The sequence below is a fragment of the Chromobacterium sp. LK11 genome (assembly GCF_001043705.1).
Taxonomy (GTDB): Bacteria; Pseudomonadota; Gammaproteobacteria; order Burkholderiales; family Chromobacteriaceae; genus Chromobacterium; species Chromobacterium alkanivorans.
Window position 1 is genome coordinate 1 of record NZ_LDUR01000019.1, and the last position, 56395, is coordinate 56395.

The 56395-nt window shown below is 64.7% G+C and carries 49 protein-coding genes (1 of these 49 cut by a window edge); 29 read left to right on the forward strand and 20 right to left on the reverse strand.

Features of this window, described 5'->3' with window-relative positions; all coding sequences use genetic code 11:
* Positions 1–125: 125 nt before the first annotated feature.
* The 7 genes from VK98_RS13105 to VK98_RS13135 all read right to left on the reverse strand — a co-directional run bounded on the left by VK98_RS13105 (position 126) and on the right by VK98_RS13135 (position 7440).
* Positions 126–1127 (reverse strand): substrate-binding domain-containing protein, encoded by a 1002-nt coding sequence (locus tag VK98_RS13105; protein WP_048414464.1) that lies wholly within the window; start codon positions 1125–1127, stop codon positions 126–128.
* Between the two features lie 227 nt (positions 1128–1354).
* On the reverse strand, positions 1355–2821 hold the full coding sequence (locus tag VK98_RS13110) for a GDL motif peptide-associated radical SAM/SPASM maturase (protein ID WP_048414465.1): 1467 nt from the start codon (positions 2819–2821) through the stop codon (positions 1355–1357).
* Positions 2822–2888: 67 nt separating this feature from the next.
* Positions 2889–3491 (reverse strand): DUF1842 domain-containing protein, encoded by a 603-nt coding sequence (locus VK98_RS13115; protein ID WP_048414466.1) that lies wholly within the window; start codon positions 3489–3491, stop codon positions 2889–2891.
* Between the two features lie 45 nt (positions 3492–3536).
* Positions 3537–4160 (reverse strand): DUF1842 domain-containing protein, encoded by a 624-nt coding sequence (locus tag VK98_RS13120; protein ID WP_048414467.1) that lies wholly within the window; start codon positions 4158–4160, stop codon positions 3537–3539.
* A gap of 229 nt (positions 4161–4389) precedes the next feature.
* Entirely contained in the window at positions 4390–4578 is a 189-nt protein-coding gene (locus tag VK98_RS13125; RefSeq protein ID WP_043590571.1) for a DUF1843 domain-containing protein, read from the reverse strand.
* Between the two features lie 343 nt (positions 4579–4921).
* Positions 4922–5872 carry a succinylglutamate desuccinylase/aspartoacylase family protein gene (locus VK98_RS13130; RefSeq protein WP_048414468.1) on the reverse strand — a complete coding sequence of 317 codons (951 nt, stop codon included), beginning with the start codon at positions 5870–5872 and terminating at the stop codon, positions 4922–4924.
* A complete protein-coding gene (locus VK98_RS13135) occupies positions 5860–7440 on the reverse strand; it encodes an ABC transporter substrate-binding protein (protein ID WP_048414469.1) in 1581 nt (526 codons plus the stop codon). The genes VK98_RS13130 and VK98_RS13135 overlap by 13 nt, the downstream gene beginning before the upstream one ends.
* Before the next feature lie 135 nt (positions 7441–7575).
* On the opposite strand from VK98_RS13135, the gene VK98_RS13140 reads away from it, so the two are divergent.
* From VK98_RS13140 to VK98_RS13180, 9 genes are all read left to right on the forward strand, one after another.
* Entirely contained in the window at positions 7576–8799 is a 1224-nt protein-coding gene (locus tag VK98_RS13140) for a D-amino acid dehydrogenase (RefSeq protein WP_048414470.1), read from the forward strand.
* 20 nt (positions 8800–8819) lie between these two features.
* On the forward strand, positions 8820–9431 hold the full coding sequence (locus VK98_RS13145) for a M15 family metallopeptidase (RefSeq protein ID WP_048414471.1): 612 nt from the start codon (positions 8820–8822) through the stop codon (positions 9429–9431).
* Between the two features lie 199 nt (positions 9432–9630).
* Positions 9631–10818 carry an O-succinylhomoserine sulfhydrylase gene (locus tag VK98_RS13150; protein ID WP_048414472.1) on the forward strand — a complete coding sequence of 396 codons (1188 nt, stop codon included), beginning with the start codon at positions 9631–9633 and terminating at the stop codon, positions 10816–10818.
* Positions 10819–11020: 202 nt separating this feature from the next.
* Positions 11021–11668, forward strand: a complete 648-nt coding sequence (locus VK98_RS13155) for a TetR/AcrR family transcriptional regulator (protein ID WP_048414473.1) — start codon at positions 11021–11023, stop codon at positions 11666–11668.
* Positions 11669–11759: 91 nt separating this feature from the next.
* Complete coding sequence (locus VK98_RS13160; RefSeq protein ID WP_048414474.1) at positions 11760–14213, forward strand: acyl-CoA dehydrogenase; 2454 nt, start codon at positions 11760–11762, stop codon at positions 14211–14213.
* 128 nt (positions 14214–14341) lie between these two features.
* Complete coding sequence (locus VK98_RS13165) at positions 14342–14719, forward strand: acyl-CoA thioesterase (RefSeq protein ID WP_019102937.1); 378 nt, start codon at positions 14342–14344, stop codon at positions 14717–14719.
* 190 nt (positions 14720–14909) lie between these two features.
* A complete protein-coding gene (locus tag VK98_RS13170; protein WP_048414475.1) occupies positions 14910–16409 on the forward strand; it encodes an OmpP1/FadL family transporter in 1500 nt (499 codons plus the stop codon).
* Positions 16410–16884: 475 nt separating this feature from the next.
* The gene (locus tag VK98_RS13175) at positions 16885–19260 is read left to right on the forward strand and encodes a 3-hydroxyacyl-CoA dehydrogenase/enoyl-CoA hydratase family protein (protein WP_048414476.1); all 2376 of its coding nucleotides are present in this window, start codon (positions 16885–16887) and stop codon (positions 19258–19260) included.
* Positions 19261–19454: 194 nt separating this feature from the next.
* Positions 19455–20657 carry an acetyl-CoA C-acyltransferase gene (locus tag VK98_RS13180; protein ID WP_048414477.1) on the forward strand — a complete coding sequence of 401 codons (1203 nt, stop codon included), beginning with the start codon at positions 19455–19457 and terminating at the stop codon, positions 20655–20657.
* Between the two features lie 79 nt (positions 20658–20736).
* Here the strand turns inward: VK98_RS13180 and VK98_RS13185 are convergent, their stop codons facing one another.
* A complete protein-coding gene (locus tag VK98_RS13185) occupies positions 20737–22194 on the reverse strand; it encodes a PilZ domain-containing protein (RefSeq protein ID WP_231589278.1) in 1458 nt (485 codons plus the stop codon).
* A 206-nt stretch (positions 22195–22400) separates the two neighbouring features.
* On the opposite strand from VK98_RS13185, the gene VK98_RS13190 reads away from it, so the two are divergent.
* The gene (locus VK98_RS13190) at positions 22401–24617 is read left to right on the forward strand and encodes a patatin-like phospholipase family protein (protein ID WP_048414479.1); all 2217 of its coding nucleotides are present in this window, start codon (positions 22401–22403) and stop codon (positions 24615–24617) included.
* Between the two features lie 11 nt (positions 24618–24628).
* On the opposite strand, the gene VK98_RS23745 is transcribed toward VK98_RS13190, so the two are convergent.
* The gene (locus VK98_RS23745) at positions 24629–24916 is read right to left on the reverse strand and encodes a hypothetical protein (protein WP_156187862.1); all 288 of its coding nucleotides are present in this window, start codon (positions 24914–24916) and stop codon (positions 24629–24631) included.
* On the opposite strand from VK98_RS23745, the gene VK98_RS13195 reads away from it, so the two are divergent.
* Complete coding sequence (locus VK98_RS13195; RefSeq protein WP_048414480.1) at positions 24899–25828, forward strand: triacylglycerol lipase; 930 nt, start codon at positions 24899–24901, stop codon at positions 25826–25828. The two genes, VK98_RS23745 and VK98_RS13195, sit on opposite strands and share 18 nt — an antisense overlap.
* Entirely contained in the window at positions 25828–26739 is a 912-nt protein-coding gene (locus VK98_RS13200; RefSeq protein WP_053077379.1) for a lipase secretion chaperone, read from the forward strand. The genes VK98_RS13195 and VK98_RS13200 overlap by 1 nt, the downstream gene beginning before the upstream one ends.
* A gap of 8 nt (positions 26740–26747) precedes the next feature.
* On the opposite strand, the gene trpC is transcribed toward VK98_RS13200, so the two are convergent.
* The 3 genes from trpC to bluB all read right to left on the reverse strand — a co-directional run bounded on the left by trpC (position 26748) and on the right by bluB (position 28843).
* Positions 26748–27554, reverse strand: coding sequence for an indole-3-glycerol phosphate synthase TrpC (gene trpC, locus VK98_RS13205; protein WP_048414481.1), 807 nt, complete (start codon positions 27552–27554; stop codon positions 26748–26750).
* 79 nt (positions 27555–27633) lie between these two features.
* Positions 27634–28146: a prolyl-tRNA synthetase associated domain-containing protein gene (locus VK98_RS13210; RefSeq protein WP_048414482.1), complete on the reverse strand. Its 513-nt coding sequence runs from the start codon at positions 28144–28146 to the stop codon at positions 27634–27636.
* Positions 28147–28204: 58 nt separating this feature from the next.
* The gene (gene bluB / locus VK98_RS13215; protein WP_048414483.1) at positions 28205–28843 is read right to left on the reverse strand and encodes a 5,6-dimethylbenzimidazole synthase; all 639 of its coding nucleotides are present in this window, start codon (positions 28841–28843) and stop codon (positions 28205–28207) included.
* A 283-nt stretch (positions 28844–29126) separates the two neighbouring features.
* On the opposite strand from bluB, the gene VK98_RS13220 reads away from it, so the two are divergent.
* The 6 genes from VK98_RS13220 to aroF all read left to right on the forward strand — a co-directional run bounded on the left by VK98_RS13220 (position 29127) and on the right by aroF (position 35584).
* Positions 29127–30581: an aminoacyl-histidine dipeptidase gene (locus VK98_RS13220; protein ID WP_048414484.1), complete on the forward strand. Its 1455-nt coding sequence runs from the start codon at positions 29127–29129 to the stop codon at positions 30579–30581.
* Positions 30582–30710: 129 nt separating this feature from the next.
* Positions 30711–31919, forward strand: a complete 1209-nt coding sequence (locus tag VK98_RS13225) for an MFS transporter (RefSeq protein ID WP_048414485.1) — start codon at positions 30711–30713, stop codon at positions 31917–31919.
* 266 nt (positions 31920–32185) lie between these two features.
* Positions 32186–33259, forward strand: a complete 1074-nt coding sequence (gene pheA, locus VK98_RS13230) for a prephenate dehydratase (RefSeq protein ID WP_048414486.1) — start codon at positions 32186–32188, stop codon at positions 33257–33259.
* Between the two features lie 80 nt (positions 33260–33339).
* Positions 33340–33921, forward strand: a complete 582-nt coding sequence (locus tag VK98_RS13235; RefSeq protein ID WP_048414487.1) for a TIGR00730 family Rossman fold protein — start codon at positions 33340–33342, stop codon at positions 33919–33921.
* 54 nt (positions 33922–33975) lie between these two features.
* Positions 33976–34545 (forward strand): hypothetical protein, encoded by a 570-nt coding sequence (locus VK98_RS13240; protein WP_048414488.1) that lies wholly within the window; start codon positions 33976–33978, stop codon positions 34543–34545.
* A 22-nt stretch (positions 34546–34567) separates the two neighbouring features.
* Entirely contained in the window at positions 34568–35584 is a 1017-nt protein-coding gene (gene aroF / locus VK98_RS13245) for a 3-deoxy-7-phosphoheptulonate synthase (RefSeq protein WP_048414489.1), read from the forward strand.
* A 225-nt stretch (positions 35585–35809) separates the two neighbouring features.
* Here aroF and VK98_RS13250 read toward each other — a convergent pair whose 3' ends face one another.
* The 3 genes from VK98_RS13250 to VK98_RS13260 form a co-directional block, all read right to left on the reverse strand.
* A complete protein-coding gene (locus VK98_RS13250) occupies positions 35810–36454 on the reverse strand; it encodes a TetR/AcrR family transcriptional regulator (protein ID WP_019102235.1) in 645 nt (214 codons plus the stop codon).
* Positions 36455–36551: 97 nt separating this feature from the next.
* Positions 36552–37418: a mechanosensitive ion channel domain-containing protein gene (locus tag VK98_RS13255; protein ID WP_053077380.1), complete on the reverse strand. Its 867-nt coding sequence runs from the start codon at positions 37416–37418 to the stop codon at positions 36552–36554.
* A 20-nt stretch (positions 37419–37438) separates the two neighbouring features.
* Positions 37439–39049, reverse strand: a complete 1611-nt coding sequence (locus VK98_RS13260; RefSeq protein WP_048414490.1) for a peptide chain release factor 3 — start codon at positions 39047–39049, stop codon at positions 37439–37441.
* Between the two features lie 112 nt (positions 39050–39161).
* Between VK98_RS13260 and VK98_RS13265 the strand changes: the two genes are divergently transcribed.
* From VK98_RS13265 to VK98_RS13305, 9 genes are all read left to right on the forward strand, one after another.
* Positions 39162–41426, forward strand: coding sequence for a TonB-dependent hemoglobin/transferrin/lactoferrin family receptor (locus VK98_RS13265; RefSeq protein ID WP_053077381.1), 2265 nt, complete (start codon positions 39162–39164; stop codon positions 41424–41426).
* 97 nt (positions 41427–41523) lie between these two features.
* The gene (locus VK98_RS13270) at positions 41524–42141 is read left to right on the forward strand and encodes a riboflavin synthase (RefSeq protein WP_048414491.1); all 618 of its coding nucleotides are present in this window, start codon (positions 41524–41526) and stop codon (positions 42139–42141) included.
* Positions 42138–42800, forward strand: a complete 663-nt coding sequence (locus VK98_RS13275) for a diphthine--ammonia ligase (RefSeq protein WP_231589279.1) — start codon at positions 42138–42140, stop codon at positions 42798–42800. The genes VK98_RS13270 and VK98_RS13275 overlap by 4 nt, the downstream gene beginning before the upstream one ends.
* A gap of 178 nt (positions 42801–42978) precedes the next feature.
* A complete protein-coding gene (gene ribBA / locus VK98_RS13280) occupies positions 42979–44085 on the forward strand; it encodes a bifunctional 3,4-dihydroxy-2-butanone-4-phosphate synthase/GTP cyclohydrolase II (protein ID WP_048414492.1) in 1107 nt (368 codons plus the stop codon).
* A 79-nt stretch (positions 44086–44164) separates the two neighbouring features.
* Positions 44165–44635, forward strand: coding sequence for a 6,7-dimethyl-8-ribityllumazine synthase (gene ribH, locus VK98_RS13285; RefSeq protein ID WP_048414493.1), 471 nt, complete (start codon positions 44165–44167; stop codon positions 44633–44635).
* A gap of 66 nt (positions 44636–44701) precedes the next feature.
* Complete coding sequence (gene nusB / locus VK98_RS13290; RefSeq protein ID WP_048414494.1) at positions 44702–45148, forward strand: transcription antitermination factor NusB; 447 nt, start codon at positions 44702–44704, stop codon at positions 45146–45148.
* Positions 45149–45229: 81 nt separating this feature from the next.
* Positions 45230–46180 carry a thiamine-phosphate kinase gene (gene thiL / locus VK98_RS13295; RefSeq protein ID WP_048414495.1) on the forward strand — a complete coding sequence of 317 codons (951 nt, stop codon included), beginning with the start codon at positions 45230–45232 and terminating at the stop codon, positions 46178–46180.
* Complete coding sequence (locus VK98_RS13300) at positions 46164–46676, forward strand: phosphatidylglycerophosphatase A (protein ID WP_048414496.1); 513 nt, start codon at positions 46164–46166, stop codon at positions 46674–46676. Before thiL ends, VK98_RS13300 begins: the two co-directional genes overlap by 17 nt.
* Positions 46677–46860: 184 nt before the next feature.
* Positions 46861–47715, forward strand: coding sequence for a neutral zinc metallopeptidase (locus VK98_RS13305; RefSeq protein WP_048414497.1), 855 nt, complete (start codon positions 46861–46863; stop codon positions 47713–47715).
* Between the two features lie 64 nt (positions 47716–47779).
* On the opposite strand, the gene VK98_RS13310 is transcribed toward VK98_RS13305, so the two are convergent.
* From VK98_RS13310 to VK98_RS13330, 5 genes are all read right to left on the reverse strand, one after another.
* A complete protein-coding gene (locus VK98_RS13310; protein WP_048414498.1) occupies positions 47780–48637 on the reverse strand; it encodes an efflux RND transporter periplasmic adaptor subunit in 858 nt (285 codons plus the stop codon).
* A gap of 124 nt (positions 48638–48761) precedes the next feature.
* Entirely contained in the window at positions 48762–48959 is a 198-nt protein-coding gene (locus VK98_RS13315; protein WP_019100681.1) for a DUF1656 domain-containing protein, read from the reverse strand.
* Positions 48949–51099 carry an FUSC family protein gene (locus VK98_RS13320; RefSeq protein ID WP_082158995.1) on the reverse strand — a complete coding sequence of 717 codons (2151 nt, stop codon included), beginning with the start codon at positions 51097–51099 and terminating at the stop codon, positions 48949–48951. The genes VK98_RS13315 and VK98_RS13320 overlap by 11 nt, the downstream gene beginning before the upstream one ends.
* A complete protein-coding gene (locus tag VK98_RS13325; RefSeq protein ID WP_048414499.1) occupies positions 51086–51601 on the reverse strand; it encodes a MarR family winged helix-turn-helix transcriptional regulator in 516 nt (171 codons plus the stop codon). The genes VK98_RS13320 and VK98_RS13325 overlap by 14 nt, the downstream gene beginning before the upstream one ends.
* On the reverse strand, positions 51598–53019 hold the full coding sequence (locus VK98_RS13330) for an efflux transporter outer membrane subunit (RefSeq protein ID WP_048414500.1): 1422 nt from the start codon (positions 53017–53019) through the stop codon (positions 51598–51600). Before VK98_RS13330 ends, VK98_RS13325 begins: the two co-directional genes overlap by 4 nt.
* 273 nt (positions 53020–53292) lie before the next feature.
* Here VK98_RS13330 and VK98_RS13335 point away from each other — a divergent pair, with 273 nt between their 5' ends.
* Both VK98_RS13335 and VK98_RS13340 read left to right on the forward strand, forming a co-directional pair.
* Positions 53293–54927, forward strand: a complete 1635-nt coding sequence (locus VK98_RS13335; RefSeq protein ID WP_048414501.1) for a methyl-accepting chemotaxis protein — start codon at positions 53293–53295, stop codon at positions 54925–54927.
* A 132-nt stretch (positions 54928–55059) separates the two neighbouring features.
* Positions 55060–56395, forward strand: the 5' portion of a protein-coding gene (locus VK98_RS13340) for an NAD(P)/FAD-dependent oxidoreductase (RefSeq protein ID WP_048414502.1). The gene runs 284 nt beyond the window's last position; 1336 of the gene's 1620 nt are visible here — the first part of the coding sequence; the start codon lies at positions 55060–55062; its stop codon lies beyond the right edge, outside the window.

Here is a 56395-nt window from a genome sequence, read left to right on the forward strand (position 1 = left end):
CTCGCGAGCAAGAGCGAGACAAGGCGAAAACCGCTGAGGAAGCGGAATGTACGAGTGGTACATGAGCATTTCGAAGCGGTTTTTAACGCCGTATCGCCGCAGCGCAGCAGATCGTAAACAGGTTCTTAGACGCTGCCGCCCAGGCTCAGGGTATAGCCCAGGTCTACGACCGGATCGGCGTAACGCTGGCCGTGGATGCGGCCGAGCAAGCGTTGCGCCGCCAGCCGGCCGATCTCTTCGCGCGGAGTGGCCACGCTGGCCAGTCGCGGATGCAGCGCGGCGCCGATGTCCAGCGCGTTGAAGCCGGCGACGGCGATGCGTTGCGGCACCGCCATGCCCATGGCCTGGGCCTCCAGCAAGGCGCCGGCGGCGATGTCGTCGTTGGTGCAGAACACGCCGTCCAGGTCCGGCGCGGCGGCCAGGGCCTGGCGCAGCATTTCGCCGCCCAGCTGAAAGCTGGAATGCTGCTCGGTCTGTATTTCCATCGGCAGCAGCCCGGCTTGCTCCATCGCCGAGCGGTAGCCGGCGGCGCGCAGCCGGGTGCGGCGGTCGAGGCGGGCTGCCAGGTAGGCGATGCGCCGCTTGCCGCGCGCGATCATCGCCCGGGTCATGTCCTCGGCGGCGGCCTGATGGTCCAGGCCCACGGCCAGGTCTATGGGCTGGGACGGCAGCTCCATCACCTCCACCACCGGAATCGCCGCCACCTGCAACATGCGCAAGGTGCGTTCGGAGTGGACGGTTTCGCACAGGATCAGTCCGTCCACCTGGAAGGACAGCAGCTGCTCCACTTGCCGGGTTTCCTGTTCGACGTCGTAGCAGTAATGGCCGTACAGCGTATGGTAGCCGGCCTCGCGGGTCATGGATTCGACGCCGTGAACCAGGCTGGAGAACACCTGGTTGGACATCGACGGCAACAGCACGCCGATGGCGCGGCTCTTGGCGCGGGCCAGCAGGTCCGGCACCCGGTTCGGGATATAGCCCAATTGCTCCATCGCGCCGGCGATGCGCTGGCCGGTGGCGTCCGACACCAGGCTGGCGTTGCGCAGATAGCGGCTGACCGTCATCTTGGAGGTGCCTACCCGGTCGGCGATGTCCTGCAGCGACGGGCGGCGCGGCTTATCGCTCATGGCGCGGGCCCGGCAAGGCGGGAACGGGAGCGGCGGCTTCCGTGGACGGGGCGAACGGCGCGAAACAGGTCATGCGGGCATCGGGCTCCCAAGGCGGCGTGATCAGGCAGGGCAAGCCGCGATTGTAGACCGATTTCCGTCAAATGAGCTATGGCCAGTGGATGGCCGTGGCGGCCGCGCCAAGTTTTTTGGCATAAAACCGCGCTTGGGCGCCGGCGCGGCGCGCGCTAGTCCGCCGGCAAGCCCAGCAAGCGGCGCAGATTGTCGATCACCTGCTGGCGTCTGGCCTGTTCCAGCTGGTAGTCGCGGTCGGCGGCGGCGATGTCGGCCGCGCAGTGCGGGCAACAGGTTTCGTCGGGGTGGATGTATTGCTGGCACTGCCGGCACAGCGCCAGCTTGGTCGGCGGCCGGCCTTCGCGCGGCGCGGCCTTGCCCTTGTTCTTCCAGCTCAGGGCTATCACCTGGCCGCTGCGGCTGACGCGGCTGATCTCCTGGCCGCTGGCGATGTCCTCGGTGATCAGGTCGAAGCGTCCGACGGCGAAGGAGGCCGGCGCGGCGTCCTGCAGTTTGACGATGCGTTCGCGCAGGCCCTGTTTTTCCAGCTCCAGCGCGCGGTAATGGCAGTAGGGGTTGTTGCCGGGCTTGCCCAGCAGCGAGTGAGAGGTCCAGGTGCAGCCGCCGCGGCAGACGTCGTTGTAGTAGCAGCTTCGGCAATAGCCCCACAGATCGTCCACCGAGCGCAGGCGGCCGAAATGGATGCCCTCGCTATGGTGCCAGATGTCGTCCAGGCTCATGTCGCGCACATTGCCGCCGGAAAAGCCGACGGTGGCCAGCGAGGGACAGCCCTTGACGGTGCCGTCCGCCTCCAGCGCCAGCACGGTCTGGCCGGCGGCGCAGCCGCTCCAGTGTACCCGCTCGTCGCCGAAGCCGCGCCACAGCCGCTCGTAGGGACCGTAATAACCGATATTGTTGCCCACGTTCATCAGCAGGCCGCGCTCCACGCCCTCGCGGTAAAGCCGGGCCAGCAAGGGCATCAGCTCCAGCAGCTGGTAGGGCTGCAGCAGCAGCTCGTCGTGGTCCACCGCGTTGCCCATCGCCACCGTCAGCTGGATCTGCCAGTGGGTGGCGCCCAGTTCGATGATCTGGTCCATCAGCGCCGGCAAGTCAGGCATGGTGGCCGCGCCTATCTGGGTGTTGACGCTGACGGCGAGGCCGGCCGCCTTGGCGCGGCGCAAGGCGTCCACCGCCTTGTCGAAAGCGCCCGGCACATTGCGCACCTTGTCGTGCAGGGGGGGCAGACCGTCCAGCGACACGCCGACGCCGTTGAGGCCCGCGTCTATCGCCTGTTGCAGCCGGGCAGGGTTCAGATTGCGGCCGCCGGTCTGGATCGCGCAATACATGCCGTGGCCGCGGATGGCGCGGATCAACTGGGTCCAGTCCTTGCGCAGATAGGCTTCGCCGCCGATCAGGGTGATCTCGCGGGTGCCCAGCGCCGCCAGCGCGTCTATCACCTCCAGGCATTCGGCGGTGGACAGTTCGTTGGGGCGGCGATGGCCGGCGCGGGAGCCGCAGTGCAGGCATTTCAGGTCGCAGGCCAGCGTGATTTCCCAAACCACGTGCACCGGGACGTAGCGCTTGAAGTCTTCGTCGTCCAGATAGCGGGCCGGGCGGACGGCGGGGCGGTCATCGAGCATGGGCGGGTCCTTGAAAAGGGACGAGGAGCGCCCGAAGGGCGCTCCCGGACTGACTACGCGGCGTCGGTCAATGCCTGCCTTCAAGGCGGGCGATTTCAGCATGCAGCTGTTTCAGCGCGGCTTCGATATTGTCGTGCTGCTTCAGCTGCTCTTCCGCCTGGCCGGCCAGCGACTTCATCTGCGCCAGATTGTCGCTGGCGCGCGACTGCTGCAGCGCGGCGGCGTATAGCGGGATGGGGTGCGGGTAGGGCTTGCTGCCGGAGCGCTGCTCCGGGTGCAGGGCCGGCGCCTCGGTGACGATGGCGTGAGCGACGGTGTGCCAGGCGTCCTGGTAGAAGAAGCGATAGCTGGCGTGGCCGTCCTGCCAGTCCTGATCGAGGATGCCTTGCAGGTGGAAGGTTTCGGCGATCTGGCTATTGGGCGAACTGGGGCTGCCGTCCAGCGACAGCACGATGTGGTGCTCGGCCGACGGATCCAGCTTGGCCTGGCTGTAGTGTCCCCAGACATTGGCCTGGAACCGCAGCGGCGGATTGACGCTCTGGGTGATGCTGGCGTGGCCGCTGATCTTTTTCTGCGGCGTGTCGACCAGCAAATCCAGGGTCAGGACCGGCGCGCCCAGCACCGGTTGGGAGATGAGGTAACGGACATGGAACAATCCTGTTGCTGACATGGAGCACTCCTTGACGAATGGGAAGGAATCGGCGCGCGCGCCTGTTTATTTGCGGTCCAGCTTGGTGATTTCCGCCTTCAGCGCATCCAGTTCCTTGCGCAGTTGCGGCTGGGCGTCCAGCTGCTGTTTGGCGTAAGCGGCCAGGGTTTTCATATGGGCCAGGTCGCCGCTGGCGATGGCGCTTTGGATCGGCACGCCGTACAAGGCCATGATGGGCGGATTGGGCAGGATCACCGGGCCGGGTTCCAGCGGCAGCGGGAAATAGCGGGATTTCAGTTCCGGGTTCAGCTTGGCCGGCACATTGTCCACTTCCACCCATTTGGAGCCGTCGAGATAGCTGTAATTGGCGATGCCCTTTTTCCAGTCGTGGCTGAGCACCAGGTGCAATTTGAAGTTGGTGGTGTTGCCGTTGTGGCCTTGGGCGGAGATCAGAATGCGGCCCTCGTTGGTCGGCACCACGCCCAGGTAGGCGTATTGGCCGTGAACATGGGAGTGCAGGTTCAGCGGCGGGTGGAGGCTTTGGTTGACGATGTGGGCGCTGCCGGTCACCGAGTGGGTGGGGGGCGCCACCAGCAGGTTCAAGAGCAGCGTCGGAGCGCCTGCCAGATCGTTGCCGATGAGGTAGCTGACGGGAAACAAGCCGATGTCGGTTTGCGCGGTGTCTGACATAAATCCTCCGGATGATTAAGTGATGTCCAGGCGGCGAGCCGTTTCGGCCCGAGATGCCGCTGGAGCGGGGCGGGTGTTCAGGGGCCTGGAGGCTGTTCAAAGTCTCGCGAGTAGGAAGGAGGCAAGGCGAAAACAGCTGAGAAAGCGGATGTGCAAGCGCTACATCAGCATTTCTGAGGTGTGCTCACCGTGCTGCTGTCACGACGCGCGGCAGACGTTGAATCGCTTCTTAGCGCCGTTCCAGGCGGGAAATTTCCTGCTTCAGCTGATCGACGGCGGCGTGCAGGTCGCCGTATTGGCGCAAATGCTGTTCGCCTTGTTCCAGCAGGGTTTTCATCTGCGCCAGATTGCCTTCGGCAATCGCTTGGTGAATGGCTACGCCATAGGGCAGCGTTTGATGCGTGGGAAGATGGCTCATGAGTCGACCTGTTCCTTGGAACCTGTTTACGATCTGCTGTGCGTCGGCGATACCGCGTTAAAAACAAACTCAAAATGCTCATGTACCGTATGTACACTCCGCTTTTTCGCTTGTTTTCGCCTTGGCTCGCGAGATCGTAAACACGTTCTTCGCGCGGATTGACGGAATGGCGGACGGCAACGGGCCGACCGCAAAGGGCTGCCGGCCGAAGCCAGGCAGTATTTATCGGTGTAGCAGTTGGGGGCGGGGGCGGACTGTTCTTAAGGACTGTTTTTATGAAAAACAAATACTTAAGTGAAATTACCGAGCCGCTGGAACGCGGCCCGGAGCAAGGAGGGCGGGTTTAAAACCGGGTGGAGGGGCGGGCCAGATAGAACCATTCCTGGCCGCTTGGCGACTGGGGGTTGGGAAAGACGACGCGGCCGTCGTCCAGCGCCGTCACCGGGCTGCCGTCGGCGCGCCAGCCTATCGTTTCGCCGCGGCTCACCGGGTCGAAGCTGGCCCAGTCGCGGGCGAAGCGGTCGCCGTCGTCCAGCTTGTCCACCACCTCGTACAGGCTGAGCGCCTCCAGCGGGCCGGGGGCGGGCGGCGGCGCGTCTATCATGCCCAGGTGGGCCAGCGTGTTGACGACGGCCTGGTAGGCGACGCGCGGCGCGGCCGGGTCGCCGTGTTGGCCGCATTCCAGCGTCAGCGCCCAGCCGCCTTGCCGGCGCATGTACTCGGTGGTGCCGACGCCGTAGCGGGCGTCGCCGCCGGCGGTCTTGTCGCGGCGGCTGACGCCCAGCGCGTAAGTGGACAGCCAGCCGTCCACGACGCGGGACACGCCCAGCCGCTGCGCCAGCGCCTCTTCCCGCGCGGCCAGGGCGAAGGGTTCGAGTTCGCCGGCGTTGTCGCGCGGGCCGAGAAACACGAAGGGCTGGCCCTGGGACTGGAAGGAGTGCAGGTCCAGCAAGACCTCGTGCTCCGCCAGCAAGGGGCACAGCCAGTTGGCGACATGGTCTTCGAAATCGCCCGGCGCGTCGCGGGGCGCGAGATTGCGGTTCAGATTGCGCTCGCCGCCGCGCTGGCCCAGCTGGAAAGCCAGCGGGTTGACCACCGGAACCAGGGTCAGCCGACCGGCGCAGAGCGCCAGCGCGCCTTGTTCCAGCTCGGCCATCAGGCGGCGGATGGCCAGCGTGCCGCAGCCCTCGTTGCCGTGCACGGCGCCGGTGACGATCAGGCGCGGGCCGGCCCGCAAGCCCTGATAACGGTGGCTGGCGAAATGGGTCGGCCAGGCCGGGTTTATTTGAGCCATACGTCCTCGAAGTCGAAAGAGCCGTTGGGGTTCATCACGAAGCCCTGCACATTGTTGCGCAGCGGAATGTAAATGCGCGAATGGGCGATGGTGATCCAGGGGCGCTCGTATTTGAAAATCTCCTGGGCTTTCAAATAGTACTGGGCGCGCTGCTTCTGCTCGGTGGCTTGCCGGCCGAGCAGCAGCAGCTGGTCGAACTCCTGATTGCAGAAGCGTTGGCCGCCCTTGCTGACGCTGCAGGACAGGGCGTTCCACAGGAAGTCGTCCGGATCGCCGGAGTTGCTGGTCAGGCCGGACATGTAGACGTCGTGTTCGCCGGCGGCGGCGCGCTTCAGGTATTCGCCCCATTCGTAGGAGCGGATATTGGCCTTGACGCCGATCTTGGCCCAGTCCTGCTGGATCATTTGCGCCATCAGCTTGCCGTTGGGATTGGTGGGGCGCTGCACCGGCAGCGCCCACAGATCGACGGTGAAGCCGTTGGGATAGCCCGCCTGAGCCAGCAGCGCCTTGGCTTTGACCGGATTGTATTCGTTTCGGGTTTTGGGGTTCCAGCTCCAGGTGGACGGCGGATAGGGATTGACCGCCTGGGTGGCGCCGCCCTTGGGGAACATCGCCTTGAACAGGGCGTCGCGGTTGATGGCGATGTCCAGCGCCACGCGCGCTTCGCGCTTGGCGAATTGCGGCCGCTTCAGATTGTAGGCCAGATAGGAAATGTTGCTGGCGCCGGTGGCGGCGATCTTGATGTTCTTATCTGTGCTCAGGGCGTCCAGATCGGATTCGCGCACCGCGGCGGCCACCTGGCATTCATTCGCTTTCAGTTTCTGGATGCGCACTTGCGGGTCGGTGACGATGGCGAAGATCAGGCTGCGGGTTTTCTGCTGCGGGCCCCAGTATTCGGGATTGGCCTCGTAACGCACGGTCGAGTCCTTGGCGTAGCTCTTGAAGCGGTAGGGACCGGTGCCTATGGGCAGCAGATTGATCTGGGCGGGCTTGCCGGCCTGCAGCAACTGTTGGGCGTACTCCGCCGACTGCATGCCGGCGAAGCCCATCGCGAAGAAGGTCAGGAAGGTGGCGTTGCGCTCCTTCAGCCGGATCTTGACGGTGTGCGGGTCCAGCTTCTGCACCGAGGCTATCAGCTTGACCAGGCCGTAACCGTCCGGGCCGGTCAGCGGGGTCTTGAAGGCCTGGTTGAACGGCAGGTCGGGCTGGATCCAGCGATTGACGGTGAAGACCACGTCGTCGGCGGAGAAGTCGCGGCTGGGCTTGAAGTAATCGGTTTGATGGAATTTGACGCCGCGGCGCAGCTTGAAGGTGTACTCCAGTCCGTTCGCCGACACGCTCCAGCTTTCCGCCAGCCCCGGGCGCAGCGCCACGCCGCCGCGCTTGAATTCGGTCAGCCCCTGGAAGACGGGCTTGACGATGTTGTAGGTGGAGGCGGTGTCCCACATCGCGGGGTCGAAGCCTTCCGGTGCGGCTTCCGCGCAAAAGACCAGCGGCTTGGCCGCCAGCGCGGCGGCGGGCAAGGCGCCGGCCAGCAGCAGGGAAAGGGAGAGGATCGATTTTGTCATTTACGCTATCCTGAGTTCTTGTTCGCGGCGAGCGAATTGTCCGTCATACACCGCTGTCGGTCCAAGGTCTTGGCAAATGGTTCCCGAAAGCGGACGCCGACCTCGCGGTTTGGCGGACTTTGCGAGGGGGCGGAGATGAAGGGATCGAGGGTGATCGTCGTCGGCGCCGGCGTGATCGGTCTGTGCAGCGCGTGGCGGCTGGCGCGGGCGGGCTGGTCGGTCACGGTGCTGGAGCGGCGCGCAGAAGCGGCGGCCGGCGCCAGCCACGCCAACGGCGGCCAGCTAAGCTACAGCTATGTCGCGCCGCTGGCCGACGCCGGGGTGCCGGCCAAGGCGCTGGCCTGGCTGCTGAGCGCTGACGCGCCTATGCGCTTGAGCCTGCGTTGGGACGCCGACCAATGGCGCTGGCTGTGGCGTTTTTACCGCGCCTGCAACGGCGAAGCCCATCGCGCCGGCGCCGCCCAGCTGTGGCGTTTGGCGCAAGACAGCCGGCTCTTGCTGGAAGGCTTGCGCGCGGAGGGACTGGACGGCTTTGACTGGCGGCGCAACGGCAAGCTGGTGCTGTACCGCGGCGCGGCGGCGCTGGAGCATGCGCGCCGGGGCGCGGCGGTCTTGAGCGAACTGGGCGCGCGCCAGCGCTTGCTGGACGCGGACGGCTGCCGCGAACTGGAGCCGGCCTTGAGCGGGCTGAGCGGGCCGCTGGCCGGCGGGGTGCACACGCCGGACGAGGAGGTGGCGGACTGCCGGCTGTTCTGCCTTGCCCTGCAGCGGAGGATGCTCGACGAGGGCCTGGACGTGGAGTTCCGCTTCGGCGAGGACGTTGGCGGTTTCGAGCTGGCCCAGGGGCGGGTGCGGCAAGTCTTGCTGCCCGGAGAGGCTTTGTCTTGCCGGCATCTGGTGCTGGCCGCCGGCGTCGGCGGCGCGGCGCTGGCGCGCAAGCTGGGCCTGCGGCTGTCGCTCTACCCCTTGAAGGGATACAGCCTGGACATGCCGGCGGGAGACTGCGCGCCGATCCTCAGCGTCACCGATTTCGAGCGCAAGACCTTGTACGCGCCGATAGGCGGACGGCTGCGGGTCGCCGCGGCGGCGGACCTGGTCGGCTACGATGAAAGCCCGGATCCGCGGCGCGTGGCCGGCTTGCGCAGGCAAGTGGAGCGGGACTGGCCGCGGGCGGGCCGCTTGGAACAGGCGGCGGAATGGGCCGGCTTAAGGCCGGCCACGCCGGACGGCGTGCCCGTGATAGGACGCGCGCGCGGAGGGCCGGCCAATCTCTGGCTGAACCTTGGACACGGCGCCTTGGGCTTTACCTTGGCCTTGGGCAGCGCCGAGCGGCTGGCGCGGGAGATGGCCGAAGTATGAAGGAAGGGAGCGGGGCGAGCATGAAAGCGGTCATAGGCGTGGAGGAGTTGGTGGCGCATCCGGAGTATTTGTCGATAGCGGATCTAGACGGGGTGAAACTGGACCTGCGCTATGCCTGCGCCAATAATTTCGTGGGACGCAATCTGTACGGCGACGCTGCGCCGGCGTTGTTGCACCGCCGCGCCGCCGAGCGCCTGGCCATGGCCGCGCGCGAGCTGCGCCGGCAGCGGCCCGGTTTCAGTCTGCTGGTGTTCGACGCGCTGCGGCCGGGAAGGGTGCAGCGGGTGTTGTGGGACATCGTCAAGGACACCCCGCAGCGCATCTACGTCGCCGATCCGGCGCGCGGCTCGATTCACAGCTTCGGCATGGCGGTGGACCTGAGCGTGGAGGACGACGGCGGGCGCGAGCTGGACATGGGCACCGGCTTCGACGACTTCACCGAGCTGGCGCAGCCGCAGCGAGAGACGGAACTGCGGCAGGCCGGGAGGCTGGGCGAGGCGCAGCTGGCCAATCGCCTGCTGCTGCGCCATTGCATGAGCCAGGCCGGCTTCAGCGGCATCGCCACCGAATGGTGGCACTTCGAGGCGGCGGATCGCGACTGGGTGCGCGCCCACATGCTGCTGATCGAATAAGAGGGCGCCCATGTGCCCGTTGAGCATCCCGCTTTCTCCGTGGTTTTCGCCTTGTCTCGTTTTTGCTCGCGGGGCTTTGAGCGGGCGCTAATGCCGCCGCGCCGGCGGCTTTATGCCCGGCAGGCATTTAGCAAACGGCGGGTTTTCAGGCAATATGGCCGCTGGTCTTATCCTTAGAAGCACCCGCAGAGACTCTCCAATGGCATCCGACAATACCGAACAAGCCTGTTGGCACCCGGAAACCCAGGCAATCCGCGGCGGCCGCGAAATCAGCGAATATCGCGAACACAGCCAAAGCCTGCATCTGACTTCCAGCTTCACCTACGATTCGGCGGAACAGGCCGCGGCCATGTTCCTGGGCGAACTGGACGGCTACACCTATTCCCGCTTCACCAATCCCACCGTCGCCGCCTTTCAGCAGCGGCTGGCGCTGATGGAGGGCGGCGAGCGCGCCATTGCCACCGCCACCGGCATGGCGGCGATCCAGGTCATCATGATGAGCCTGCTCAAGGCGGGCGACCACATCCTGTCCTCGCAGAGCCTGTTCGGTTCCACCACCAATCTGTTCGCCGGCCTGCTGGCGAAGTTCGGCGTGGAAACCACCTTCGTCGACGCCACCGATCTGCAAGCCTGGCGCGACGGGATGCGGCCCAATACCCGCTTGTTGTTTCTGGAGACGCCGTCCAATCCCCTGACGGAAATCGCCGACATCGCCGCCATCGCCCAGATCGCGCATCAGCGCGACGCCTTGCTGGTGGTGGACAACAGCTTCTGTTCGCCCGCCTTGCAGCAGCCCTTGAAGCTGGGAGCCGATCTGGTGATGCATTCCGCCACCAAATACCTGGACGGGCACGGCCGGGTGATGGGCGGCGCGGTGGTGGGCGGCGACGCGTTGATCGAGCAGATCTACCTGCACGTGCGCACCGCCGGGCCCACGCTGGCGCCGTTCAACGCCTGGGCGCTGCTCTCCGGCATGGAAACCCTGCACTTGCGGATGGAAAAACACAGCGCCAACGCGCTGGAACTGGCGCGCTGGCTGGAGGCGCAGCCGGCGGTGGAGCGGGTGTTCTACCCGGGACTGGCCAGCCATCCGCAATACGAGTTGGCTTTGCGCCAGCAAAACGGCGGCGGCGCGGTGGTGTCCTTCGTAGTCAAGGGCGGCAGGGCGGAAGCCTGGCGGGTGGTGGACCGGGTCCAGCTGATTTCCCGCACCGCCAATCTGGGTGACGTCAAATCCACCATCACCCATCCGGCGTCCACCACCCACGCCCGCATCACGCCGGAAGCCAGGGCCAAGGCCGGCATCGTGGAAGGCCTGTTGCGGGTGGCGGTGGGCTTGGAGCATGTCGAGGACCTGAAGCGGGATTTGGCGCGCGGCCTTGACTAAACGCTTTCAACATGTGTTTCATTCAAACGGCAGTCTAAAATCAAGACTGCCGCTTTTGTTGCCGCCCTGAGAGTTTGGCCCGAGCGCTGTCGAGACATGTCTTGACATTCATCAAATTAAAACGTAAGTTTGAAACGCTTGTTCGAAAGCTGAAATGAGCAAGACCATAAAACCAGCAAATACAAAAAAGGCACTGGAGAACATGGAAGCAAGCCGCCCCGATACCGCCACCCGCATTCTGGACGTTGCAGAACGCTTGTTTGTGGAGCACGGTTTCGAAGCGACCTCGCTGCGCATGATCACCCAGCAAGCCGAGGTAAACCTGGCCGCGGTGAATTACCACTTTGGCTCCAAGGACGCGTTGTTCGAGTCCGTGTTCATGCGCAGGCTGGCCCCGTTGATAGCGGACTGCCTAGCGGAACTGGACAAGCTGGAGGCGGAGGCCTCGGAGGAGAAACTCGCAGTGGAAGGCCTGGTGCTGTCGTTCATACGGCCCTGCCTGTCGCTGTCCAAGGACCCGTCGCGCGGCGGGGCGATGTTCGTGCGCCTGTTGTCGCGCACCTTGGTGGAAAACCATCGTCTGTTGCGCGAAACCATCTCCCAGCAGTACAGCGTGTTCGTCCAGCGTTACAGTCGCGCGTTTCAGCGCGCCTTGCCCTTGCTGGACACGGAGCAGTTGGCCTGGAGAATGCATCTTGCGTTCAGCGTCATGTTCAATGCCTTCGCGGGCAACGACGTGCTGAAGATCTTCACGCGCAGTCAGATCGTCAGCGCCCGGGATCCGGACATGATCGTCAAATACCTCGTGCCCTTTGTCATGGCTGGCCTGGTCGCGCCCATGGAAGGCTGATTCCGGAGCGCAGGGCAGGACGCGCCGATCCCAGGTCGCGTCCCTTGCTGTTGCCGCCGGAATGGAAGGGTCAACACGAGGGTAAAACAAAATGATATCTGCCGTTGTTCTGGTCGTGCTGCTGGGCGCGCTGGCGTATTTCCGCGCGCCTGTTCTGGCCTGGACCGTGGGGCTTGCCGCCTGGCTCGCCGCGCTCCAGTTCGTCTTCCATTGCCCGCTGCCGCCGGCGGCCTGGGCTGTTTTCGCGGTGGTCGCCGCGGTTCTCAATCTTCCGCCGCTGCGCCGCGCCGTGTTCACCGGTCCGGTATTCGGCGTGTTCAAGAAAATCACGCCGGCGATGTCCCAGACCGAGCAGGAAGCCATCAACGCCGGCACGGTGTGGTGGGATCGCGACCTGTTTTCCGGCAAGCCGGACTGGAACCGTCTGCTGTCCTTCCCCGATCCCAAGCTGACGCCGGAAGAGCAGGCCTTCATCGACGGCCCCACCGAGCAGCTGTGCGCGATGATCGACGACTGGAAGATCACCCACGAGCTGAAGGACCTGCCGCCGGAAGTGTGGCAGTTCATCAAGGACAACGGCTTCCTGGGCATGATCGTCAAGAAGCGCTACGGCGGCCTGGAATTCTCCAATTACGCCCACGCCAAGGTGGTTACCAAGATCGCCACCCGCGGCGGCACCGCCGCGGTGTCGGTGATGGTGCCCAACTCCTTGGGGCCGGGCGAATTGCTGCAGCACTACGGCACCGAGGAGCAGAAGGACTACTATCTGCCGCGCCTGGCCAAGGGCCTGGAAATTCCGTGCTTTGCGCTGACCAGCCCTTACGCGGGCTCGGACGCCGGCAGCATTCCCGACTACGGCATCGTCTGCCGCGGCTCTTACACCCATCCGCGCACCGGCGAGCGTTTCGAAAACGTGCTCGGCCTGCGCGTCAGCTGGGAAAAGCGCTGGATCACCCTGGCGCCGGTAGCCACCATCCTGGGCCTGGCGTTCAAGATGTACGATCCCGAGCACCTGCTGGGCGATAAAGAGGACTTGGGCATCACCTGCGCGTTGGTGCCCACCGAACACGAGGGCGTGGCTATCGGCCGCCGTCATTTCCCCGGCGGCGCCGCCTTCATGAACGGCCCGACCTGGGGCAAGGACGTGTTCATTCCGCTGGACTGGATCATCGGCGGCCGCGAGTTCGCCGGCCAGGGCTGGCGCATGCTGGTTGAGTGCCTGTCGGTGGGGCGTTGCATCTCCCTGCCTGCGATGTCGGTGGCTTCCGGCAAGATGAGCACCTTCGTCACCGGCGCTTACGCGCGCATCCGCGACCAGTTCGGTCTGCCCATCGGCAAGTTCGAGGGCGTGGACGAGGCGATGGCGCGCATCGGCGGCTACACCTATCAGATGGAGGCCTCGCAGGATCTGGCGCTGACCGGCCTCGATACCGGCGAGAAGCCGTCGGTGCTGTCGGCCATCCTCAAGTACCACAACACCGAGCGCATGCGCAAAGCCATCAACGACGCGATGGACATCCATGGCGGCAAGGCCGTGGTGCTGGGGCCGCGCAACTATCTGGCGCGCGCCTACCAGGCGATCCCGATCGGCATCACCGTGGAAGGCGCCAACATCCTGACTCGTTCGATGATCATTTACGGCCAGGGCGCGATCCGCTGCCATCCCTTCGTGCTGCGCGAGATGAAAGCGGCGATGGCCAATGACGGCAAAGAGTTCGACGTCGCCATCACCGGTCATATCAACTTCGTGATCAGCAATGTGGTCCGCTCGCTGTGGCTGGGTCTCAGCGGCGCCCGTTTCGCCGGCGCGCCGCGCGGCGGCGAGGTGGGCGCTTACTACCGACGGCTGACTCGTTTCTCCAGCGCTTTCGCCTTGCTGTCCGACATGGCGATGTTCAGCCTGGGCGGCAGCCTGAAGTTCCGCGAGAAACTGTCCGCGCGTTTGGGCGACATGCTGTCCGGCCTCTACATCGCCTCCGCCTGCCTGAAGCGCTTCGAGCGCGACGGCGCGCCCAAGGAAGACCTGGCGGTGCTGCAGTGGTCGGTGGAAAACGCCTTGTACGACGTGCAGCAGGCGATGGACGGCTTCCTGGCCAACCTGCCCAGTCGCATGCTGGCGGCGGTGCTGCGCAAGCTGATCTTCCCGTGGGGCCTGACCTTGAAGCCGGCGTCCGATCGCGTCGGCACCCAGGTGGCGCGCGCGATGATGGAGCCGGGCGCAACGCGCGAACGGCTGACGCGCGGCATGTATCTGCCGAAAGAAGAGGGCGACGCCGTGGGCGTGCTGGCCCACGCGCTGGAAGCGGTGCTGGCCACCGAGCCGCTGGAGCAGAAGCTGCGCAAGCTGGCGCGCGACGGCAAGTTCGTCTCAGTGACCGCGCGCGAGCGCCTGGCGGAAGCCTTGGCGGCCGGCTTGCTCACCCAGGCCGAGTTCGACGCCGTCAGCCGCGCGCGCAAGCTCAAGCGCGACGTGATCATGGTCGACGATTTCGACAAGATGCTGGAGCAACATGACGACAAGCTGCTGCAACGCTTGATCTTCTGAGCATAAGGGGTAAGATTTGCCGGGATTCGTCCCGTGCATTTCACGCCAGCGGCTGCTGTGGCGGCCGCTGGCGTGAAATGATGAAAAGTCGCCAAGGCCGAGCGACGAACAAGAACAAAGGAGTGAGCATGGACCGCCCTGAAGTCCGGATTCCCACGTTGCGCGTGCGCGCGCTGCCGACCAGCACCAACGCTTACGGCCGAGTCCAGGCCGGTTGGCTGATGAATCAGATCGACATGGCCGGTAGTCTTGACGCCGAGCGTTTGTCGCGCGGCCCGGTGACCACGGTGGCGGTCAATACCTTCCAATTCGCCGCGCCCATCCTGTTGGGCGACGTGGTGGACCTTTATGTGGAACGGCTGCGAATCGGCCAGAAATCCATCACCCTGAAAATCACCGTGGAAGCGGAGCGCATCGACGGCTCGCATGAGGCGATCACCGAGGTGGTCGCCACCTATGTGGCGGTGGATTGCGATGGAAAATCGCGTCTTTTGGGCGATATTTAGCCTAATTCAATGCTTTTTTGCGTGCTTGTTGCAGAAATGTCTCATTAAACGTTTGTTTGGAACAAACACTCCAAAACCTTGTGGAATTGCTCTAATTCTCTGGTAGCATCAAATATGACCAGTGCTTGTTATTGGTCGTCTAATACCTAAGAACACTTATATATAGCAAAGCCAAAGAGAGAGGGAGAACATGAAACTCAAGCACCTCAGCCTGTCCGTGATGGTCATGGGCGCAACATTCGGTCTAATGTCCACCCAGGCCGTGGCCTCGGGTTATCAGTTTGGTTCGCAGAGCGTGTCCGGCCAGGGCACCGCGCACGCCAACGGCGCCGAAGCCAACGATCCTTCCACTATTTTCGCCAACCCGGCCGGTCTGTCCCGGCTGGAGGGCACCCAGTTTTCCGGCGGCGCGACCCTGGTGGTGCCGCACTCCGAATACACCGACAACGGTTCGACGAGGGCTGTGTTGATTCCTGGCTCCACCGCCCAGCCGACTGGCGGCAGCAATGGCGGCTCTTTCGCGCCCAAGGCCGTGGCGGCACCCAACTTCTACCTGTCGCATAAACTGAACGACAAGATCAATCTGGGGCTGGGTATGTTTGTGCCCTATGGCGCCAAGTTGGACTATGGCTTCGACTGGGCAGGCCGTTATGCCTTGAAGAGCGTGAATCTGCAGTCGATCAATATCAACCCGTCGATGTCGTTCAAACTGGATGATCGTCATTCCTTTGGTTTTGGCCTTTCCGCACAATATATGACTGCGTCGTTGGATCAGATGGCGGATGCAACGACGGGTGTGAACGCTCGTATTTTCCAGACTGCGTATCAGCAGGCATTGACAGGCGGGGCCTCCCAGGCGGTGGCGCTGGCGCAGGCGCGAGCTGCAGTTGGCGCTGCGAGGGTTAATGGGGATGGCTTGGCTCATGTGGAGGGCAGCGACTGGGGTTTTGGCTGGAACATCGGTTATATGTTCCAATTGAATGAAAACACTCGTTTTGGCTTAGCGTATCGTTCCAGCATCAAACAGTCTTTGAGCGGCTCGTCCACCTGGACATTTAACAATGTCACCAATAGCGCTATCCCTGGTCTGCCGCAGAATGGAGCTGGCGCAGTGGCCAAGAGCAAGCACCCGGACGCTTCGGCAAAAGTGGATGTGACAACGCCGGAAACCGCATCCGCTAACTTTTTCCATCAGCTGAATCCGAGGTGGGCGGTGATGGGCGATGTGACCTGGGTCGCCAACTCGCAGATGAAGGACATCGTGATCCAGCAGTCCACGGTGGGTGGCGTCGCTCAGGGTGATATGGTGATTCATCAGAACTGGCGTGATACTTGGCGCGTGTCTCTGGGCGCCAACTACCAGTACAGCGATACTTGGCTGTTCCGTGGCGGCGTAGCCTGGGAGCAGTCGCCGTTGCAGTCCGACAATGATCGCCACCCGGCTTTGCCGGACAGCGATCGTCTGTGGCTGTCGTTGGGCGCCAACTACAAGATCAACAAGCAAAGCTCGATCGACGTTGCCTACAGCTTCATCAATTTCGCTAACGCCAACGTTAATTACACGGATACTTGTAACCCCAGCGGCCAGATGTCTAATGGCCAGCTGTGCACCGGCAACGGCGGCACGGTGAAAGGCAGCTACAAGACCTATCTGCAACTGATCGGTCTGCAGTACAACTATCGGTTTTAATTGAATCGGCGCCGTCGGGCGCGCGGATTTCGGGTCGGGCGGGCGCCGTGGCGCTCGCCCGGTTTTTGCGTTTGCGGCGCTCCGGTTTTTCCGCTTGTTTTCTCCCTCAATTTTTCCACGTACCCCCTGTTTTTTTGCCCAAATTGGGTTAGACTTATTTGGGAGAAAAGCGAGTGTTTGATATTTTTCAATACAGGCTTTTTCCAGCTGCGCTTGAGCCGCCGCCAGAGTGGCTGCCGGCGCGGTTTTTCAGTAGATTGACGGATGTCCGCGGCGATGGGGCGACTTCTCCAGCGCCAGGCTTCCGGACGGGCCGGGCTTCACCATAATCACTTCCCGGCCGGTCAAGTTGTGCCGGCTGCAGCGGCGGCGCGCCGCCGACTCAGCGCAAGGACGAACAACGCCCGTCCTTGAAGCAGGCTGAGCAGGCGAGAGGGGCCTGTCTCATGTTGTGTTTCAACAAAACGAGGAAACCATGTCTCAAACCAAGTTCAACGTACGCAAGGTAGCCGTGCTAGGCGCTGGCGTGATGGGGGCTCAAATCGCCGCCCATCTGGTGAATGCCAAAGTTCCGACCATCCTGTTCGACTTGCCCGCCAAGGAAGGCGACAAGAACGGCATCGTGCTCAAGGCGCTGGAAGGCTTGAAAAAGCAGAAGCCGGCCCCCTTGGCCAACAAGGATGCCGTCAACCACATTCAGCCGGCCAACTACGACGACCACCTGCACCTCTTGAAGGATTGCGACTTGGTGATCGAAGCCATCGCCGAACGCATGGACTGGAAGGCGGACCTGTACCACAAAGTGGCGCCGCATCTGGGCGAGCACACCATTTTCGCCACCAATACTTCCGGCTTGTCGATCAATACGCTGGCGCAAAGCTGCCCGGACAATGTGCGTCCGCGTTTCTGCGGCGTGCACTTCTTCAATCCGCCGCGCTATATGCATCTGGTGGAAATCATCCCCTGCCTGACCTCGGACGCGCACATTCTGGATAATCTGGAGCGCTTCCTGGTGTCCAGCCTGGGCAAGGGCGTGGTGCGCGCCAAGGATACCCCCAACTTCGTCGCCAACCGCATCGGCGTATTCTCGATGCTGGCCACCATCGCCAACGCCGACAAGTTCGGCATTCGCTTCGACGTGGTGGACGATCTGACCGGTCCGCGTCTGGGCCGTCCCAAGTCGGCCACTTTCCGCACCGCCGACGTGGTGGGCCTGGACACCTTCGCCCACGTGGTCAAAACCATGCAGGACACCCTGCCGCAAGATCCGTGGCACGGCCTGTTCCAGACTCCGGAATGGATGCAGAAGCTGATCGCCGCCGGCGCGCTGGGCGCCAAGACCAAGGCCGGCATCTATAAGAAAGACGGCAAGCGCATGCTGGTGCTGGACCCGGCCAAGGGCGAGTACGTCGGCTCCGGCGAGAAGGGCGACGACGCGGTCAAGGAAATTTTGAAGATCGCCAATCCGGCGGAAAAATTCCAGAAACTGCGCGAGAGCAGCCATCCGCAGGCGCAATTCCTGTGGGCGTGTTTCCGCGACGTGTTCCATTACATCTCCCACCATCTGGCCGATATCGCCAACTGCGCGCGCGACGTCGACTTCGCCATCCGCTGGGGCTTCGGCTGGAGCGTGGGTCCGTTTGAGACCTGGCAGGCCGCCGGCTGGCAGCAAGTGGCCAAGTGGCTGGACGAGGACGTGAAGGCCGGCAAGGCGCTGAGCGCCGCCGCGCTGCCGGCCTGGGTGCTGCAGGGCGATCGCGCCGGCGTGCATTTCGCCGAAGGCTCTTACGATCCGGCCGGCAACAAGCTGGTGGGCCGTTCCGCGCTGGACGTGTACCAGCGTCAGCTGGCGCCGGCCAAGGTGCTGGGCGAGGCGTCCGCGCCCTTGGGCGAGACCGTGTTCGAGAACGAGGGCGTGCGCGCCTTCACCACCGGCGACGAAGTGCTGGTGGTGTCGTTCAAGTCCAAAGCGCACGCGATCGGTCCTGCCGTGATCGAAGGCCTGAACAAAGCCGTCGACATCGCCGAAGACCGCTTCAAGGGCCTGGTGATCTGGCAGACCGAGGAGCCGTTCTCCGTCGGCGCCGACCTGCAGTCTATGATGCCGGCCTTCATGATGGGCGATTGGGACGCGATCGACGCGACGGTGCGCCGCTTCCAGGAAACCTCGATGCGCCTGCGCTACTGCCAGGTGCCGACGGTGGCCGCGACCCAGGGCTATGTGTTCGGCGGCGGTTGCGAGTTCGCGATGCATTGCGACAAGACCGTGGCGGCGCTGGAGTCCTACGTCGGCCTGGTGGAAGTGGGCGTCGGCCTGCTGCCGGGCGGCGGCGGCTGCAAGGAGTTCGCGCTGCGCGCCGCTCAGGAAGCGCGCGGCGACGTACTGGCCGCGCTGAAGGATTACTTCATGGCCATCGCCACCGCCAAAGTGGCCACCAGCGGTTTCGAGGCGCAGGAAATCGGCTTCTTCCGCAACGGCGACCCGGTGGTGTTCAACGCCTACGAGTTGTTGCACGTGGCCAAGCAGCAGGCGATCGCGCTGGCCGAAGCCGGCTATCGCCCGCCGCTCAAGGTCAAGGGCTTCCCGGTGGCCGGCCGCAGCGGCGCCGCGTCGATCAAGGGCCAGTTGGTGAACATGCTGGAAGGCAACTTCATTTCCAAGCATGACTTCTTCATCGCCGGCCTGATCGCCGACGTGATGACCGGCGGCGACGTTGAGGCCGGCACTCTGGTCAACGAGCAATGGATTCTGGACCTGGAGCGCAAGGCCTTCATGACCTTGCTGAAAAACTCCAAGACTCAGGACCGTATCGCCAATATGTTGACCACCGGCAAGCCGCTGCGCAACTAAGTGCTTGGGGATGATTCTGCTGCGCGAGCCGACCTCGAATGCTGTGATGCTCGCCGTACCCCATGTACGGCTACGCTTCTCGCTTCGATCTCGGCCCGCTCGCGACGAATCCTCCCGCAAGCGCGGCCAATAGCCAGATGAAAGGCCGCTTGATCGCCGCAAAGCCGATCAGGCGGCCGACAGGAGAATCGAAAATGAGCAAACAAGTACAAGAAGCTTACATCGTCGCCGCCACCCGCACGCCGGTGGGCAAGGCGCCGCGCGGCATGATGCGTCATGTGCGCCCGGACGATATGCTGGCGCACGTGATTACCGGCGCGCTGGCCCAGGTGCCGAACCTGGACCCGAAGCTGATTTCCGACTGCGTGGTGGGCTGCGCCTTCCCGGAAGCGGAGCAGGGCCTGAACATGGCGCGCATCGGCGTGCTGCTGGCCGGCCTGCCCAATACCGTGGGCGGCATCACCATCAACCGCTACTGCTCGTCCGGCATCAACGCGGTGCAGATGGCCGCCGATCGCATCCGCCTGGGCGAAGCCGACGTGGTGATCGCCGCGGGCGCCGAATCGATGTCGCTGGTGCCGATGATGGGCAATAAAGTGTCCTTGAATCCGGAAATCTTCGCCAAGGACGAAAACTACGGCATCGCTTACGGCATGGGCCTGACCGCCGAGAAAGTGGCGCAGCAGTGGGGCGTGTCGCGCGAAGACCAGGACGCGTTCGCGGTGGAGTCGCACCGTCGCGCGCTGGCCGCGATTGACGGCGGCAAGTTCAAGAGCGAGATCACGCCGCTGGAGGCGACCTATCGCACGCCGAATCTGGAAACCGGCGAAGTGGCGGTCAAAACCCGCGTGCTGGACACCGACGAAGGTCCGCGCCGCGAGACCACGCTGGAAGGCCTGGCCAAGCTGAAAACGGTGTTCGACGCCAAGGGCTCGGTAACCGCCGGCAACTCTTCGCAGATGTCCGACGGCGCCGGCGCGGTGATTCTGGTGTCTGAGCGCGTGCTCAAGGAGTTCAATCTGACGCCGCTGGGCCGCTACGTCACCTTCGCGGTCAAGGGCGTGCCGCCGGAAATCATGGGCATCGGCCCGAAAGAGGCGATTCCCGCCGCTTTGAGCCAGGCCGGCCTGAAACAGGACGACTTGAAATGGATCGAGCTGAACGAGGCGTTTGCGGCTCAGGCTTTGGCGGTGATCCGCGACCTGGCGCTGGACACCTCCAAGGTCAATCCGCACGGCGGCGCGATCGCGCTGGGCCATCCGCTGGGCGCCACCGGCGCCATCCGCACCGCCACTCTGGTGCACGGCATGCGCGACGCCGGTCAGAAGGGCTACGGCATGGTGACCATGTGCATCGGCACCGGCATGGGCGCCGCGGGCATCATCGAAGTGTTGTAAGCGGGATTCTTCTCGCATGAAAAAACCGGCTCGTCGCGGCGAGCCGGTTTTTTATTGTCCGCCGCGCGGCGGACGGGATTCAGTCCACCTTGGACAGAGTGTCGAAGTCGCTGTGGCTGCAGTCTTCGTATTCGTGCTGCGGGGTTTTGAGGCGGATCTGGTAGGACTTGCCTTGCGCCGCCAGCACCAGTTGCTTGTCCGGCTGCGTCAGCGCCTTGGGCATCAGAAAGTAGCGTTGGCCTTTGCGGGAGTTGGGCTGGGTGATGTAGATGGCGGTGGAGGGCGGAGAGTCCGAGTGCTCCGGATCCAGCAGCGACACGCCGACGGGATTCTGCCCCAGGATTTCTATGCCCACCTTGGTGCCGTTGCTTTGGCGCAGTATCCGGCGAATCACACCCAGCAACTGCGGATGGTTGTCCGCCTTGACCAGGATGACGCGGCCGATGGCCAGTTGCTCAACCGCCTTGCCGATGAAGGTGAGACCCATGCCGGTGGAGCTGATGTCGTTGATGCGCCAGTCGCTGGCGCGCTCCGGGTCTTGCGTCGGCACGTCCTGAACCTTGACCTGATAGGCGACGCGCTCGAAGCCTATGCTGACGTGGGCGTTGGACGCGTGCAGCGAGCGCTCGGACTTGCGCAGCGACTTGCCGCCGTCGGTAGACCAGCGGATGGCCAGTTTTTCGCATAGAATGGCCCATTCCTCTCGTTCCAGGCCGCCGTCCATCGCCTCCAGCGCGGGAGGGATGCGTCTGTCCAGATCGAACATCAGATCCGCCAAGCGGCTGGTGATCTCGTAGGCGGACCAGTAGCGATGCCATTTGCCGGCCATGCCGCGCAGCATGGCCTGAGGCGGCTCCGGCATCGACAGGTTGTAGACGAAGATGGGTTCTTCCACCGGAGGTTGCTTGTCCAGCGGTATGCCCTGGCTCAGCATCATCAGCAGTTGGTCGACCGCGATGATTTCCTTGTGCAGCATATTGTCGGTCTGCGCCAGGAACAGCATGCCGGCCTGGATCAGCAGCTGTTCGCAGCTGAACTCGTCCGGGCTGTTAAGGTAAAGCTTGATCGGGTACCGGGAAAAGCCGCTTTCCTCTGCCTGGCTGAAAAAGCGGAAGCCGTTTTGCCAGGCCGCGCCTTCCGGTTTCAGGTAGCGCAGCGAATTCCAGGCGATCAGCCGCATCTGGTGATGCAGGCCGCGGATGGTGACGATGCGGATTTCGTCTTCCGGCACCGCGTTGGGATGGCTTTTGTACAGCCGCAGGCAGATCTGGTAGGCGGAGGACAGCTCGTGCCAATAGGCCAGAATGGTGGGCAGGTAGCCTTTGCTGCCGCCTTTGGACTGCAGATAGTCCTGGCACAGCTGACGGTGAATGTTGTTGGCCTTGTCGTCGACGTAGACCAGGGTCTTGACGCGCTCTTTCAGCGAGATGTCGGTGTCGGTGTTGATTTTGGCGACGGCTTTGATGATTTCCACCAAGGCGCCGAAATACTCGGTTTCAGGCAGGTCGCGCACTAATAGGGTTGCGGACTGCGCCACTTCGGAGGCAGTCGTGTTTTTGTTCAGTAGGGAACTGACAAGTGATTTGAAGTCAAACATTTAGCCCGGCTTTATAGGAAATTATGTTTTCATTGGCATATCGCTATATCTTACGCCACGCGCAGGCGTGGGTGAAACGGTAATTCTCATTATTTACCCATATGCTTACAAATAACAATCGCTGGAATCGGCGACAGCGGCTGGTTGTGCTGCTGTTGCTCGGAATTTTGTCGCAAACGGCCTGGGCGGGCGACGCGGAAGAGCTTGGCGCTTATCCGCCGCAAGGCGTGGGTTTGGTGCTGGGCGGCGGCGGCGCGCGGGGTTTCGCCCACCTGGGCGTGCTGAAGGAACTGGAGCGCCTGCGGATTCCCGTCGCCTGTATCGCGGGCACCAGCGCCGGGGCTCTGATTGGTGGTATTTATGCAAATGGCTTGCCCTTGGCGCAGATGGAGCGCGAGTTCAACGCCGCCGATTGGGACGCCTTGCTGTCCGGCAAGCCGACGCGGGCGGACGTGCCCTACGACCGCAAGCGCGATGATTACAAGAACTATCTGGACATTACCTTCGGCCTGAAGAAAGACGGGTTGAAAGTGCCGCGCAGCGCGATCAATTCGCAGGAAATCGAGCTGTACATCCATAAGCTGACGCGCGACCGCGTGGTGGGCAGCTTCGACCAGCTGCCCATCCCGTTCCGGGCGGTGGCCACCGATCTGGCGACCGGCGAGCCGGTGGTGTTCTCGGAGGGATCGCTGGCGCGCGCGCTGCGCGCCAGCATGGCGGTGCCGGGCTTGTTCGATCTGATCGAGGACGACGAGGGGCGTTTGCTGGTGGACGGCGGCCTGGCGCGCAACCTGCCCATCCAGGACGTCAAAGGCCGCTGCGCGGACAGGGTAATCGTCGTCGATGTGTCCACGCCGCTGATGACGGCGAAAGAGATCAACAGCCTGTTCGATGTGGTGGCGCAGACCTCCAATCTGATGGTCAGCCGCAACGCCAAGGAGCAGCTGCGCAAGCTGGACAAGCGCGATCTGGTGATCAAGCCGAATTTGAGCGGCTATACCTCGGCTTCCTTCAGCGAGCATCGGGCCATCACCATGCGCGGAGAAGAGGCGGCCAAGGCGCTGGCCAAGCAGCTGTCGGCCTATTCGGTGTCCGAAGAGGAGTACGCGGCGTGGAAGCGCCGGCTGGAGCGGCCGCATTTCCCCTTGATCGACAAGATCCAGGTGGAAGGCAAGCCCGGCCAGTTCACCAAACCGGAGCAACTGGCCAAATCGCTGGCCTTTTCCTCGGTGGTGGAGCCTATCAGCAGCGCCCAGGCCCGTCTGCGCGGCGTGTTCGCCGGCGGCGATTACGACAGGCTGACCTACCGCGTGGACAATGTGTCCGGGCGCAATGTGATGACGGTGTCGCCGCTGGAGCGCAGCATAGGGCCTAACTTCCTGCGCTTCGGCCTGAACCTGAGCAGCGCGACGCCGGGCGAGAGCAACTTCAACTTCTTGGCCTCGCATGAATGGCGCAACGCCAACAGCGCCGGCGGCGCCTGGCGCAACGATGTGTCCATCGGGCAGGACAAGCTGATCAAAACGGAATGGTATCAGCCGCTGTACGAGGGCAGTCCGGTGTTCGGCGCCGCGTCCTTGGGCTATCGACAGGACTTTCTGCCGATTTACAACGAGGACCATTCATTGAATACGGAGTGGACTAATAATGTGGGCAGCCTGCGTCTGGATGGCGGCGTGGCTTTGGGCCGTTACGGGGAGTGGCGGATTGGCGCGTACCGGGACGATAATCACTTCGGCTCGCGGGTATCGTGGCTTCCCGGTTGGGTGCCGCAAAACTTTCGGGATACCGGGGTGGGCACCAGCCTGGTGGTGGATCAGTTCGACAATCCGCGCTGGCCGCGGTCCGGCTACTTCATCAGCGGTCGCTTGACCAAGAGCATTCCGTCCTGGGGCAGCGATGTCAATCTGACCAACTACGATACGACCCTGGAGTACGCCAAGACCCTGGGCAGCGTGACGATGCGGTTGACCGCCAAGAACAAGGGGGCTTTGAATCTCGACGACAGAGAGGATGCCCTGGCTTTGCCCAGATCGCTGGGCGGTTTCTTGAACCTGAGCGGTTATCAGGATTCCGAACTGATTGGCGATCGCTCGTCCTTGTTCCGCTCGATGTTTTATTGGCGAGCGTCCAGCCTGCCGTCCGCGCTTGGCTCCGGCGTCTACGCCGGCGTCTCGATGGAGTTGGGCAAGATCTGGGGGCGAGTGAGAGCTGAAGATCTCACGTCGCAAGATACAAACTGGATTCCCGCCGGTTCTGTCTTCCTGGCTGCGGACACCATTATCGGGCCGTTCTTCGTCGGCGTCGGCACCGCCAAGGGCGGCAAACCCACCGCCTATCTGTACTTGGGTTCCGATTACTGAGCGAATCCGAGCTACGCAGCAGCGAGTCCGGAGCGCCGTATGGCTTTCGCCATACGGCGTTTTGTCTTTATTGAGCCGGCTGCCGTTTTGGCCAGCCGGCTTTGATCTTTCGGACGGTTGAGTTTTAAGTTGTCGTATTTTCTGTTGTTGTTAAGTGACGTAAAAATACAAACGTTTGAATAATTCTGGTGTTTTCCTCCGCTTTCTCCTATTAACAAGTTTGGGCATGCAAATAAGAGCAAATACTCAGCCCGCATATCGTTAACTTGAGGAGAAACACCATGAAGAAGTTGCTTCACGGAGCCCTGCTGTGTCTGGGGCTATGCTTGCCCCTGTCCGCCGCTTACGCCGCCGGCGGCTATACCCAGACTCGTTATCCCATCGTGCTGGTGCACGGCCTGTTCGGCTTCGGCCAGTTGTTGGGCGTGGACTATTTCTACCAGGTGCCGGCGGCCTTGCGTTCCGACGGCGCGCAGGTGTTCGTGGCCGAAGTGTCCGCGCTGAACAGCAACGAGGCTCGCGGAGAGCAGTTGCTGCAGCAGGTGCAAAAAATCATCGCCATCACCGGCGCCGCCAAGGTCAATCTGATCGGCCATAGCCAGGGCGCGCCCACCGCGCGCTACGTGGCCGGTGTGCGGCCGGACCTGGTGGCCTCGGTGACATCGGTGGGCGGGGTCAACAAGGGTTCGGTGGTGGCCGACATCGTTCGCGGAACCGTGCCTCCGGGCTCGGTGTCGGAGGCGGTGGCGTCCGCGGTGGCCAAGGCCTTGACCGCGGTGATGCAGTTCTTCGCCGGCACTACCGGGCAGCCGCAATATCCGGTGGGCGCCCTGGACTCCTTGACTACCGCGGGATCCGCCGCTTTCAGCGCCAAATTCCCGCAAGGGGTGCCGACCAGCGCTTGCGGCGAAGGCGATTATCAGGTCAACGGCATCCGTTATTACTCATGGACCGGTTCGTCCACCGTCACCAATGTGCTGGACCCCTTGTCCGCGCCCATGGGCGTGCTGGGGCTGGCCTTCGGCTCCACGCCCACCGACGGCCTGGTCAGCACTTGCTCGGCCCATCTGGGCCAGGTGATTCGCGACAACTACCGGATGAACCACGTCAACGAGATCAACCAGAGCTTTGGCCTGGTCAGCCTGTTCGAGGTCAGCCCGGTGAGTTTGTACCGGCAACAGGCCAACCGCTTGAAGAATACGGGGCTGTAATGCGGCGCGCCTGGATGGGCTGGAGCTGCGCGTTGTTGCTGGGCGCGCTGGTCTGGCTGGGCTGGCCCGGGGCCGACGAGGCGACGGCGCAAGCCGGCGGTTCCGCGTCTCCGACGGCGGCGCCGTCGCTGCGCGGCACCCAGGCCGACGGCCGGGCGCGGGTGGAGGCGAACGGCGCGCTGAGGGTGGACGCCGAACTGCGGCGCTTGTTCGATTACCAGTTGGCGGCGTTGGGGGAGCGGGATCTGCCCGCGACCCGCAAGGCGGTGGAGCAGGCCTTGTCGGCGCAGTTGAGCGGAACAGCCTTGAAGCAGGCGCTGGACTTGTTCGACCGCTATGTCGCTTACCGCCGAGCCTTGAGCGAGGGCAAGGCGGCGGGCGGCGTGGCCGAGCGTTTGCAGCAGATGAGAGCGTTGCGCCTGCAATTCCTGTCCGCCGGCGAAGTGGCCGGCTTGTTTGGCGATGAGGACGTCTATGACGATTTCACCGTCAAACGGCTGCGCATCGCCGCCGACGTCGGCTTGAGCGCCGAGCAGAAGGCCGCCCGCCTCAAGGCCTTGGAGGCGGGCTTGCCGGCCGAGCTGCGCGCGGCGCGGCTGGAGCCGGTCAAGCATTTGAGCCTGGCCGAGGCGGAAGAGGCGTTGCGGAAGAAGGGCGGCGGCGAACAAGAGCTGTACGCCTTGCGCGCCGGCATGGTGGGGCAGGCCGCCGCCGACCGCTTGTCGCAGCTGGATCGCGAACAGGCGCAGTGGCAGTCCAGGGTGGAGGCCTATCGTCTGGAGGCGCGGCGCTTGCAGACGGCTGCCGGCCTGGACGCGGCGCAGCGGCGGCAGGCTCTGGCCGGCTGGCGCGCCCAGCGTTTCAGCGCTCAGGAGCAATTGAGGCTGGACGCGCTGGTCCCGCCTCAATAAGCAAGGGCTTAGCCCTTGTTTTCGTCCTGAAACAGCCGGGAGAGACCTTCTCCCGGCTCTTTTTCCCGCATGAAGGCTTCGCCCACCAGGAAGGTGTGCACCTCGTGGCTGCGCATCAGTCGCACGTCGTCGACGGTGGCGATGCCGCTCTCGGTGATGGCGATGCGGCCGTTTTCGATTTGCGGCAACAACTTCAGCGTGGTGGCCAGGCTGACTTCGAAGCTGCGCAGATTGCGGTTGTTGACGCCGATCAGTTCAGTCCGCAGCTGCAGCGCCTGTTCCAGTTCCTTGGCGTCGTGCACTTCGGCCAGCACCGCCATGCCCAGCTCCATCGCCAGGGATTCCAGTTCGCGCATCAGCGGCAGCTCCAGCGCGGCGGCGATCAGCAGAATGCAGTCGGCGCCCATCGCGCGGGCTTCGTACACCTGGTAGGGATCGACGATGAAGTCCTTGCGCAGCACCGGCAGGCGGCAGGCGGCGCGGGCGGCTTGCAGATAGGCGGCGTCGCCCTGGAAATACTGGCGGTCGGTCAGCACCGACAGGCAGGCGGCGCCGTGTTCGGCGTAGCTGGCGGCGATCTCGGCGGGGCGGAAGTCCTCGCGGATCACGCCCTTGCTCGGGCTGGCTTTCTTGATCTCGGCGATGACCGCGGCTTGGCCCAGCGCGTGCTTGGCGCGCAGCGCGGCGACAAAGTCGCGACGGTCGCCGTTGAGCGCTTCCGCGGCGGCGCGCACCGCGCTCAGCGGTTGCCGCGGCAAGGCGGCGGCGATTTCTTCGCGCTTGGTGGCGATGATGGTGTTGAGTATGTCTGACATGCTTGAGTCTGCAATCCGGGCAAGTCGAAAGAAACGACCATCATGCAGGATCAGCCGTGGCCTTGACAAGCCGCGGCGCTCAGCCTTGCTCCGCGGGCTCCGGCCTGCGCGGCACCTCGACGATGCGCGGCGCGTGGCCGGTCAGGTCCAGGAAGCGCATCAGCTCGCCCATCGGCAGCGCCAGCGTGCTGGTATTGACCAGCGGATGGCAGAGAATGGCGTCGCGACGGCTCAGCGCCTGGTCGACGACGACGGCGACCTGGCGCTCGCGGTCGTTGAAGGCTGCCAGCAGCGTCACCGCGCCCGGGGTCAGGCCCAGGCAGCGCAGCAGGCGTTCCGGCGAGGCGAAACGCAGGCCTTTGAGTTCCAGCAAGTCGCCCAGGGCCTTGATGTCGACGCCGGCGTCGGCCGGCACCGCCAGCAACACATGCTGACGGCCCTTGGCGTCGCAGAGAAACAGGTTTTTGCATTCCGCGCCGGGCAGGCCGGGCGTCAGGCGCGCGGCCTCTTCGCAGGTGTAGACCGGTGGGTGGTCGAAGCGCTGGTGGCGGATCTGGTGCTGGTCGAGAAAGTCGTATAAAGCGTGTTCCATCTCCGCAGGCTAGCATGGCGGCGGCGCGCGCTTCAATGGCCGCGCCGCGAGGCCTGGTTCAATCTCGCCAGCGGTCTTCGAACACCAATTGCTCCAGCGGCTGGCGGCTGGCCCACTTTTCCTGCTCCAGCATAGGCTGGGCGTAGAACTCGGCGACATGGCCTAGACAGAGCACGGCGATGGGCTTGGCGCCCTCGGGCATGCCCAGCAGCGCGGCGAGCGCGACGGGGTCGAACAGAGACACCCAGCCCATGCCCAGGCCTTCGGCGCGCGCCGCCAGCCACAGGTTCTGGATGGCGCAGGCCACCGAGGCCAGATCCATTTCCGGCAGGGTGCGGCGGCCGAACACATGGCGCTCGCGGCCGTCCATCAGAGCGGCCACCAACACCTCGCCGCAGTCGCGGATGCCTTCCACCTTCAGGCGCAGGAATTCCGCCTGGCGTTCGCCCAGTTGGTCCGCGGTGCGCAGCCGTTCCGCGTCCACCAGCTTGCCTATCTCCTCGCGCAGGCCGCGGTCCGCGATGCGGATGAAGCGCCACGGCTGCATATAGCCGACGCTGGGTGCGTGGTGAGCGGCTTCGAGCAGGCGGCGCAGCAGCGCCGGGTCCACCGGGTCCGGCAGAAAATGGCGCATGTCGCGTCGCTGTTCTATCACCCGGTAGATGGCGGCGATGTCTTGATCTGGGTAGCGGTGCATGGCGGACCTTTCTGGCAAACGGACGAGTGGGGATTTTTCAGTGTCGGAGGATAGCGGCTTTGCCACAGCTGGCAAATAGCATGGCGCCGCTTGCAGGAGGACTCATGACTTCGGTCAAGCGATTCAGCGGATTAGACGCTTTTGGCATGAGTTTCCCACATGACGCGGCGCATGCGGGCGTGATAAAGTGGACAGTCTGAATTCCAACGTTGCCGCGCCGGGCGCGGCGCGTTCGGCCATAGCCCGAACCGCTATCGCATCTTGATGATTTAGAGGACTTTCCGTGACCCGAATTGCAGAACTAGAACCCAAAGTCGTCTGGGAGCATTTCCAGACCCTGTGTGAAATCCCGCGTCCGTCCAAGCATGAGCAGCAATTGCGCGACTACCTGAAGGGGTGGGCGGAACTGCGCGGCCTGGACACCGTGGTGGACGAGGTCGGCAACCTGATCATTCGCAAGCCGGCGACCCCAGGTTACGAAAACCGCGTCGGCGTGGTGCTGCAAGGCCATCTGGACATGGTGTGCCAGGCCAACACCGGCACCGAGCACGACTTCTTCAAAGACCCGATCCGCCCGGTGCTGCAAGACGGCTGGCTGGTGGCGGAAAACACCACGCTGGGCGCCGACAACGGCATCGGCGTGGCGCTGGGCATGGCGGTGCTCAATAGTGAGGACATGCCGCATGGTCCGGTCGAGGTGCTGTTGACGCTGGACGAGGAAGCCGGCATGGGCGGCGCGCTGGGCCTGGGCACTGGCCTGCTGCAAGGCCAGTACCTGATCAATATCGATACCGAGGAATGGGGCGAGTTCTACATGGGCTGCGCCGGCGGCGTAGACGCCAACGTCAGCCGCGCTTACGCGACCGAGGCGCTGCCGGCCGGTTATCAGGCCGCCAGCCTGGTGATCAAGGGCCTGCGCGGCGGCCATTCCGGCGCCGACATCCATCTGGGCCGCGGCAACGCCAACAAGATTCTGATCCGCCTGATCCGCGAACTGGAAGCGGACACCGATCTGCGCGTGTCCTCGTTCAAGGGCGGCACCGCGCGCAACGCCTTGTCGCGCGAGGCTTTCGCCGCCGTGGCCTTCCCGGCCGCCGACGCGGCCAAGGTGGCGGCCAAGCTGGACGCCTTCCAGAGCCTGCTGCGTTTCGAGCTGGCCGGCGTCGACGAGGGCGTCACCGTGGTGCAGGAGAGCATCGAGCTGGACAAGGTGCTGGCGCGAGCCGACCAGGGCGCGATCTTCGCCGCGCTGCACGCTGCGCCGCACGGCGTCAAGCGCATGAGCCAGCGCGTCGAAGGCGTGGTGGAAACCTCGAACAACCTGGGCGTGGTGGTGCTGGAAGAGGGCAAGCTGTTCGCCAACCTGATGGTGCGCTCCTTGCTGGATTCCGGCACCTGGATGCTGGCGCGCGAGGTGGAAAGCCTGTTCCGTTTGGCCGGCTGCCAGGTGGAGATGGAAGGCGGCTATCCGGGCTGGGCGCCTAACCCGCAGTCCAAGCTGCTGGCCTTGTTCCAGCAAGTCTACGCCCGCGAATTCGGCGGCGAGGCCCAGGTGCAGGTGATTCACGCCGGCCTGGAGTGCGGTATTCTGGGCGCCAAGTACCCGGGCATGGACATGGTGTCCTTCGGTCCCAATATCCGCGGCGCTCACGCGCCGGGCGAGCGGGTGGAAGTGGAGTCGGTGGGCAAGGCCTGGCATCTGCTGAAGGCGGTGCTGGCGGCGGTGCCCGCGCGCTAAGCCGCGGTCCGCGGCGGTTTGATGCGATTACCGGCCGGCGCCTGCGCTGGCCGGTTTTGTTTTGGCGGCGCCGGTTTTGCCCTATGATCACAACAGCCGTGCCGCTGTTATTTCACATGGAGACAAGCGATGAACGATTCCATCAAGCGATTGCTGCTGACCGGCGGCCTGATCGTGTCGCTGGCCATGGGCATACGCCACGGCTTCGGCTTCTTCATGCCGCCGATGACCCAGGCCTTCGGCTGGAGCCGGGAGGCTTTCGCCTTCGCGCTGGGTTTGCAGAACCTGGTCTGGGGCCTGGCGCAGCCGTTTGCCGGCGCGCTGGCGGACCGGCACGGCTCCGGCAAGGTGCTGCTGGGCGGCGCTTTGCTCTACGTCGCCGGCCTGGCCTTGATGACGGTGTCCGGCACGCCCTTGCTGTTTTCCTTGTCCGCCGGCGTCCTGCTTGGCCTGGCGCTGTCCTGTGTCACCTACAGCGTGATTTTCGGCGTGGTGGCGCGCAGCGTGCCGCCGGCCTACCGTTCGCGCGCGATGGGCATCGTCGCGGCGGCGGGCTCTTTCGGTCAGTTCGCGATGATTCCGGTGGAACAGGGCTTGATCGACGGCCTGGGCTGGCTGCCTGCGCTCTTGATCCTGGCCGGCTGCGCAGCGCTGATGCTGCCCTTGGCCGGCTGGCTGGCGCGCGAGGACCAGCCGGCGCAAACCGTCGCGTCCACGCATTTGCTGCGCAGCATGGCGGCCACTTTCGCCGCCGCCTGGCGCGAGCGCGGCTTCCGCCTGTTGATGGCGGGCTATTTCGTCTGCGGTTTCCAGGTGGTATTCATCGGCGTGCACCTGCCGGCCTATCTGCGCGACCACGGCCTGGGCGGCGGCACCGCCAGCCTGGCGCTGGCCCTGATTGGCCTGTTCAACATCTTCGGCACCATGGCCTTCGGCGAACTGGGCAGCCGCTGGTCCAAGCCCGGCCTGCTCAGCTTCATTTACCTGGCGCGCAGCGTGGTGATCGCCGTTTTCCTGTTGCTGCCGCTCAGCGGCGTTTCGGTGGCGGTGTTCGCCGCGGCGATGGGTTTTCTGTGGCTGTCCACGGTGCCGCTGACCAATGGTGTGATCGCCGGCATGTTCGGCGTGCGCCATCTGGGCATGCTGTCCGGCGCGGTGTTTTTCTCGCATCAGGTGGGCAGCTTCCTGGGCGTGTGGCTGGGCGGGGCGCTTTACGACCTGCTCGGCAACTACGATCTGGTGTGGATGCTGGCGATCGCCTTGGGGCTGCTGGCCGCCGCCGCCAATCTGCCGGTGCGCGAAACGCCGTCGGCGAGTTTCGCCAAGGAGGACGCATGAGAGCCTTGCTGCTGTCCGTCGGCGCGGCGCTGCTGTTGGCCTGCTTGACCGGGATGTATCTGCGCGCCGATTTCGTGGTGGACCTGGCCAACCGAGTGTGGACTTGTTTCGGCTAGGAGCTGTCCCGCTGTCCGCGTTTTTATCGCGACAAAGGCTTGCGAGCATGACTCATCTCGCGGAAACTGGGTGTTTCGAGAGCCGCGCGCTCAAACGCGGGCGCGCGCGTCTCTGAACAGGATGTATGCAATAGAGAAAGACTGGAAGCCGTGTCGGAACATTTACTTAAACAGCATCGCGACGCCATCGACAACATCGATGTGGAAATCCTCAATCTGCTGAATCAGCGCGCCACCCATGCGCGCGAGATCGGCGAGATCAAGGGCGGCGGCATTATTTATCGGCCCGAGCGCGAGGCGCAGGTGCTGCGCCGCGTCAAGGATCTGAACCCCGGCCCCTTGCCGGGCGAATCGGTGGCGCGCTTGTTCCGCGAGGTGATGTCCGAATGCCTGGCGCTGGAAAAGCCCTTGTCCATCGCCTACCTGGGGCCGGAAGGCACTTTCAGTCAGCTGGCCACGCTCAAGCACTTCGGCCACGCCGCGCGCACGGTGGCCTGTAGCTCGATCGACGAGGCCTTCCGCCTGGTGGAGTCGCGCGGCCTGGATTACGTGGTGGCGCCGGTGGAGAACTCCACCGAGGGCGCGGTGGGCCGCACGCTGGACCTGATGGTGACCAGTCCGCTGAAGATTTGCGGCGAAGTGGTGCTGCGCATCCATCACCATTTGCTGCGCAAGGTGGAGGGCATGGACGGCATCCGCCGCGTGTACGCGCACGCTCAGGCCCTGGCGCAGTGCCATGAGTGGCTGAACAAGAATCTGCCGGAAGCGGTGGAGCGGGTGTCGGTGGCCAGCAACGCCGAGGCGGCGCGGCTGGCGGCCGAAGACGAGGGCGCGGCGGCGATCGCCGGCCAGGCCGCGGCCGAGCGCTACGCGCTGTTGAAGCTGGCGTCCAATATCGAGGACGAGCCCAACAACACCACCCGCTTCCTGGTGCTGGGGCTGCAGGACGTGGGCGCCACCGGCCAGGACAAGACCTCGGTGGTGGTGTCGGCGCCCAATCGTCCGGGCGCGGTCCATCATCTGCTGGCGCCGATTGCCGGCAATGGGGTGTCGATGAGCAAGTTCGAGTCGCGGCCGTCGCGCGCCGGGCTGTGGGACTACGTGTTCTTCATCGATATGGAAGGGCACCGTGACGACGCCAATGTGCAGCAGGCGCTGGCCGGCCTCGCCGAGTGCACTTCCTTCGTCAAGGTGCTGGGTTCTTATCCGCTCGCCGTGCTTTGAACGCCGGATGAGGATGCAAGCGGGCCGCGCAGCGGCCCGTTGTGTTTTTGACGCTGATGTTTTCTAGGGGAAAAACAAGAATGAAAGCTATCTGTCTGTTTTGCGGCTCCAACAAGGGCGTCAAGCCCGAATACGAAGCGGCCGCACGCGACTTTGGCCGCACGTTGGCCGAACAGGGCGTGACCCTGGTCTATGGCGCCGGCAAGGTCGGCCTGATGGGCGTGGCCGCGGACGCCGCGCTGGCGGCCGGCGGCAAGGTGATCGGCGTGATTCCGGAGTTCCTCAAGGCCAAGGAAGTGGCGCATACCGGTTTGACGGAAATTCATGTCACCGAAACCATGCACCAGCGCAAGGCGCTGATGGCTGAGTTGTCCGATGGTTTCATCGCGCTGCCGGGCGGTTTCGGCACCTTCGACGAACTGTTCGAAATCCTGACCTGGGGTCAGCTGTCCCTGCACGGCAAGCCGGTGGGCCTGCTCGACGCCGCCGGCTATTATCAGCCCTTGCACCGGCTGATGGAGCACGCGGTGGCCGAGGGCTTCGCCCGCCCGGGCAATATGGACCTGTTCCGCATCAACGAGGATTTGCCGGCGCTGCTGACGGAGATGCGCGCCTATCAGCCGAGGGAGGTGGTCAAGTGGCTGGACCTGGCCAAGGCCTGATCGCCTTGCGCCCGCTGGTCTCGGCTCGCAAGATCGTGGCCGGGCGCTGACGCGATGCGGGTGCGCGAAGCGGCGACGCTGGGCTGGCGCCGGCTGAAACGGATATTGACCTGGCCGCTGGCCTTGCTGGCGGCCTTGGTGATTCTGTTCGAGGAGTACGCCTGGGACGAGCTGTCCGCGGCGCTGGGGCGGCTGGCGGCATGGCCGCCGCTGGCGGCGTTGGAGCGGCGCATCGCCGCCTTGCCGCCGTGGGCGGCCCTGGCGATGTTCGCGCTGCCGGCCGCGCTGCTGCTGCCGGTCAAGCTGGCGGCGCTGTTCCTGATTGGGCGCGGCCACGCGCTGCTGGGGCTGCTGATCATCTTGCTGGCCAAGCTGGGCGGCACCGCGCTGGCGGCGCGGTTGTTCGCGCTGACCCGGCCGGCGCTGATGCGGGTGTCCTGGTTCGTGCGGCTGTATAATGGCTTCGTTTGCTGGCGCGAGCGCGTGTTCGAGCGCTTGCGCGCTTCGGCACCGTGGCGGCTGGCGCATGCGCTGGCTGGTTTTTTCCGGCGCGTCGCGTCGCGTCCGTCGTTCTGGTCGCGGCTAGGGCGGCGCTTGGCCGGGCGTTGGCGCAGGCGGTCGTGAAGGGTTTTGAACGGGATAGCGGATGATCATCATCATGAACCGGCAGGCGCCGGAAAGCGAAGTGGCCGCCGTGGTGGCCAAGATCCAAGGCGCGGGGCTCAGCGAGCATGTGTCGCGCGGCGCGGAGCGCACCATCATAGGCGCGGTGGGCGACGAACGCAGCCTGTCGCCGGAAATGTTCGAATCAATGTCGGGGGTGGAGCGGGCGATGCGGGTGGTGCGCGAGTACCGCATCGTGTCTCGCGAAACCCATCCGCAAAACAGCGTGGTGCAGGCGCGGGGCCTGGCCTTCGGCGGCGAAGCCTTGCAGGTGATCGCCGGGCCGTCGGCGGTGGAGTCGGCGCAGCAGATCGCGCAGGCCGCGGCGGCGGCGCGTAGCGCCGGCTGCCGGCTGCTGCACGGCGGGGTGTTCAAGCAGCACCCCAGTCCTTATGGTTTCCAGGGCCTGGGCGTCGAGGGCATCGAGCAATTGATCGCCGCCGGCCGCGCCGAGGGCTTGCCGGTGGTGTCGGAACTGGCCGACGTGCGCATGCTGGACGTGTTCCTGGAGCAGGGCGTGGATGTGATCCAGATTGGTTCGCGCAGCATGCAGAACGTTGAATTGCTGAAAGAAGTGGGGCGCTTGAACAAGCCGGTGATTCTCAAACGCGGCGTCGCCGCGACGCTGGGCGACTGGCTGATGGCGGCCGAGTACATCGCCGCCGGCGGCAACCACAATATCGTGTTCTGCGAGCGCGGCATTCGCAGCTTCGAACCGGCCTACCGCGCCACGCTGGACGTCAGCGCGATTCCCTTGCTCAAGCGCGAAACCCATTTGCCGGTGATCGTCGATCCCAGCCACGCCGCCGGCAAGGCCTGGCTGGTGCCGGCGCTGGCCAGGGCGGCCTTGGCCGCCGGCGCCGACGGCCTGCTGCTGGACATGCACCCGCAGCCGGAGGCCGCCTTGTGCGAGGCGGATCAGGCCTTGACGCCGGAAGGGCTGGCCACGCTGATGGCGGAGTTGCGGCCCTTGGCGGCGGCCTTGGGGCGCAGCCTGTAGTCTGTTCTTAAGAACCTGTTTACGATCTGCTGCGCGTCGGCGGGATAGTTGGATAAGGGCGTTGAAACCTGCTTCGAAATGCTCATGTGCCATGTGTACATTCCGCTTTCTCAGCCGCAACGCCTTGTCTCGCTCTAGCTCGCGCGATCGTAAGCACGTTCTAAGTGTCGACGCATGAAAAAAAGCCGCGATCATGCGGCTTTGTTGTTTCCGGATGTCAGCGAATCAAACCTTGTGGCGCTCGCACAGCGCGCGGAAGGCGCCCATGTATTGGTCCTGCACATAGGGTTTGAGCAGAGCCAGCACCTGCAGCACGCCGCGGTGGCCGGATTCCTCGGTGATCGGGGCCTTGGGGCGCGCGGTCTGCTCGAAGGCGAACCAGAACTTCACCACCAGCCAGATATTGATGCTGACCGGCTCAATGTCTTCCTCGTCCATTTCCAGCAGGCCCAGGCGGATGAATTCGCGGAAGTGTTCGGCCAGGATGTTTTTCAGCTCGGTGTTGACGAACTGGTGGTACTCCGACTGCATCTGCGGATTGCGCGCCAGCATGCCCGGCAGGTCGTAGAACATGAAGCGGAACTGCCACATCGCCAGGAAGGCGGTGTCCAGGTAGTTGACCAGGTCGTCCACCGTCATCTCGCGGTTTTCCGGCACCGCCAGGCGCTGATTGATGAACTCGCGGTACATCAGGAAGATCTGGTAGACGATCTCTTCCTTGTTGCGGAAGTGGTAGTACAGATTGCCCGGACTGATGCCCAGGTGCGCGGCGATGTGATTGGTGGTGATGCTGCGCTCGCCCTGTTCATTGAACAGCTTGAGGCTCTCCTGGATGATGCGGTCGTAGGTTTTGATTCTGTTTTTGCTCATGATGCGCTTGGGCTGTTCAATGACATTCGCGATGCGCCATTCTAACGCAAATTTGGAGTTCTTGCTCTAATTATTTGCGCCCGGACCGCCCGTCGTCTCAGGCGAGGGCGGCGGCGTCCTGCTCCGGAAAGCATTGCGCCAGAAAGTTGTGCAAGATGGTCTGTTCGATACGATGCCGGTCGCGGGCCGGAATTGCGATGCGCAAGATCAACTGATAGCGTTTTTCGTCCACCGGTTGCAGCGCGATGCGCGGCTCCACCGACGGAATGTCCACCAGGTTGCGCTTGGCCATGTCTTCCATGTGCTGGCGCGCCACTTCCAGGTGAGGCTGGCAGGACTCTTCCGCCGCCGCCATCAAGAGGCGCTCGGCGCGGATGGGCGGCACGGTGTAGGCCATGGGGACGTTGACGATGTGCATCACGTAGTCGCCCATGTAGTTTTCGCGTATTACCGGCGTGGACAGCAGCAGGCTGTTGGGGAAGGTCAGCGCCCGTCCGGTCATCTGGTGCGAGCTGTGGTTGGGGCCGATCTCCATCACCGTGGTGGACAGCAGGCCGATGTCCACCACCCGGCCGCGCACCGCGCCCACTTCGATGTGATCGCCCAGGCTGTAGCTGTTGGAGGTCTGGCGGACCAGGCCGCCGGACAGGCACATGATCAATTCCTTGGTGGCCAGGATCAGCGCGGCGGCGAAGGCCAGCATCGATACCGCGATGGTTTGCAGCTCGCTGGCCCAGATCAGGCCGATGCCGGCCAGACCGGAGACGAACAGGATGTTGCGGGTGTTCACCGACCAGCGCCGTTTCGACTCGATCGCTATGCTGTTGTTGGCCGCCAGCAGCCGGTCCACCACCAGGCGGATGATCAGCAGGGCGGCGATCAGGATCAGCGAGCGCGCTATCTCGTGCGAGTAGTTGTCGCGCAGATAGCTTATCAAGTCGAACAGGGTGGCCTTGGGCTCCATGGCGTGGGTCGGTTTCAGCTTCAGTCGTTGAGTTTGACCGCGTGTTCGCGGGTTTCGTGGAATACGATGTCCGGCCAGCGTTCCTGAGTCAGTTGCAGGTTGACGCGGTTGGGGGCCAGGTAGGCGAGGTTGCCGCCGGCGTCGGTGGCGATGTTGATCTGCAGCGCCTTGACGAACTCGTCCAGCTTCTTGCGATCGTCGCAGCTGAACCAGCGCGCCGACCAGATGCTGGCGGATTCGAACACCGCGTCCACGCCGTATTCGGCCGCCAGTCGCGAGGCCACCACTTCAAACTGCAGCACGCCCACCGCGCCCAGGATCAGGTCGCCGCCGCTGTGCGGCTTGAATACTTGCACCGCGCCTTCCTCGCCCAGCTGTTGCAAGCCTTTTTGCAGCTGCTTCAGCTTCAAAGGGTTTTTGATGCGCACGCCGCGGAACAGTTCCGGCGCGAAGAAGGGGATGCCGGTGAAGGTCAGTTCCTCGCCCTCGGAGAAGCTGTCGCCGATCTGGATGTTGCCGTGGTTGGGAATGCCGATGATATCGCCGGCGAAGGCCTCTTCCACGATCTCGCGGTCGTGAGACATGAAGGTCACCACGCTGGAGGCGGCGATGTCGCGGTTCAGGCGCAGGTGCTTCATCTTCATGCCGCGCTCGAACTGGCCGGAGCACACGCGCAGGAAGGCGATGCGGTCGCGGTGCTTGGGGTCCATATTGGCCTGGATCTTGAACACGAAGCCGGAGAACTTGCCTTCGGTGGGCGAGACTTCGCGCACGGTGGCGTCGCGCAGCTGCGGCGCCGGCGCCCAGTTGATCAGCGCGTCCAGAATTTCGCGCACGCCGAAGTTGTTGATGGCGGAGCCGAAGAACACCGGCGTCAGCTCGCCGGCCAGGAATTCGTCCAGATTCCACTCATTGGATGCGCCCTTGACCAGTTCGATCTCCATGCGCAGCTGTTCCATTTCCAGCGGGAACAGCTGGTCCAGGCGCGGGTTGTCTATGCCCTTGATCACTTCCACGTCGGTGATCAGCTTTTCCGCGCCCGGCTCGAACAGGATGACCTCGTCGTTCAGCAGGCTGTAAACGCCGCGGAAGGCCTTGCCCATGCCGATGGGCCAGGTGATCGGCGCGCAGCGGATCTTCAGCACGTTCTCCACCTCGTCCAGCAGCTCCAGGCTGTCGCGCACCTCGCGGTCGTACTTGTTCATGAAGGTGACGATGGGCGTGCTGCGCAGCCGGCAGACGTTCAGCAGCTTGATGGTCTGCTCCTCCACGCCCTTGGCGGCGTCGATCACCATCAAGGCGCTGTCCACCGCGGTCAGCACGCGGTAGGTGTCTTCGGAGAAGTCCTGGTGGCCCGGGGTGTCCAGCAGGTTGACGGTGTGGTCGCGGTATTCGAACTGCATCACCGAGGACGCCACCGAGATGCCGCGCTGCTTCTCGATCTCCATCCAGTCGGAGGTGGCGAACTTGCCGCCTTTCTTGCCCTTGACGGTGCCGGCCATCTGAATGGCGCCGGAGAACAGCAGCAGCTTTTCGGTCAGCGTGGTCTTACCGGCGTCAGGGTGGGAGATGATGGCGAAGGTGCGGCGGTGGGACACTTCTTCAGCGATGCGGGCGAGTTCGGCGGACATGGGGATGCTTGTATTGGAATTCGATAAAGCCGGCTATTTTACCGGACTTGCCTTAAGGTGGAAGTTTTATGTTAATATTGAGAATGATTATCATTAATAAAACAAAACCGTGATGCTTGGCTGCTACCTTTCCCCGTCTTGCTCTGATTCCATTTCTCCTGCCCAAAATCCGCCGCGTTTCCGCCCCAAGGCGCTGGTCCTGAGCCTGGCCTGCCTGGCCGCGCCCGGAGTCTGGGCCGCCGAGGCGCTGGCGCGCCTGGACACCGTCCACGTCACCGCCGACGGCCCGCAGGCGCGGGTAGGCAGCAATAAGCTGGATCGCGAGGAAATCGAGCGGCCGCAAGCCCGCTCGCTGGCCGAAGTGCTGGACGCGCTGCCCGGCGTCAACGCCGGTGGTTCGCCGCGGCCCGGCGGCCAGACCATCAATGTCTGGGGTTTTGACGCTGTTGAGCATGTTCCGGTTACGTTGGATGGCACTGCCCAGAATTTTGATAAATATCAGCAGGGTACATCCTTTGTGGATCCTGAGCTGTTGGGCTCGGTTGAGGTGCTGAAGGGCGGGCATTCGCCGTTCTACGGCAATGGCGCGTTTGGCGGTGTGGTCAAGGCAGAAACCAAGACGGTACGCGAGTTGTTGTTGCCGGGTAAATCGGTAGGCGGTTTCGCCAAGCTGTCTTACCAGGATAACGGTCATCGTTTTGGTCAGTCCGTGGCGGCGTATGCGGGCGGTGCGGGCAAGCCGCTGGATTTGTTGGCTTACATCACGCACAGCCGCGGGGGAGATGGCGAGCAGGCAAATGGCCGCCCATACCATTTCTCGGGAGGCTCTCAGCGCTCCGGGATGTTGAAGCTGACTTGGCGGCCGGCGACCGGGCATCAGTTCAAGCTGGGTTTTGTTCAGCAAAGTGAGCAGTTGAGAACCCCATGGGCAGCGCGCGGAGGCGATATTCCCGCGCCTACCGAATGGGAAATCCAGAAGTTGGGCCTAGAAGAAGCTTGGCTGAAGAAAACAGTGTGGCGTGAGCAGGATGTTGACTCCGTGAGCGCCGAGTGGAGCTATGCCAGTCCTGATTTATCGTGGCTGGATTGGCAATTGACTTATAGCCAGTCTCGGCGATTTCAACATGACCGTCGACCGGAGAGCGCCTGGAAGGTTGATTTTCGCAACTCTTACGGCCAGGAAAGTTGGGTGACGCAGCGTGACAAGACGCTGGAGTTTCGTAATGTCGCCAATATAGGCGAGGGCTGGACCAGCCAAACGATTACCACGGGCGTCAGCTGGTCTCAGAAAGATTGGGACCCTTTGACTTATTTGGCGCCTCAGGCTAAAAACGCCGATTACAACTATGGTTGGATCAATCCTTATGGTTCCTCCAAAGGCAAGGAGACCATGCGTTCCGCGTACTGGGTGCATGAGTGGCGACCATTGGCGGAGCTGAAAATTATGCCGTCGCTGCGCTATGACCATGTGCAGTTGCAGGGGCGTCCCAACCTGGCGCCGATTTATAGCGACGCGTCGGCTGGGCATGACTACCGGCCTGTCAGTTATGCCGGCTGGTCGCCGCGTCTGGCGCTGGCCTGGCAGTTCGCGCCAAGTTGGACGGTGGATGCGGCCTATGCCCATACCTGGCGCGCGCCTAATGTGGACGAGGTCTACCATGTTCAGACCAGGAGCTCCAACCTATCTGGCACCAGCCGTCAACTGAAACCCGAAACCCTTGATGCTTTACGTCTGGGCGTAAGTTTTGATGGAGTGGGAGTGCTTGCAAAGGGTGATCGGCTGTCTGCTTCTTTGGCTTGGTTCCAGCAAAACGTGCATGACAATATTTGGATGCGCCTAGGCAATAAGCGAACGGGCGACGCGCCAGGTGTTGAACCGCCGAAAGGCACCGGCTTTTACCGTAACCTGCCGGGTTATGTCATTCAGGGCTTTGAACTGGATAGCCATTATCAGTGGCGCGGCTGGTTCGGCAGCCTCTCCTTGTCGGCCATGACGGGCCAGCATGCGCATAGTTTGCGTGACCCCTGGGGCAAGTCCGAGCCTATGGTGCAAATCCCCCCGCGCAAGGCGGTGCTGACTTTCGGGCATACCTTCCGGAAACTTGGGCTTACCGTGGGCGGGCAGGGCAAGTTCGTTCGCGCTCAGGATAGGGTTCCGCAAGCGGTCAATCCAGAAGTGATGTATGGCTTTGCCCCGCAACATGGCTACGCCTTGGCCGGACTGTTTGCCAGCTGGCAGCCGACAGGCAAGCTTAAGGGGGTAGAGGTGCGGGCCGCGGTGGATAATCTGTTTAATCGGGAGTACACCCCCTATCTGACCGAAGGCGCGGAAGGCATGGGTCGGGCGATCCGCACCAGCGTGTCCTGGCGTTTCTGAGCTAACTCCGCTTGCGTTTGATTTGAGACCAGGAGGGGCCGCGGGCCCCTCCTTGCGTTACAATGGCGCTCCGAATCCCTAGCAAAGGAGCGTCTTCGTGTTTACCGGTATCGTCCAAGGGGTGGCGGAAGTGATCGCCATCACGGAGAAGCAGGACTTCCGCACCCATACGCTGCGCTTGCCCGCCGCATTGCTGCCCGGCCTGGAGCTGGGCGCCTCGGTGGCCCACAACGGCTGCTGCCTCACCGTCACCGCCGTCAACGGCGATCAAGTTTCCTTCGACCTGATGCGCGAAACCCTGCGCGTCACCAACCTCGGCCTGCTGCAAACGGGCGATCTGGTCAATATCGAGCGCGCCGCGCGCTTCGGCGACGAGATCGGCGGCCATGCGATGTCCGGCCATATTCTGTGCCTGGCCAAGGTGGCCCGGGTGATCGATCTGCCCAATAACCGCACCGTCTGGTTCGAATTGCCGGCGGAACACATCAAATACGTGTTCGCCAAGGGCTATATCGGTATTGACGGCATCAGCCTGACCATAGGCGAGGTGGCGGACAATCGCTTCTGCGTGCACCTGATTCCGGAAACCCTGGAGCGCACCATCATCAAGTCGCGCAAAGTGGGCGATCTGATCAATATCGAGGTGGACCCGCAGACCCAGGCCATCGTGGAGACGGTGGAGCGGGTGCTGGCCCAGCGCGGGACCGCGGCGTGAACCTGGCCGGCCGGCGCGTGCTGGCCTCCTGGAGCGGCGGCAAGGACTCCTGCCTGGCGCTGTGGCGCGCGGTGCAAGCCGGCTCCAGTCCGCAAGCCTTGCTGACGATGGCGGACGAGAGCGGCGAGCGTTCGCGCTCGCACGGTTTGCGCCCGGAAGTGCTGGCGCTGCAGGCCGCGGCGCTGGGCCTGCCCTTGCGGGTGGGGCGCGCGAGCTGGGCCGGCTACGAGGCCGAGTTCATCGCCCGGCTGGGCGAGGCCCGCGCCGACGGTTGCGAGGCGGCGGTGTTCGGCGACATCGATCTGGACGCCCACCGCGAGTGGGAAGAGAAGGTCTGCGCCGCGGCCGGCCTGCAGGCATGGCTGCCGTTGTGGCAGCAGCCGCGCGCCGCCTTGGTGCGGGAATTCATCGACGCGGGCTTCAGCGCCCGCATCGTGGTGGTGAACACCCGGCTGGCGAGCGAGCAGTGGTTGGGCCGCGAACTGAGCCACGAACTGGTGGACCGGATGCTGGCGGAAGGCCTGGACCCTTGCGCCGAGGCCGGCGAGTTTCACACCCTGGCGACGGACGGCCCCTTGTTCGCGCGGCCCCTGCGTCTGCGCGACGGCGAGATCCACCGCCATGGAGAGTATGTCAGCCTGGACCTGTCGCCAGGCTGAGAACCTGTTCAAAGTCCGCTGCGCTTCGTGAGGCGCGGCGATACGGCTTTGGAATGCTGATGCGCCCGCTTCTTCAGCTTGTCTCGCTCCGGCCCGCGGGACTTTGAACAGGTTCCGATAATGAATTCAGGCGGGCGGGGCCCGCGCTAAAAAACAAGTGCTTACAAAGGAAGATGGTATGACTATTTCCCCGATTCAGGACATCGTCGCCGACATCAAGGCGGGCAAGATGGTGGTGTTGGTGGACGCCGAGGACCGCGAGAACGAAGGCGATCTGGTGATGGCGGCGGAGTTCGTCACCCCGGAGGCGATCAACTTCATGGCCAAGCACGGCCGCGGCCTGATCTGTCTGACCTTGACCGAGGAGCGCTGCCAGCAGCTGAACCTGCCGCTGATGGTCAGCAACAACGGCACGCCGTACAGCACCAATTTCACCGTGTCCATCGAAGCCGCCGAAGGCGTGACCACCGGCATTTCCGCCGCTGACCGCGCCCGCACCGTGCAAGCCGCGGTGGCGCGTCTGGCCAAGCCGGCGGACCTGGTGCAGCCGGGGCACATCTTCCCGCTGAAGGCGCAAAAGGGCGGCGTGCTGATCCGCGCCGGCCACACCGAAGCCGGCTGCGATCTGGCGATGCTGGCCGGCCTGGAGCCGGCCGGCGTGATCTGCGAAATCATGAACGACGACGGCACCATGGCGCGTTTGCCGGAGCTGGTGGAGTTCGCGCGCGAGCACGGCTTGAAGGTGGGCACCATCGCCGACCTGATCCAGTACCGCAGCCGCACCGAATCGCTGGTGGAAAAAGTGGGACAGCGGCCGGTGGACACCCCGTTCGGCGCTTTCGAACTGCACGTGTTCCGCGACATCACCACCCGCGCCACCCATCTGGCCCTGGTCAAGGGCGAGATCCAGCCGGAGCGCGAAACCCTGGTGCGCGTGCACGAGCCCTTGTCGGTGATCGACGTGCTGGCGCCCCTGTGCAGCCAGCACTCCTGGACCGTGCCCAATGCGCTGGAAATGATAGAAGAAGCCGGCCACGGCGTGGTGGTGCTGCTGTACCGCGACGAAACCGGCGAGGACTTGGCGCAGCGCGCGCTGGGTCTGGAGCAGCAGAAGCAGCGTTGGGACAGCAAGACCTTCGGCATCGGCGCGCAAATGCTCAAGGCGTTGGGCGTGGGCAAGATGAAGCTGATGGCCGCCCCGGTCAGCCTGCCGTCCATGACCGGCTTCGATCTGGAAGTGACCGGCTTTTGCCAGCCGCACGCCTTCCACGTGGACGAGGAATGAGCGGCGGCGCAATGGCTAAGGCCCGGGGATTGAGGTAGAATCTCCGGTTTTCCGTAGTGATTCCGCCGCGAGGAACAAGATGCTTCAAGCTATCCAGCGTATAGAACCCGATCTGACGGGCAAGGGCCTGAAAATCGGCGTTGTGATGTCGCGTTTCAACACCCCGGTTTGCGAAGGCTTGCGCGACGCCTGCTTGGGCGAGCTGGCCCGGCTGGGCGTGGCCGCAGAGGACGTGACCCTGGCCACGGTGCCGGGCGCGCTGGAAGTGCCGCTGATGTTGCAGACCATGGCCAAGAGCGGCCGCTTCGACGCGCTGGTGGCGCTGGGAGCGGTGATCCGCGGCGAAACCTACCATTTCGAACTGGTGTCGAACGAATCCGGCGAAGGCGTGACCCGCGTTGGCCTGGACTTCGACATCCCGATCGCCAACGCGATTCTGACCACCGAAACCGACGAGCAGGCCGAAGTGCGCATGGAAGTCAAAGGCCGCGAGGCCGCTGCCGTGGCGGTGGAGATGGTGAATCTGCGCAAGCGCATCCTGCGCGGCTGATCGGCTCCCGCCAAGATACCGGAGCCGGGCTTGCCCGGTTCCCCGCTCTTTACAAGGAACACCTCTATGAAAACCGCTCGCCGCCGCGCCCGCGAATTTGCCATCCAGGGCATTTACGAATGGGAATTGAACCCGGACCGTCCGGCCTCCCTGATCGAAAAGCACCTGCGCGAGAATGAATACTTCGCCAAGGCCGACGAAGCCTTGTTCCGCGAGATCCTGTACGGCGTGCTGAAAGACGTGGGCGCGCTGTCCAATCAGATCGGCCGCTACTACGAGCGCGCCGAAGACGAAGTCAGCCCGGTGGAACGCGCCGTGTTGTTGATGGCCGCGCTGGAACTGACCCAGCACCCGGAAACCCCGTATCCGGTGATCATCAACGAAGCCATCGAAATCACCAAGACCTTCGGCGGCACCGACGGCCATAAATTCGTCAACGGCGTGCTGGACAAGCTGGCCGCCGAAGTGCGCGCCGACGAAGTGGCGTCGCAAAAGGCGCGTCGCCAGAACTGAGGCTTTGTCGCCGGCGCCGTCAGATTCAGAACACACCCGCGGCCGCGGGTGTTTTTGCATCGGCCGAACAGAAAGATCGTGATGAACGAATTTGAATTGATCCGCCGCTATTTCACGCGTCCGGCTGGCGGCGCGGTCCTGGGCGTCGGCGACGACGCCGCCATCCTGCGGCCGACGCCGGGCTGCGATCTGCATGTCTCGGTGGACATGCTGGTGGAAGGGCGGCACTTTTTCGCCGACGTCGTGCCGGAGGCGCTGGGCCACAAGGCGCTGGCGGTGAATCTGTCCGATATGGCGGCGATGGGCGCCGCGCCGCGCTGGGTGGTGCTGTCGCTGGCCTTGCCGGCGATGGACGAGGTCTGGGCCGCCGGGTTTTCCCGAGGCTTTTTCGCCTTGGCGGAACGGCACGGGGTCGATGTGATCGGCGGCGACACCACGCGCGGTCCGTTGACGCTGTCCGTGACCGTGGGCGGAGAGACGCCGCGCGGCCAGGCGCTGCGTCGCGCCGCCGCTCGCGCGGGCGACGACGTCTGGGTCAGCGGCGAGCTGGGCCTGGGGGCGATGGCGGTGCGCAGCCGGCTGGGCCGGATCGCGCCGCTGCCGGACGGCTTGCGCGAGGCGGCCTGGAGCAAGCTGGAATACCCCGAGCCGCGCATCGCGCTGGGACGGGCCTTGCTGCCACTGGCGCACGCCGCCGCCGACGTGTCCGACGGCCTGCTGTCGGATCTCGGCCATATCGCCGCCGCCTCGCAAGTGGCGGCGGAAGTGTGGGCCGAGGCCTTGCCGTCGCACCCGCTGGCGGAGGCCGCGCGCGGGCAATGGCTGGATTGCCTGGCCGCGGGCGGCGACGATTACGAACTGGTATTCACCGCGCCGGCCGCGCGCCGGGTCCAGATAGAGGCCTGCGCCGCGGCGGCGGGTTGCCGGCTGAGCCGCATCGGCCGCATCGCGGCCGGCCAGGGCGTCAGCCTGCTGGACGGCGACGGCAACATCATTCAACTGGAAAGCACCGGCTATGACCATTTCAAATGAGACGGAAACCCTGAAGTTGCAACCGGACTGGCGTTTCGTGCTGAGCCATCCCGCCCATTTCCTGGCTTTCGGCTTCGGCAGCGGCTTGGCGCGCAAGGCGCCGGGGACCTGGGGCACGGTGGCCGCCTATCCCTTGTTCTTCATCCTGAACGCGCTGGGCGTGCACGGGCTGGCGTTGGCGGCGCTGTGCCTGCCGCTGTTCGTCGCCGGCATCTGGATTTGCGGCTACAGCGGCCGGGCGCTGGGCGTGCACGACTACGGCGGCATCGTCTGGGACGAGATCGTCGCCATGCTGTTGGTGCTGGCCTTCGCGCCGGCCACGCCCTTGGCCTGGCTGCTGGCTTTTGCGCTGTTCCGCTTTTTCGACATTCTCAAACCTTGGCCGATACGTTGGCTGGACCGTCATGTGGGCGGCGGTTTCGGCGTGATGGTGGACGACCTGCTGGCGGCTCTGTTCGCGCTGGCGGTGCAGTGGGGAATCTGGCGCTTGCTGTAAGAACCTGTTTACGATCTGTTGCGCGTCGGCGGTTGGTCCTGGCGCGGGCGCTGAGAGCGTGACGACGCGGCGGCTGGCCGGCTCCGGTTCAAACGCGCACCATGTCGATTTTTAAATGCCCATGTGCTGGCGGCCGCGGCGGTCAGGCATGGGCAAGCGATGATTTGGCCTGCGGAGATGGGACATGCGTTGGGATGGAAACCGGGAAAGCGATAATGTGGAAGACCGCCGCGGCGAGCGCGGCAGAGGCGGCGGGGCGGTAGGCGTCGGCGCCGTGCTGATCGGCCTGGTGGCCTGGCTGGTTTTCGACGTCAACCCGATGACGGTGATCAATCTGATCAGCGAGATGGAGCCGGCGGCCGAGCAGCAGGCGCCGGCCAGGGCCAGCGCGCCGGACGATCGCGACGCCAAGTTCATCCGCGTGATGCTGGCGGACACCGAAGACGTGTGGCGGCCTTTGTTCGAAGCCCGGGGCGAGCGTTACCGTCCGCCCAAGCTGGTGATGTTCAGCGGCGCGACGCCTACGGCCTGCGGCCGCGGCGACGCGGCCATCGGTCCGTTCTACTGTCCCGGCGACGAGAAAATCTACATCAACCTGTCGTTTTTCCGGACCCTGGGCCGCGAGCTGGGCGCGCCGGGCGAGTTCGCCCAGGCTTACGTGATCGCGCATGAAGTCGGACATCATGTCCAGCATCAGCTCGGCATCTCCGCCAAGGTGGACGAGGAAATGGCGCGCGGCGACGAGCGGCGAGCCAATGCCTTGTCGGTGCGTCAGGAGTTGCAGGCGGACTGTCTGGCCGGAGTATGGGGGCGTCACGCCGACCAGGCGCGGCGGATTCTGGAACCGGGCGATCTGGAGGCGGCGCTGAACGCCGCGGCCAGGATAGGCGACGACGCCCTGCAGCGTTCGGCCGGCCGCGAAGTGATGCCGGACTCTTTCACCCACGGCAGCGGCGAGCAACGCGTGCGCTGGTTCCGCCGCGGCTTCGACAGCGGAGACATGGCGCAGTGCGACACCTTCCGCGCGCGGCGTTTGTGAAAATTGTTCAATCGAGGAATGAGAAAGGGGCCGTTAGGCCCCTTTTTTCATTGTCGCGGCGATCTCAGCGCACCACCACGGTGCAGGTGGTGCCGGCCACCAGCAAGGGCTCGGACGGCAGTTCGTCCAGCTCGATGCGCACCGGTACCCGCTGCGCCAGCCGCACCCAGTTGAAAGTGGGGTTGACGTCGGCCAGCAACTCGCGGCCGGTGCCGGCGTCGCGGTCGGTGATGCCGCGGGCGATGCTGGCGACGTGGCCGCGCAGCGTCGGGCCGCCGCTGAGCAGGGTGATCTCCACCTTGGAGCCGGGCTTGAGCAGCGGCAGCTTGGTTTCCTCGAAATAGCCTTCCACGCGGTAGGAGTTGCGGTCTATCAGCGCCAGCTTGGGCGCGCCGACGGCGGCGAAGTCGCCGACATGGACGTTGAGGTTGGTCACGTAGCCGTCCGCCGGGGCGCGCACCACGGTGCGTTCCAGATTGAGCCGGGCCAGGTCGCGCGCCGCCAGTGCCGCTTGGTATTGGGAGCCGGCTGCGGCGGCGGCGAAGGTCGCGGTTTCGCGGTTCTCGGCGGAAACCACCGCGCTGTCCAGGCCGTCGCGGCGCGCCGCCTCCTTGCCGCGGCGGTTTTTCTCGGTGCGCTGGCCGTCCAGCGCGGCTTCGGCCTGGGCCAGCGCCGCCGCGTAGCGGCTGCGGTCGACGGTGAACAGCACGTCGCCCTTGCGCACCGGCTGGTTGTCCTTGACGGCCACCTGGGTCACCAGGCCGGCCACGTCGGAGGAGAGGGTGATCACATCGGCGCGCACGCGGCCGTCACGGGTCCACGGCGAATGCATGTAGTGGTCCCACAGCGCCTTGCCCAGCCAGACGGCGAGCGCCAGCAGCAGCAAGGTGATCAGATAGCGGATGAGGGTGTTGATTCGCATATTGATTATCCGAAATGGTGTTTCAGGGTTGGTCCAAGGCCTCGCGGCGGAGCGAGACGGACCGGCAAGGCTTCGCGGCGCGCGGCGGACATGGAGCGGACTCTCGCAGCGGCCGGAGGCGCGTTCAGTAGAGCAGCAGCGCCAGGCCGCTGAACACGCAGATCAGCAGGCTGAGGCGGAACAGGGCCGGATGCCATACCCGGCGATAGACGCCGGCCCGGCCCAGCAGCCAGTCCAGCCCGGCCTGGCACAGCAGGCTGAACAGGAACAAGGGCAGCAGGGTGGGGATCAGGATGCCGAACACGGCGATTTCACGAGTCATGGTCAGTTCCTTGCGCGGCGGCTTCGGCCACGTCCAGCAATGAGGTGTGGATCAGGTGCAGATCGGCTAGCGCGCGCTGAATCCGCGCGGCGCGTTCGGGTTCGGCCAGCGCCAGATGGACGCGCAGCGTCGGGCCGGTCGCGCGCATGGTGGCGATGGCTTGCTGCAGCCGTTCCGGCGACGGCGCGGCGAAATAGCGCGCCAGCTGCGTCACCGCGTGTTCCAGGTCGGCGCGTAGCTGCGCCGACGGCGATTCCGCGGTCAGCGCGCGCAGATTGATCACCGCCAGGCCCAGCTCCAGCAGGGTGATGGCCTGGCTGGTGATCGCCTGCTTCAGCTCGGCCTGGGCCGGGCTCAGCGTGTTCAGTTGATTGAGCAGGTCGCGGATGCGGTTTTCGTAACGCTGCTTCAGGTGCGGCAGCTTGGCGTCGCAGGCGCGGCGCGCTTCGCGCCACAGCGCGGCGGCAATGTGGCGCGGCGAACCCATGGTGTGCTCGGGCAGCACCAGCTGGAAGAAGGCCGCCGACAACGCCAGCCCCAGGATGCGGGCGATGCTGCCGTTGAGGAAGGAGACCACATCGTAGTTCATATGGTTTTGCGGGCTGATGGCGTGCGCCAGCACGATGGTCATGCCGGCGCCGACGCCGGCGTATTTGGGCAGGCATTTCAGATAGCAGCCCAGCGCCAGAAAGGGCAGCATGCCGGCCGCCAGCAGCGGGAAACCGTCGGTCTGGCTCAAGACCCAGAACATGCAGGCGTAGGCCAGCGGCGTGCCCAGCGCGAAGCCGGTGAGGAATTGCTTGACCATCAGCACCGGTCGCGGCGAGGACGCGGCCAGGCAGCACAGCACGGTGGCCAGCAACACCGCTTCCAGCGCGCTGGGCCAGGCCAGCCAGTACCAGGCGACGGACAGCGCGCCCAAGGTCAGCGCCGCGCGCAGGCCGCCGGCGACGGCCACCGGCAGCGGCGTGCCGGGGGTGTAGGCGGCCAGCGCGCTGATCTGCTGCGGCGTTTTGCTGGCGAAGCCGTGGTAGACGCTGGCGAAGGCGTGCATTTCCTCGATGAAGCGGGTCAGCAGCTCGGTGGCGGTGTCGAAGTCTATGCGCCAGCGTTCCGCTTCTTCCCCTTGCCGCAATTGTTCGCGCGCGGCGGCGACGCGGCGCGGCCAGCCGGCGCGCAGCCGGCCCAGCTGCGCCACCGTGCCCTTGGCCTCGGCGGCGGTGCGCGCCGGTCCGTCGGCTTCGCTGAGCATGGCGGCCACTTCGGCGAACAGCGGCAGCAGCAGGCCGGGCAGCGGCGAATCGGCGTCGCGGCGCAGCCGCTCCATTTGTCGATGCAGGGTGTGGAAGGTGGTCAGCGCGGCCATGAAGGTGGCGTTGAAGGCGTGCAACTGATTGCTGCGCGAACGCACGTGGCCGGCTTCGAAGAAGGCGGTGGCGCGGCCGGCCTCCAGCGCCGCGATGTCGGCGGCGAATTTGAGCTGGGCCTGCTCCAGATCGCGGGCGTGCAGCTTTTGCGCCAGCGCGTCCTGGCACAGCAGGGTGAAGCGCAGATAGCGGCCGCGCACGGTGCTGATCACCTGATCGGCCTGGTAGCGCGGAAACACGATGTCGTAGACCACCGCGCTGCAGATCAGGCCCAGCGAGATTTCCGACACCCGGGTCACCGCCAGATCGAACACCGCCAGCGGCTGGCCTATGGCCGGCAAGGCGATGATGCAGGCGGTGTAGCCGGCCAGCACGCAGCCGTAAGAGCGCGAGTTGCGGTACAGGGTGGCGTAGCCGGCGCACAGCCCCACCCACAGCGACAGCGCCGCCAGCAGCAGCACCGGCTGCGAGGCCAGCATGCCGACCAGAACCAGCGCCGCCGCGCTGCCGGCCAGCGTGCCCAATAGCCGGTAAAAGCCTTTCTCCAGCACCAGGCCGCTTTGCGGCGAGCTGACGATGAGCACGGTGATCAGCGCGGTGCCCGGCGAATCGAAGCCCAGGCGGAAGGCCAGCCACAGCGCGGCGAAAGCGGCCAGCAGCGTCTTGAGGATGAAGATCCAGCGTTCGCCATCCAGCCGCAGCCAGTCGTGGAAGCCGCCGCGCAGCGCCTGGCTCAGCAGCGGGCGCCAGCCGGCCAGCCTAGCCGCGGCCATCGCCGGGCTCCGCCTGGTTCAGATTGCCGAGCTGGCGCAGGTAGAACTGTTCCTGCTGGCGCATTTCCTCGTCGCTGAAGCCGGCGAAGGTATTGCCCAGATTGCCCCAGACATCGGGCAACAGCGCGCGGATGCGCTCGCGGCCGGTCTCGCTGAGGGTGACGGCGACCGCGCGGCGGTCGTCGCTGAGGCTGCCGCGGCGGATCAGGCCCTGTTTTTCCAGATCGTTGCAGATGCGGGTCATATTGGCCGGCTTTTGCGAGCAGGTTTCCGCCAGCGATCCGGGCGTCATCGTCTCTTGTTCGGAGCCGTAGAGCACGGCCAGCACCAGATAGCTGCTTTCGGTCAGTCCGTGCTTGCGCAGCGCGGCGTTGGTCAGGTCCTGGATGCGTTTTTGCACGTGGTAGTTCAAGCGCGTCAGCGTCAGCAGCGACAGCGGAAATTCCGGAATCCTGGTCTTGACGCGGAGCAGGCGTTTGCGGGTTTCTTCGAAGTGGCTCATTGGGCTTCTCCGCCGGCGATGGGGGTTGGGGATTCGATGCCGCCGCCCAGCGCGGCCATCAGCGCGGCGTAGCTGTCCAGGCGCTGGGCTTGGGCCTGCGCGCGTTTCTGCCGGGCGGACAGTTCGCTCAGCCGCAGCTGTCGCACCGCGCTCTGGTCGTTGAGTCCGGCGCGGTATGCCTGCTCCGCCAGGGCCAGTTCGCGGCCGGCGGCGTCCAGCGCCTGCTCGGCCTGCCGGCTCTGCTGTTCGGCGGAGCGGGCGCGGACGATGGCGCTGGCGGTTTCGCTCAAGGCGTTGATCAAGGCGGCGTTGTAGCTTTCCACCGCCTGGTCGTAGGCGGCGGTCTGGGCGCGCAGCTGGCCGCGCAGGCGCCCGCCCTCGAATATCGGCAGGCTGATCGCCGGCGCGAAGCCGCGAAGGGCGGCGGCCGGAGACAGCAGGTCGGCAAAGCCTATCGCCTGATAGCCGGCGAAGGCGCTGAGATTGATGTTGGGGTAAAAGGCGGCGCGCGCGACCTGGATGCGCGCGGCCTCGGCTTCCACCCGCCAGCGCTGCGCGCTCAGGTCCGGCCGGCGGCCCAGCAATTGCGCCGGCACCGCGGCGAGCGGGTCCAAGGCCTGGTCCAGCCGCAGCGCGGGGCGCCGCGGGCGGTTTTCGGCGTCGGGCGCTTGGCCGCAGAGCGCGGCCAGCTGATTGCCCAGGGTGGCGATGCGTTCGTCTATCTGCTGCAGCTGGACGCGGCCGGGCGGCAGCCGGCCGCGCTGCTGCTCCACTTCCGGCTGGGCGGCCAGACCGGCGGCCTTGCGCCGCAGGCTGAGATCCAGCAGCGCCTGCTGTTGTTGCAGCGCCGCCGCCGCCAGGTCCCGTTGCTGGTATTGCTCGGCCAGTTGCAGATAGGCGCGGATGACGGCGGTTTCCAGATTCAGCGCGCTCAGCCGCGCGTCGGCCGCGGCCATCTGGGCATCGCTGAGCGACGCGGACAAGGCTTGGCGTTCCCGTCCCCACGCGTCCAGGTCGTAGCTGAGGTTGACGGCGGCGCGGGTCTGCCAGTCGTAGTTGCCGTGGCCCGCCGGCGCCACCAGATTTTTTTCCGCGTGCAGCTGCCGGGTGCTTTGCCATTGCGCGTTGACTTGCGGCTGGGTGGCCGCGGCGCTGACCTCGCTCAGCGCCTGGGCTTGGCGCAGCCGCGCCTCGGCGCCGCGCAAGCCGGGGTTGTCCTGCAGCGCCTGACGGATCAGCCGCTCGAGCTGAGGGTCTTTCCATTGCCGCCACCAGGCCGCGGCGGGCATGCCGGACCACGGCGCGTTCACGGCGGGCGGCGTTTTGAGCTGGGACTGCGGTTTGACGGCGTCCATCTGGGCGCAGGCGCTGAGCAGGAGCGCGCCGGCAAGGGCGAGGGTGGCGGGAGACGGCTTCATCTGGATATCCTGTTTTACATCTGTGTACATTTTATTTGTTGATATTACATTTGTAAAACAAATTTCGAGGCGAGGCGCCTGAAGGACGGGAGCCCGGCCTCCGGCCGCTGCGTTTGCGGCTGACCCAGGTCAAGCGCATGTCATTAAATATGGGCAGCAGAGTAATGACGAGTGTATTATTTGGGTTTGCTTAATAAACATGGCGGATAAACCGGACCGCGCCGCGAGCCCGCGATTCGGTTTGCCGCATCGTCGGCGATTTTTGGAGACATCATGCGAGCGGGCCTTTCCTTGAAGCAGCGTTTGTTGTTATTGATTTTTAGCGTGATCGCGCTGACTTGTCTGCTGGGCGGCCTGGTGCTGCGCAGCATGCATCAGCAAATGATGGCGGACCGGCAGGATCTGATCCGCGGCCAGGTGGAAAACGCCCTGAGTCTGGTGGCCAATTACGAGGAGCAGGCGGCGGCCGGCGCCTTGCCGGAGACGGAGGCGCAGCGCCAGGCGCTGCTGGCCCTGACCCGGCTGCGCTTCGCCGGCAAGGAGTATTTCTTCACGCTAGACAAGGGCTTGGTCTGGCTGGCGCACGGGGTCAACCCCAAACTGGTGGGCAAGGACATGCACGCGGTCAAGGATTCCAGCGGCAGCAGCCTGGGCGACAAGTTCGACCAGACCCTGAGGCAGGGGCAGGGCAAGGGCTTCGCGGAATTCGTCTGGGACAAGCCCGGCTCGGCGGAGCCGCAGCCCAAGCTGGCGTATTTGCAGTCCAGCCCGCGCTGGGGCTGGGTGGTGGGCACCGGCCTGTATATGGACGACGTCTGGGCGGCCTTGCGCGTGCAATTGCTGGGCGTGGCGGTCCAGGTGCTGCTGATCGCCGCGGTGTGCGGCGGCCTGGGCTGGTGGCTGTTCCGCAGCGTGATGCGGCAATTGGGCGCGGAGCCGGCGCAGACCGCGGCCGTGGTGCGGGAAATCGCCGGCGGGCGGCTGGATGTGCCGGTGCCGGTGCGGGCGGGCGACGCGGACAGCCTGATGGCGAATATCGCCCATATGCAGCAGGCTTTGCGGCAGATGGTGGCCGACATCGTGGCCAGCGCCGGCGAACTGGGGCGGCTGAGCGAGGAGGTGGTGACCGGCGCGCAGGCGGTGGCGGACAACTCCCAGCAGCAAAGCGAGAGCGCCACTTCGATGGCGGCGTCGATCGAAGAGCTGACGGTGAGCATCAACCACATCTCCCAATACGCGCAGGACGCGCGCCAGGTGTCGCAGCAGTCCGGCAGCTTGTCGGACGAAGGCGGCGAGGTGATCGCCAAGGCGGTGGCGGAGATGAAGGGCATCAGCGAGACGGTGGACCTGACCGCCGGCGCGATCTCGGCGCTGGCGGACAAGACCGCCACCATCTCCAGCATCATGCAGGTGATCAAGGACATTGCCGATCAGACCAATCTCCTGGCCCTGAACGCGGCGATCGAGGCGGCGCGCGCCGGCGAAACCGGCCGCGGTTTCGCGGTGGTGGCGGACGAGGTGCGCAAACTGTCCGAACGCACCGCCCAGGCCACCGAGGAGATCGCCGGCATGATAGACGAGATCCAGCTCAGCTCCGATCAGTCGCGCGCCAATATGAGCCAGACCGTGGAGCGGGTGCGCGCCGGGCTGGCGCTGGCCGAGCAGGGCGGGGAGATGATCCAGCAGATACGCGGCAGCGCCGGCCAGGTGGTGCAAGTGGTGCGCGACATTTCCCACGCCTTGCAGGAGCAGGGCGTCGCCAGCCAGGACATCGCCCGCCATGTGGAGCAGATCGCCCAGGTGGCCGCCGGCAACGCCGCCGCCGCCACCCAGGCGTCCAGCGGCATCCAGAGCATGGACGAGGTGACCGGGGGCCTGCGGCAGACGGTGGCCGGATTCCAGGTGTAGCGCGGTAGACGGCGCGCGGCAGGCAGTGAACAGATTCTTGCGGGAAGTTTGCGTGCAACGATAGGGGCGGGAGCGGTTTGCCGCTACAATACCGCCTCGTTGAATAGACACCAACCCGTACTGGAATTCAAGATGTTGCGCATTACCGAATTGAAACTGCCGCTGGACCACGCCCCGGAAGAACTGAACGCCGCGATCGCGGCCTATCTGGGCGTGTCGGAGCAGGACATCCGTCAGGTCGTCGTCTTCAAGCGCAGCTACGACGCGCGCAAGGGCATGATGAACCTGGCCTACATCGTCGACATCGACGTGGCCAACGAGGCCCGGCTGCTGGCGCGCCTCAAGTCCGACAAGCACGTGATGCCGACGCCGGACACCCAATACCATTATGTGGGCCAGGCGCCGGAAAACCTGGAGCGCCGCCCGGTGGTGGTGGGCTTCGGCCCCTGTGGCATCTTCGCCGCGCTGCTGCTGGCGCAGATGGGCTTCAAGCCCATCGTGCTGGAGCGCGGCAAGAAAGTGCGCGAGCGCACCAAGGACACCTGGGGCCTGTGGCGCAACAAGGTGCTGAACCCCGAATCCAATGTGCAATTCGGCGAAGGCGGCGCCGGCACCTTCTCCGACGGCAAGCTCTACAGCCAGATCAAGGACCCGCGCCACCTGGGCCGCAAGGTGCTGACCGAGTTCGTCAAGGCCGGCGCGCCCGAGGAAATCCTCTACGTGGCCAAGCCGCACATCGGCACCTTCCGCCTGGTGAGCATGGTGGAGAAGATGCGCGCCGAAATCGAGGAACTGGGCGGCGAAATCCGTTTCCAGCAACGCGTCGCCGACATCCATATGGAAGAAGGGTCGGACGGCCGCAAAACGGCGCGCGGCCTGACTCTGGCCAGCGGCGAGCAGATCCGCGCCGACCACATCGTGCTGGCCTTGGGCCACAGCGCGCGCGACAGCTTCGAGATGCTGCACGGCCACGGCGTGTACATGGAGGCCAAGCCGTTCTCGGTGGGCTTCCGCATCGAGCATCCGCAGACGCTGATCGACAAGGCGCGCTGGGGCAAGTACGCCGGCCACCCGCTGTTGGGCGCGGCGGACTACAAGCTGGTGCATCACGCCAGCAACGGCCGCGCGGTGTACAGCTTCTGCATGTGCCCGGGCGGCCAGGTGGTGGCCGCCACCTCGGAAGAGGGCCGGGTGGTGACCAATGGCATGAGCCAATATTCGCGCGCCGAGCGCAACGCCAACTCCGGCCTGGTGGTCAGCATCAGTCCGGACGACTATCCGGGCGACCCGCTGGCCGGCATCGCCTTCCAGCGCGAGCTGGAGAGCCGCGCCTATGTGCTGGGCGGCGCCACTTACGAAGCGCCGGCGCAGCTGGTGGGCGATTTCCTGGCCGGCAGGCCGTCCACCCAGGTGGGTTCGGTGCCGCCGTCCTATCAGCCCGGCGTGCACTGGACTGATCTGGCCGCGG

What these genes read in the sequence shown, in the direction of transcription:
- VK98_RS13105 (WP_048414464.1), bottom strand. Translation starts at nt 1,127, where the DNA reads ATGAGCGATAAGCCGCGCCGCCCGTCGCTGCAGGACATCGCCGACCGG.
- VK98_RS13110 (WP_048414465.1), bottom strand. Translation starts at nt 2,821, where the DNA reads ATGCTCGATGACCGCCCCGCCGTCCGCCCGGCCCGCTATCTGGACGAC.
- VK98_RS13115 (WP_048414466.1), bottom strand. Translation starts at nt 3,491, where the DNA reads ATGTCAGCAACAGGATTGTTCCATGTCCGTTACCTCATCTCCCAACCG.
- VK98_RS13120 (WP_048414467.1), bottom strand. Translation starts at nt 4,160, where the DNA reads ATGTCAGACACCGCGCAAACCGACATCGGCTTGTTTCCCGTCAGCTAC.
- VK98_RS13125 (WP_043590571.1), bottom strand. Translation starts at nt 4,578, where the DNA reads ATGAGCCATCTTCCCACGCATCAAACGCTGCCCTATGGCGTAGCCATT.
- VK98_RS13130 (WP_048414468.1), bottom strand. Translation starts at nt 5,872, where the DNA reads ATGGCTCAAATAAACCCGGCCTGGCCGACCCATTTCGCCAGCCACCGT.
- VK98_RS13135 (WP_048414469.1), bottom strand. Translation starts at nt 7,440, where the DNA reads ATGACAAAATCGATCCTCTCCCTTTCCCTGCTGCTGGCCGGCGCCTTG.
- VK98_RS13140 (WP_048414470.1), top strand. Translation starts at nt 7,576, where the DNA reads ATGAAGGGATCGAGGGTGATCGTCGTCGGCGCCGGCGTGATCGGTCTG.
- VK98_RS13145 (WP_048414471.1), top strand. Translation starts at nt 8,820, where the DNA reads ATGAAAGCGGTCATAGGCGTGGAGGAGTTGGTGGCGCATCCGGAGTAT.
- VK98_RS13150 (WP_048414472.1), top strand. Translation starts at nt 9,631, where the DNA reads ATGGCATCCGACAATACCGAACAAGCCTGTTGGCACCCGGAAACCCAG.
- VK98_RS13155 (WP_048414473.1), top strand. Translation starts at nt 11,021, where the DNA reads ATGGAAGCAAGCCGCCCCGATACCGCCACCCGCATTCTGGACGTTGCA.
- VK98_RS13160 (WP_048414474.1), top strand. Translation starts at nt 11,760, where the DNA reads ATGATATCTGCCGTTGTTCTGGTCGTGCTGCTGGGCGCGCTGGCGTAT.
- VK98_RS13165 (WP_019102937.1), top strand. Translation starts at nt 14,342, where the DNA reads ATGGACCGCCCTGAAGTCCGGATTCCCACGTTGCGCGTGCGCGCGCTG.
- VK98_RS13170 (WP_048414475.1), top strand. Translation starts at nt 14,910, where the DNA reads ATGAAACTCAAGCACCTCAGCCTGTCCGTGATGGTCATGGGCGCAACA.
- VK98_RS13175 (WP_048414476.1), top strand. Translation starts at nt 16,885, where the DNA reads ATGTCTCAAACCAAGTTCAACGTACGCAAGGTAGCCGTGCTAGGCGCT.
- VK98_RS13180 (WP_048414477.1), top strand. Translation starts at nt 19,455, where the DNA reads ATGAGCAAACAAGTACAAGAAGCTTACATCGTCGCCGCCACCCGCACG.
- VK98_RS13195 (WP_048414480.1), top strand. Translation starts at nt 24,899, where the DNA reads ATGAAGAAGTTGCTTCACGGAGCCCTGCTGTGTCTGGGGCTATGCTTG.
- VK98_RS13200 (WP_053077379.1), top strand. Translation starts at nt 25,828, where the DNA reads ATGCGGCGCGCCTGGATGGGCTGGAGCTGCGCGTTGTTGCTGGGCGCG.
- trpC (WP_048414481.1), bottom strand. Translation starts at nt 27,554, where the DNA reads ATGTCAGACATACTCAACACCATCATCGCCACCAAGCGCGAAGAAATC.
- VK98_RS13210 (WP_048414482.1), bottom strand. Translation starts at nt 28,146, where the DNA reads ATGGAACACGCTTTATACGACTTTCTCGACCAGCACCAGATCCGCCAC.
- bluB (WP_048414483.1), bottom strand. Translation starts at nt 28,843, where the DNA reads ATGCACCGCTACCCAGATCAAGACATCGCCGCCATCTACCGGGTGATA.
- VK98_RS13225 (WP_048414485.1), top strand. Translation starts at nt 30,711, where the DNA reads ATGAACGATTCCATCAAGCGATTGCTGCTGACCGGCGGCCTGATCGTG.
- VK98_RS13235 (WP_048414487.1), top strand. Translation starts at nt 33,340, where the DNA reads ATGAAAGCTATCTGTCTGTTTTGCGGCTCCAACAAGGGCGTCAAGCCC.
- VK98_RS13240 (WP_048414488.1), top strand. Translation starts at nt 33,976, where the DNA reads ATGCGGGTGCGCGAAGCGGCGACGCTGGGCTGGCGCCGGCTGAAACGG.
- aroF (WP_048414489.1), top strand. Translation starts at nt 34,568, where the DNA reads ATGATCATCATCATGAACCGGCAGGCGCCGGAAAGCGAAGTGGCCGCC.
- VK98_RS13250 (WP_019102235.1), bottom strand. Translation starts at nt 36,454, where the DNA reads ATGAGCAAAAACAGAATCAAAACCTACGACCGCATCATCCAGGAGAGC.
- VK98_RS13255 (WP_053077380.1), bottom strand. Translation starts at nt 37,418, where the DNA reads ATGGAGCCCAAGGCCACCCTGTTCGACTTGATAAGCTATCTGCGCGAC.
- VK98_RS13260 (WP_048414490.1), bottom strand. Translation starts at nt 39,049, where the DNA reads ATGTCCGCCGAACTCGCCCGCATCGCTGAAGAAGTGTCCCACCGCCGC.
- VK98_RS13265 (WP_053077381.1), top strand. Translation starts at nt 39,162, where the DNA reads ATGCTTGGCTGCTACCTTTCCCCGTCTTGCTCTGATTCCATTTCTCCT.
- ribBA (WP_048414492.1), top strand. Translation starts at nt 42,979, where the DNA reads ATGACTATTTCCCCGATTCAGGACATCGTCGCCGACATCAAGGCGGGC.
- ribH (WP_048414493.1), top strand. Translation starts at nt 44,165, where the DNA reads ATGCTTCAAGCTATCCAGCGTATAGAACCCGATCTGACGGGCAAGGGC.
- nusB (WP_048414494.1), top strand. Translation starts at nt 44,702, where the DNA reads ATGAAAACCGCTCGCCGCCGCGCCCGCGAATTTGCCATCCAGGGCATT.
- thiL (WP_048414495.1), top strand. Translation starts at nt 45,230, where the DNA reads ATGAACGAATTTGAATTGATCCGCCGCTATTTCACGCGTCCGGCTGGC.
- VK98_RS13300 (WP_048414496.1), top strand. Translation starts at nt 46,164, where the DNA reads ATGACCATTTCAAATGAGACGGAAACCCTGAAGTTGCAACCGGACTGG.
- VK98_RS13305 (WP_048414497.1), top strand. Translation starts at nt 46,861, where the DNA reads ATGCGTTGGGATGGAAACCGGGAAAGCGATAATGTGGAAGACCGCCGC.
- VK98_RS13310 (WP_048414498.1), bottom strand. Translation starts at nt 48,637, where the DNA reads ATGCGAATCAACACCCTCATCCGCTATCTGATCACCTTGCTGCTGCTG.
- VK98_RS13315 (WP_019100681.1), bottom strand. Translation starts at nt 48,959, where the DNA reads ATGACTCGTGAAATCGCCGTGTTCGGCATCCTGATCCCCACCCTGCTG.
- VK98_RS13320 (WP_082158995.1), bottom strand. Translation starts at nt 51,099, where the DNA reads ATGGCCGCGGCTAGGCTGGCCGGCTGGCGCCCGCTGCTGAGCCAGGCG.
- VK98_RS13325 (WP_048414499.1), bottom strand. Translation starts at nt 51,601, where the DNA reads ATGAGCCACTTCGAAGAAACCCGCAAACGCCTGCTCCGCGTCAAGACC.
- VK98_RS13330 (WP_048414500.1), bottom strand. Translation starts at nt 53,019, where the DNA reads ATGAAGCCGTCTCCCGCCACCCTCGCCCTTGCCGGCGCGCTCCTGCTC.
- VK98_RS13335 (WP_048414501.1), top strand. Translation starts at nt 53,293, where the DNA reads ATGCGAGCGGGCCTTTCCTTGAAGCAGCGTTTGTTGTTATTGATTTTT.